The organism is Streptomyces sp. NPDC006435 (assembly GCF_040612315.1).
Lineage (GTDB): Bacteria > Actinomycetota > Actinomycetes > Streptomycetales > Streptomycetaceae > Streptomyces.
Window position 1 is genome coordinate 1 of sequence record NZ_JBEXPY010000037.1, and the last position, 57,671, is coordinate 57,671.

Annotated in this window: 33 protein-coding genes and 8 pseudogenes; 15 read left to right on the forward strand and 26 right to left on the reverse strand. The window is 71.9% G+C overall.

Going from position 1 to position 57,671, the window contains the following annotated elements; genetic code table 11:
• Nucleotides 1–448: pseudogene (locus ABZZ04_RS29350) on the forward strand (DDE-type integrase/transposase/recombinase); the annotation flags it as partial.
• A 127-nt stretch (nt 449–575) separates the two neighbouring features.
• Here ABZZ04_RS29350 and ABZZ04_RS29355 read toward each other — a convergent pair.
• Nucleotides 576–772: pseudogene (locus ABZZ04_RS29355) on the reverse strand (IS701 family transposase); the annotation flags it as partial.
• 1,031 nt (nt 773–1,803) lie between these two features.
• Between ABZZ04_RS29355 and ABZZ04_RS29360 the strand changes: the two are divergent.
• The 4 genes from ABZZ04_RS29360 (at nt 1,804) to ABZZ04_RS29375 (ending at nt 4,974) form a co-directional block, all read left to right on the forward strand.
• Nucleotides 1,804–2,298: a hypothetical protein gene (locus ABZZ04_RS29360; RefSeq protein ID WP_356935245.1), complete on the forward strand. Its 495-nt coding sequence runs from the start codon at nt 1,804–1,806 to the stop codon at nt 2,296–2,298.
• A 39-nt stretch (nt 2,299–2,337) separates the two neighbouring features.
• On the forward strand, nt 2,338–3,099 hold the full coding sequence (locus ABZZ04_RS29365; RefSeq protein ID WP_356935298.1) for a thioredoxin domain-containing protein: 762 nt from the start codon (nt 2,338–2,340) through the stop codon (nt 3,097–3,099).
• Nucleotides 3,096–3,959, forward strand: coding sequence for a cytochrome c biogenesis CcdA family protein (locus ABZZ04_RS29370; protein WP_356935246.1), 864 nt, complete (start codon nt 3,096–3,098; stop codon nt 3,957–3,959). The genes ABZZ04_RS29365 and ABZZ04_RS29370 overlap by 4 nt, the downstream gene beginning before the upstream one ends.
• A gap of 625 nt (nt 3,960–4,584) precedes the next feature.
• Nucleotides 4,585–4,974, forward strand: a complete 390-nt coding sequence (locus ABZZ04_RS29375; protein WP_356935247.1) for a DUF393 domain-containing protein — start codon at nt 4,585–4,587, stop codon at nt 4,972–4,974.
• Between the two features lie 308 nt (nt 4,975–5,282).
• Here ABZZ04_RS29375 and ABZZ04_RS29380 read toward each other — a convergent pair whose 3' ends face one another.
• A complete protein-coding gene (locus tag ABZZ04_RS29380; protein WP_356935248.1) occupies nt 5,283–6,650 on the reverse strand; it encodes an ISL3 family transposase in 1,368 nt (455 codons plus the stop codon).
• A gap of 298 nt (nt 6,651–6,948) precedes the next feature.
• Between ABZZ04_RS29380 and ABZZ04_RS29385 the strand changes: the two genes are divergently transcribed.
• The 3 genes and pseudogenes from ABZZ04_RS29385 to ABZZ04_RS29395 all read left to right on the forward strand — a co-directional run.
• Entirely contained in the window at nt 6,949–8,166 is a 1,218-nt protein-coding gene (locus ABZZ04_RS29385) for a lipase family protein (RefSeq protein WP_356935249.1), read from the forward strand.
• 9 nt (nt 8,167–8,175) lie between these two features.
• A pseudogene (locus ABZZ04_RS29390) lies at nt 8,176–8,367 on the forward strand (transposase family protein); the annotation flags it as partial.
• A 155-nt stretch (nt 8,368–8,522) separates the two neighbouring features.
• Nucleotides 8,523–8,705, forward strand: a pseudogene (locus ABZZ04_RS29395) (IS1380 family transposase); the annotation flags it as partial.
• Nucleotides 8,706–8,964: 259 nt separating this feature from the next.
• Here ABZZ04_RS29395 and ABZZ04_RS29400 read toward each other — a convergent pair.
• The 7 genes from ABZZ04_RS29400 to ABZZ04_RS29430 all read right to left on the reverse strand — a co-directional run bounded on the left by ABZZ04_RS29400 (nt 8,965) and on the right by ABZZ04_RS29430 (nt 17,417).
• Nucleotides 8,965–9,480, reverse strand: a complete 516-nt coding sequence (locus tag ABZZ04_RS29400) for a carbamoyltransferase C-terminal domain-containing protein (RefSeq protein WP_356935299.1) — start codon at nt 9,478–9,480, stop codon at nt 8,965–8,967.
• Complete coding sequence (locus ABZZ04_RS29405) at nt 9,369–10,022, reverse strand: carbamoyltransferase N-terminal domain-containing protein (protein ID WP_356935250.1); 654 nt, start codon at nt 10,020–10,022, stop codon at nt 9,369–9,371. Before ABZZ04_RS29405 ends, ABZZ04_RS29400 begins: the two co-directional genes overlap by 112 nt.
• A 593-nt stretch (nt 10,023–10,615) precedes the next feature.
• Nucleotides 10,616–13,177, reverse strand: a complete 2,562-nt coding sequence (locus ABZZ04_RS29410) for an FtsX-like permease family protein (protein ID WP_356935251.1) — start codon at nt 13,175–13,177, stop codon at nt 10,616–10,618.
• A gap of 87 nt (nt 13,178–13,264) precedes the next feature.
• Entirely contained in the window at nt 13,265–14,071 is an 807-nt protein-coding gene (locus ABZZ04_RS29415; protein ID WP_356935252.1) for an ABC transporter ATP-binding protein, read from the reverse strand.
• 321 nt (nt 14,072–14,392) lie between these two features.
• Entirely contained in the window at nt 14,393–15,067 is a 675-nt protein-coding gene (locus ABZZ04_RS29420) for a response regulator transcription factor (RefSeq protein WP_356935253.1), read from the reverse strand.
• On the reverse strand, nt 15,064–16,767 hold the full coding sequence (locus tag ABZZ04_RS29425; protein WP_356935254.1) for a histidine kinase: 1,704 nt from the start codon (nt 16,765–16,767) through the stop codon (nt 15,064–15,066). Before ABZZ04_RS29425 ends, ABZZ04_RS29420 begins: the two co-directional genes overlap by 4 nt.
• A 146-nt stretch (nt 16,768–16,913) precedes the next feature.
• Nucleotides 16,914–17,417, reverse strand: a complete 504-nt coding sequence (locus ABZZ04_RS29430; RefSeq protein WP_356935302.1) for a hypothetical protein — start codon at nt 17,415–17,417, stop codon at nt 16,914–16,916.
• On the opposite strand from ABZZ04_RS29430, the pseudogene ABZZ04_RS29435 reads away from it, so the two are divergent.
• Nucleotides 17,362–17,493, forward strand: a pseudogene (locus ABZZ04_RS29435) (DNA-binding response regulator); the annotation flags it as partial. The gene ABZZ04_RS29430 and the pseudogene ABZZ04_RS29435 overlap by 56 nt on opposite strands.
• A 106-nt stretch (nt 17,494–17,599) precedes the next feature.
• Here the strand turns inward: ABZZ04_RS29435 and ABZZ04_RS29440 are convergent.
• Nucleotides 17,600–17,908 (reverse strand): hypothetical protein, encoded by a 309-nt coding sequence (locus tag ABZZ04_RS29440; protein WP_356935255.1) that lies wholly within the window; start codon nt 17,906–17,908, stop codon nt 17,600–17,602.
• 732 nt (nt 17,909–18,640) lie between these two features.
• Nucleotides 18,641–20,899 carry an NACHT domain-containing protein gene (locus ABZZ04_RS29445; RefSeq protein WP_356935256.1) on the reverse strand — a complete coding sequence of 753 codons (2,259 nt, stop codon included), beginning with the start codon at nt 20,897–20,899 and terminating at the stop codon, nt 18,641–18,643.
• A 255-nt stretch (nt 20,900–21,154) separates the two neighbouring features.
• Here ABZZ04_RS29445 and ABZZ04_RS29450 point away from each other — a divergent pair, with 255 nt between their 5' ends.
• Complete coding sequence (locus tag ABZZ04_RS29450; RefSeq protein WP_356935257.1) at nt 21,155–21,376, forward strand: hypothetical protein; 222 nt, start codon at nt 21,155–21,157, stop codon at nt 21,374–21,376.
• A gap of 173 nt (nt 21,377–21,549) precedes the next feature.
• Here ABZZ04_RS29450 and ABZZ04_RS29455 read toward each other — a convergent pair whose 3' ends face one another.
• From ABZZ04_RS29455 to ABZZ04_RS29485, 7 genes are all read right to left on the reverse strand, one after another.
• Nucleotides 21,550–22,818: a cytochrome P450 gene (locus ABZZ04_RS29455; RefSeq protein WP_356935258.1), complete on the reverse strand. Its 1,269-nt coding sequence runs from the start codon at nt 22,816–22,818 to the stop codon at nt 21,550–21,552.
• 104 nt (nt 22,819–22,922) lie between these two features.
• Entirely contained in the window at nt 22,923–24,221 is a 1,299-nt protein-coding gene (locus ABZZ04_RS29460; RefSeq protein WP_356935259.1) for an MFS transporter, read from the reverse strand.
• A 1-nt stretch (nt 24,222) separates the two neighbouring features.
• Complete coding sequence (locus ABZZ04_RS29465; RefSeq protein WP_356935260.1) at nt 24,223–34,284, reverse strand: amino acid adenylation domain-containing protein; 10,062 nt, start codon at nt 34,282–34,284, stop codon at nt 24,223–24,225.
• An 18-nt stretch (nt 34,285–34,302) separates the two neighbouring features.
• Nucleotides 34,303–36,138 (reverse strand): acyl-CoA dehydrogenase, encoded by a 1,836-nt coding sequence (locus ABZZ04_RS29470; protein WP_356935261.1) that lies wholly within the window; start codon nt 36,136–36,138, stop codon nt 34,303–34,305.
• A gap of 101 nt (nt 36,139–36,239) precedes the next feature.
• Nucleotides 36,240–37,826, reverse strand: coding sequence for an amino acid adenylation domain-containing protein (locus ABZZ04_RS29475; protein WP_356935262.1), 1,587 nt, complete (start codon nt 37,824–37,826; stop codon nt 36,240–36,242).
• A 40-nt stretch (nt 37,827–37,866) separates the two neighbouring features.
• Complete coding sequence (asnB, locus tag ABZZ04_RS29480) at nt 37,867–39,690, reverse strand: asparagine synthase (glutamine-hydrolyzing) (protein ID WP_356935263.1); 1,824 nt, start codon at nt 39,688–39,690, stop codon at nt 37,867–37,869.
• A gap of 140 nt (nt 39,691–39,830) precedes the next feature.
• The gene (locus tag ABZZ04_RS29485) at nt 39,831–45,938 is read right to left on the reverse strand and encodes an alpha/beta fold hydrolase (protein WP_356935264.1); all 6,108 of its coding nucleotides are present in this window, start codon (nt 45,936–45,938) and stop codon (nt 39,831–39,833) included.
• Between the two features lie 396 nt (nt 45,939–46,334).
• Between ABZZ04_RS29485 and ABZZ04_RS29490 the strand changes: the two genes are divergently transcribed.
• A complete protein-coding gene (locus ABZZ04_RS29490; protein ID WP_356935265.1) occupies nt 46,335–49,211 on the forward strand; it encodes an AAA family ATPase in 2,877 nt (958 codons plus the stop codon).
• A gap of 225 nt (nt 49,212–49,436) precedes the next feature.
• Here ABZZ04_RS29490 and ABZZ04_RS29495 read toward each other — a convergent pair whose 3' ends face one another.
• A complete protein-coding gene (locus ABZZ04_RS29495) occupies nt 49,437–51,449 on the reverse strand; it encodes a S9 family peptidase (RefSeq protein ID WP_356935266.1) in 2,013 nt (670 codons plus the stop codon).
• 328 nt (nt 51,450–51,777) lie between these two features.
• Between ABZZ04_RS29495 and ABZZ04_RS29500 the strand changes: the two are divergent.
• The 3 genes and pseudogenes from ABZZ04_RS29500 to ABZZ04_RS29510 all read left to right on the forward strand — a co-directional run.
• Nucleotides 51,778–51,943: pseudogene (locus ABZZ04_RS29500) on the forward strand (bifunctional 5,10-methylene-tetrahydrofolate dehydrogenase/5,10-methylene-tetrahydrofolate cyclohydrolase); the annotation flags it as partial.
• Between the two features lie 320 nt (nt 51,944–52,263).
• Nucleotides 52,264–52,998 (forward strand): hypothetical protein, encoded by a 735-nt coding sequence (locus ABZZ04_RS29505; RefSeq protein WP_356935267.1) that lies wholly within the window; start codon nt 52,264–52,266, stop codon nt 52,996–52,998.
• Entirely contained in the window at nt 52,988–53,623 is a 636-nt protein-coding gene (locus ABZZ04_RS29510; RefSeq protein WP_356935268.1) for a Fic family protein, read from the forward strand. Before ABZZ04_RS29505 ends, ABZZ04_RS29510 begins: the two co-directional genes overlap by 11 nt.
• Nucleotides 53,624–53,637: 14 nt before the next feature.
• Here the strand turns inward: ABZZ04_RS29510 and ABZZ04_RS29515 are convergent, their stop codons facing one another.
• Nucleotides 53,638–53,889 (reverse strand): hypothetical protein, encoded by a 252-nt coding sequence (locus tag ABZZ04_RS29515; protein ID WP_356935269.1) that lies wholly within the window; start codon nt 53,887–53,889, stop codon nt 53,638–53,640.
• 155 nt (nt 53,890–54,044) lie between these two features.
• On the opposite strand from ABZZ04_RS29515, the gene ABZZ04_RS29520 reads away from it, so the two are divergent.
• The gene (locus ABZZ04_RS29520) at nt 54,045–54,446 is read left to right on the forward strand and encodes a hypothetical protein (RefSeq protein WP_356935270.1); all 402 of its coding nucleotides are present in this window, start codon (nt 54,045–54,047) and stop codon (nt 54,444–54,446) included.
• Between the two features lie 110 nt (nt 54,447–54,556).
• On the opposite strand, the pseudogene ABZZ04_RS29525 reads toward ABZZ04_RS29520, so the two are convergent.
• The 6 genes and pseudogenes from ABZZ04_RS29525 to ABZZ04_RS29550 all read right to left on the reverse strand — a co-directional run.
• Nucleotides 54,557–54,751: pseudogene (locus tag ABZZ04_RS29525) on the reverse strand (IS5/IS1182 family transposase); the annotation flags it as partial.
• A gap of 305 nt (nt 54,752–55,056) precedes the next feature.
• The gene (locus tag ABZZ04_RS29530; RefSeq protein ID WP_356935300.1) at nt 55,057–55,530 is read right to left on the reverse strand and encodes a nuclear transport factor 2 family protein; all 474 of its coding nucleotides are present in this window, start codon (nt 55,528–55,530) and stop codon (nt 55,057–55,059) included.
• Between the two features lie 254 nt (nt 55,531–55,784).
• Nucleotides 55,785–56,285 (reverse strand): annotated as a pseudogene (locus ABZZ04_RS29535) (transposase); the annotation flags it as partial.
• Nucleotides 56,286–56,337: 52 nt separating this feature from the next.
• A complete protein-coding gene (locus ABZZ04_RS29540; RefSeq protein ID WP_356935271.1) occupies nt 56,338–56,724 on the reverse strand; it encodes a YrdB family protein in 387 nt (128 codons plus the stop codon).
• Complete coding sequence (locus tag ABZZ04_RS29545; protein WP_356935272.1) at nt 56,721–56,954, reverse strand: hypothetical protein; 234 nt, start codon at nt 56,952–56,954, stop codon at nt 56,721–56,723. The genes ABZZ04_RS29540 and ABZZ04_RS29545 overlap by 4 nt, the downstream gene beginning before the upstream one ends.
• 3 nt (nt 56,955–56,957) lie before the next feature.
• Complete coding sequence (locus tag ABZZ04_RS29550) at nt 56,958–57,590, reverse strand: TetR/AcrR family transcriptional regulator (RefSeq protein ID WP_356935273.1); 633 nt, start codon at nt 57,588–57,590, stop codon at nt 56,958–56,960.
• Between the last annotated feature and the right edge of the window lie 81 nt (nt 57,591–57,671).

Genomic DNA, 57,671 nt, shown 5'->3' on the forward strand with positions numbered 1-57,671 from the left:
CTGTACTTCCGCTTCCCGCTGTCGTTCCGTGGGGTGGAGGAGCTGATGCTCCAGCGCGATGTGATCGTCCCCCACGAGACGGTCCGCCGCTGGTGCATGAAGTTCGGGCAGGCCCATGCGAACGGACTGCGCAGCCGCCGGCCGTGGCCGGGGGGAATGGCATCCGGACGAGGTGTCCGTGAAGATCAACGGGTAGCGGAAGTACCTGTGGCGGGCCGTCGACGTTGACGGCACCGTGCTCGACACCCTGGTCCGGGGCCGAAGGGGCAAGGCCGCGACCAGGCGCTTCTTCCGCAGCGTCGGCGCAGCCCAGCGGTTCCCGGCCGCGTTCAGCGGTATCTCACCCCACTTCCGGCCCCGCCGACACCTGATGACCGCAACCCACTACCGCATCCGCCTCACCATCCGGAACCAGGCCACCGGCATCACCCTGCCCACCACGGCCTGAGCACAGCACCGGAACCCGGCCCCACCACACCCGGTACACCATCAGACACTCACACACCCAACAACGTGACAACCCCCTGTTGCGGGGTAGGGGCGGTTGCAGGTGGTGCAGGTGCCGGTCCAGCCCTTCAGCAGGTTCTGGAGAACGTCCAGGACCTGGTGGAGGGTCGGGCCGTCGTGTGGACTTTCGGGTCGAGCCACCTGATGGGAGGAATGCCTGGGCGGCGGTGACGAGGGTGGTGTGGTGGTGCCAGCCGCGCCAGGTGCGGTCCTCGAAGTGGTCCAGGCCGAGGCCGTGTCTGAGCTCGCGGTAGTTGTGTTCGATTGCAGGAGTTCCACGAACCGCGAGCGGACATCGAGGAGACAGCGATTCGCCACCCATGCGCATGGGGAGGGCGCTCTTCTTCACGGTGCGGGTTCCTCTTCTGTGCTGTGCCTGGTGAACCGGATGCGGCACCACCGGGGCCAGCGGCAGGCCGATCGGCCCGTGCACGGGGGCCTTCCGGACCGTTTCCTCCCGCCGGTCCGCCGTCGGGCCGGTATCCCGTCCTCGGACGCCGCGCCTCGCTCCCACGTCGAAGTGTCCTCGGTTGAGGAAGAGGCGATTTCACCTCTTCCCGCACTCCCTCCCGTCCGGTCGCCTGTCCCCGCTCTCCTACGAGCCGCTCGGGTGCCCGGGTGCCCGGGTGCCCGGGTGCTCGGGTGCTCGGGTGCTCGGGTGCTCGGGTGCTCGGGTGCTCGGGGCGAGCCTGTCGGGCTGTCCCGACGGGGCCGTCGACGGCGCGTGCGAAACGGGCCCTGGAGGGCGCGGCTCATCGTCGCGGAGGCTCGGGTCCGCCCGGGTGGGAATTCCGCACGGGCTGAGGCGGGTGCCGGATCGTGTGCCCTAGAGTGGCCGTACCACTGAACGGGCGTGGGGGCGATGATGAGGCGGGCGAGCGCATACGGGCCGGTGCACACCGGCTTTCGCGCTGTTCTGTCCCTGCTCGTGGCCGTCGTCGCCCTGCTGTGCGTGTTCGGCCACGTGCAGCGTGACGGTTCGCTCCTCCGGACATCTGCCGCGGAGTTCGCCCACCCCTCCTCCTCTCTCGAAGCGCCGTCCGGAACATCTGCGCCGTGCGGCAAGAAGGCCGTCGCCGATCAGACCCCGCAGCGGGCCGAGAACACTTCGCAGGTATCCGACTGCTCCGGTTGCCCGACGTCCCGGGCCGGAGCGGTGGCGTTCCATGCGCCGTGCCCCGGCACGTACTCGGCGGGCCCCGCCCCGCCGCCTCCCCCATCGCTCCACTCCGTTCTGCGGATTTAGACCGGCCCGTTGGTCGTGTCCCTGAATCCTCCAGAACGGAGTCATCTCACATGTCCTCTTCCCCGCGCTCATGGAGCCGGGCCGGTGCGGCACTGCGTGGTTGGCGGACCCGGCAGTGGACGGTGGCGGGCCTCGGTGCCCTGGCCACCGCGGTCCTGGTCGGCACGCCCACCGACGTGGTGCCCAACCCCCTCTTCGGCCGGTCCGTCCCCGTGCAGTGGTGGAACTACCCCGCCCTCGTCGTCACGGCGGCACTGGCGGGCATCGTCCTGAGCACCTACGTGCGGCAGCCTTCCCCGCCCAAGACGGCACCGGCCCGCGACGGCAGTCGTCTGGGAGCGGCCGGCGGCGTGCTGTCCTTCTTCGCCGTCGGCTGCCCGGTGTGCAACAAGCTCGTTCTCGTGCTTCTCGGCGCCTCCGGCGCCATGAGCTATTGGGCCCCCCTGCAGCCCCTGCTGGCGGTCCTTTCCGTGGGCCTGCTGGCGGAGGCCGCACTGCGCCGCCTGTCCCTCCAGGCCGTGTGCCCGGTCACGGCTTCCGCCTGATCCGCGGCCCGGTTCTGCTCCTTTCCTTCTTCCTCACGTCTGAGGTGCGCCACCCCTTCATCCACCCCTTCTTCCGCCCGCCGTCCCCGCAGGCGGACCGCTGTGACGGCCGCGGCGCTCGTCGCCGCCGCGGCGCTCGCCGGACTCGCCTTCGCGCTGGATGGCTCGGCCCCCGGCGACAAGCCGGAGACCAGGTCCCCAGTCGCCACCGGACCGGCCGACCCGGTACCCGCCGACGAGAGCCTGCTCGCCCTTGCGCGCCGTGCCCCCGGCGACGCCCTGGCCGTCGGACCGGCCGACGCCCCGGTCGTGATGATCGAGTACTCCGACTTCCAATGCCCCTTCTGCGGTCGATTCGCCCGCGAGACCGAACCCGAACTGCTGCGCTCCTACGTGGACAAGGGGGTGCTGCGTATCGAGTGGCGCAACTTCCCCGTCTTCGGCGAGGAGTCCGAGCGGGCCGCGCTGGCCGGATGGGCCGCCGGACGCCAGAAGAAGTTCTGGGAGTTCCACGAGGTCGCCTACAGCAGGCCACGTGAACGCAACAAAGGCGAGTTCTCCGCGGAGAAACTCGTCGCGATGGCTCGGCAGGCAGGCATCCCCGACATCGAGAGGTTCCGGTCGGACATGGCATCCGACGCGGCCCGCGCCGCCGTGCGCAAGGATCAGGAAGAGGGCTACGGCCTCGGTGTGAGCAGCACCCCGGCGTTCCTGATCAACGGAAAGCCGGTCCTCGGGGCCCAGCCCACGGACACGTTCGAGGAAGCCGTCGAAGCGGCGGCCGAGGCGGCGGGACGGTGAGCGAGGTCGGTCTGGCGGTGGCCTTCCTCGGTGGGCTGCTCGCGCTCCTCAGTCCGTGCAGCGCGCTGTTGTTGCCGGCCTTCTTCGCGTACTCCTTCACCAGCCGGACGAGACTGCTGGCCCGTACCGGCCTGTTCTACATCGGTCTGTGCGCGACGCTCGTGCCGCTCGGCGTAGCCGGTTCCTTCGCCAGCCGGCTGTTCTACGGCCATCGGGACACCCTGGTGACGGTCGGCGGGTGGGCCGTCATCGTTCTGGGCGCGGCCCAGATCGCCGGGTTGGGGTTCGGCTCCCGGCGCATGGCGCAGGCGGCCGGTGCACGCCGTTCCGGATCGGCGTTGTCCGTGTTCGTCTTGGGCGCCGTCTACGGCCTGGCCGGCTTCTGCGCGGGGCCGATTCTCGGCGGCATTCTCACCGTGGCGGCAGTGGGTGGTGATCCGGTCCACGGTGGGATGCTGCTCGCCGTGTACGCGCTGGGAATGGCGTTGCCGATGTTCGTTCTGGCCTTGCTGTGGGACCGGTTCGACCTGGGCCGCAAGCGTTGGCTGCGCGGCCGGTCCCTCCGGGTGGGGCGGGTCTCCCTGCACAGCACCTCGGTCATCGGCGGGTTGGTGTTCGTCGCGCTCGGCACGGCCTTCCTGATGTTCGACGGGACGTCCGCACTGCCGTCGGTGATCAGCACCGACACTGAGTTCGCCCTGGAGGAGCGCCTGTCGGCCGTCGGAGCCGCCGTGTCCGACCGGATCGTGCTCCTGTTCCTGGCGGTTCTGGTCGCGCTGGCAGGGCTGCTGGCGCTGTTCCGCCCGACGGGGAAACGGACGGCGCGGTCCTCACCCCGGGAGCCGTCGAAGCACGGGTGACGCGCTCGGTCCCGTGCCAGTCGAACGGAGAGGGCGGAAAACCGGCGCACCGGCCCCGCCTTCTCCTCGACCCGGTTGTTGCGCGGAGTCGTGCCGGGGGCGTTGTCGGGGCGGCGGCCGGGGAGTTTGCGGCCGTTGTGTCCGACCGTGCCGCGGGTGCGGGGCGAGGCATGGGACGGGAAGCATGGGTGGCCGGAGAAGCCGTGCTCTTCTCCCCGGCCCGGCCCTCCCGGCGGCCGTAGCGGCCTCGCTCGGGCGATCACGTCGACGAGCACGAAGGCCGCCACGCCCCGCAGGACGAACGCGAAGATCTGTTGGAGAGTTCGTCCGGTGATCTTCGAGGCGAGTCTCTTGCCGTCCCAGCCGGCGAGGATAGCGAACCTGGTGAAGGGGGCGATCACTTCCTGGCGCAAGTCCCCGCCCGTACGGGTCCACGCGGTCGGTGCGCCCGCCACCGAGGGCACCGGGAGCGAGACCGATGACGGCCCCGGCGACCGGAACGAGGATCGGGGTGGCTCTGCTCACGAGAGACGGTTCTGGCGCAGCTTCCGTGCTCGATGACGCTCTGTGGCCTGTATCCGTCGGTGAAGCGGCCACTCTGCGGTAGGCGCGGCATGATGTGGTCATGCGGAATCGGCCTGTACTCGTTTTTGATGGGGATTGCGGTTTTTGCACTACTTCGGTGAGGTTCGCTGAGCGACGTCTACAGCCTCGTTGCGAGACCATTGCTTGGCAGTTCGCGGACTTGGAAGCTCTTGGTGTCGCCTCAACACGAGCCGAGCATGAAGTTTTGTGGGTGACTCCCAGCGGCGTTGTGTATGGAGGCGCCCAGGCTGTTGCGAAGGTGCTGTTGAGCGCAGGCGGTGGGTGGGCGCTGGCGGGTGCGTTGCTCATGCTGCCTCCCATGCGGTGGGCTGCCCATGGTGTGTACCGACTTGTCGCGAACAATCGTCACCGCATGCCAGGAGGTACCGCGGCATGCGCTCTGCCCAACCGTCGAGCGGCTGGGCTGTAGCCGAACTTCCCGGCACCGTCAGGACGGCAGGACACGTTTGCGGAGCAGGGCGAAACCTGCGCGGCCGAACATCTGGCGCTTGAGCATCTTGATCCGGTCGGCATGGCCTTCGACTGCGCCAGAGCTCCAGGGCAAGGTGAGTCCGGCGATGACGGCGTCGCGATCGCGGTCGATGCCGGCCGCGAGGGTTATGAAGGCTGGGGAGGTCGTCGCTGCGGACGGCGTCGAGCCGTTGCGGGAGACGGTGGCCTTGGCGCTCGGTGAGCATTTCGGCGAAGGACCGGACGTGGCCGGTGAGGGCTTCGAGTTCAGGGCAGTCGGCCAGGACTTCCTTCAGTCGGAAGTGTTCGGTGTCGGTGAGGGTCTCTGGCCGGCTGAGAATCCGCCGGGTGACAGCGCGAGGTGTTGGCGGCTGGGCGGGGTGAAGTGCGCTTCTTCCTGATGTAGGCGCTGACGATGCCGTAGCTGCCGGTGCAGCCGAGCGGGATGATCTCCTCCCACAGCTTCCAGGCGTTCGTGCATCCCTCATCCCAGCGTTTGTCGAGGTAGGGCTTGTACTCGTCAACGGCCGTGGCTCGGTTGAACTGGTACTGGCCGGTGAAGAGGTCTTCCGGTCCGGCGGCGTCAGCCAGGCTCTTGACGGTTCGGTGTGTCATATGGAGCTGACGACCGATGGAACGGCGGCTGTGGCCTGCTTCGAGCATTGCGCGGACGGTGGCGTGTCTGGCCCGGATGCGGTTGGCGGACCGGTCACTCTTCCACGGTGAGGCCGGGGTCTCCCCGGACAGCACAGGCTCGTCCGCCTCCTCCTTCCCGACCGATTCGGGCAGGAGGACGCGCAGACACTGGCGATGGCGGGCGACAGCACGCTCGGCGGCATCACCGAGGTTGTTCCACAGGTGCCACCGGTCAGCGACCTGGATGGCTCGTGGCGCCCCGGCCCTGGCGCCTTCCGCGAAGAACGGCGCACGATCGCGGCAGACGACCTCAATCCCGGGACGGGCGGCGAGCCACCCGGCCACGCTGGACGCCTCCCGGTCGGGCAGCAGGTCCACCGGTCGTCGGGGCTCGGCGTCGACCAACACGGTGCCGTACGCATGGCCCCTGCGGGTGGCGTACTCATCGACGCCGACCACCCGAGGAGACGGGACATCCGGCTCGGGCAGGACCTTGACCAGGCGCAGGACCGTGCTCCGGCTGACGGACACGCCCAGAACCGCGGACAGTCGGGCATCGGCCCGGCCCGCCAGGGCGAGACCTACCGAAGCGAGCGTGGAGCGCAGCCGCTCGGCGCGCCGGCCGTGCTTCCGGGTCAAGCCGGGTATCTGCTCGACGAAGGTCCGCCGCGGACACACCCTGTCCGGACACCGGAAGCGCCGGACGCGCAGGCGGAGTACGACTCTTCGCCCGCCACTCGGGACATCGGCGGGAAACCTCAGGCAGGAGCTGTGAACCCGAGCCGACCAGATGCCGCACTGCGGGCAGGCGGCGCCCCGCGAAGTGCTGTGCGCGTCAACACGGACTATCGCGATATCGACGTCCACTGACAACACCGCGACGTCCGCGACCGGCGGGAACAACAGCTCCTGCAACCGGGGCACGACTTCTCTCACGGGCGAGACTGTCAGCCCCACCGCGACGATCATGATCTGTTTTCGGTCTGTTTCTCGCGCCATCCGGCAGCCGCCAACCGTCGCTCGGAGTCGCCCTTACACGGAAGTTGAGCCAGAACCGCCGTATGGTTCCAGGGAGCCACACGGAGTATCGGCTTGGCGAGATCGCTCACGGGTGGTCGTCGTGAACTGCGTTGGCGAAGCGGGGCGTTGCAGACCTCGGATCGGGCGTCGGGCGAACACCGACCGGGATCGGCCGGGCGATCGACCGGCACCCGCACGCGTCACCACATGTCCTCATTCTCGTTATCCGTCTCGTCCAGTTCATTGATCATCCCGATTCTCCGACCGAGGGGCTTTCATGCAGAGTTGTCATGTTCCGCGCCGTCGGGTGGTGGCAGCGCTCGCCGCCACCTGCGCGGCGTTCACCGTCCCCGTGCCGTCCGGCGAGGCGGCCGCCACGGGGCCGATTCCCGAGGTCCGGCAGGTGCGTCTGCCGGACTCCAACGGTGACGTGATCAGTGCCGAACCGGGGGTCTTCCATCTGGACCCGCTCAAGGCGGTGAAGGTCGACGCGAACGTGCAGCGCATCATGTACCGCACGACCGACCGCACGGGCAGGCCCATCGCGGTCACCGGCACCGTACTGGTCCCGAACAAGGCGCATGCCGCGCCGCGCCCGATCGTCGGCTTCGCCCCGGGCACCCAGGGCCTGGCCGACAAGTGCGCCCCCTCGCGCCAGCTGGCCGAGGGGACGGAGTACGAGGCGCTGCCGCTCAAGGGGCTCCTCGACGAGGGCTACGCCGTGGTGGTGACGGACTACCAGGGCCTCGGCACTCCGGGTGTGCACACCTACATGGACCGTGAGGCGCAGGGCCGGGCCGTCCTGGACTCCGTCCGCGCCGCCCAGCGTCTGGACGCCGCGGGCCTCCCGGCTGCCGGACCGGTCGCGCTCTACGGCTACTCCCAGGGCGGCGGCGCATCCGCGTCGGCTGCCGAACTCGCCCCCGCCTACGCACCCGAGCTGAAGATCCGGGGTGCGGTCGTCGGCGCACCGCCGGCGGACATGAACAAGGTCGCCGAGAGCATGGACGGCTCGCCCTACGGGGCGTTCTTCAACTACGCCCTGTCCGGCCTGTCCGCCTCCTACGACATCGACACCGGCCCTTACCTCAACGCCCACGGCAGGCGCGTGACGGACGACCTGCGCGACAACCTGTGCACGACACAGGCACTGGCCAGGTACCCGTTCCTGAACTCGCGTTTCCTCACCGCCGACGGACGCCCGCTGACCGAACGCCTCAAGCGCGCCCCCTGGGACACGATCGTGGCCGACCAGCAGCTGGGCAGGCGCACACCCGCCGTCCCCGTCCTGCTCTCCCACAGCGCCCTGGACGACGTGGTGCCCCAGCAGGTCGGCAGGACCCTTGCGGCCGACTGGTGCCGCAGGGGTACGACGGTGAAGTTCTCCGGCAACTACGTTCCCGGCCACATCGCCGCGACCGCGGCGACCAGCTCGGAAGGACGGCCCTGGCTCGCGGACCGCTTCGCCGGCCGCAGCGCACCGAGCACCTGCTGAACGCCGCCCCGGCACCGCCTGGTCTTCGCCGACCGGCTGACGGCCACACTGATTCACCTGCGACACGATCTTCCGCGCTCAGTGCTCGGGCCGCTCTTCGGCGTCGACCGTTCCACGATCACTCGCGCGGTCGGCGAAACACGCGCCCTGCCGGCCGAGCGGGGATGTGCGGTCCCCGACCGTCCCGGCCTGCGGCTGCGGCTGCGGCTGCGGCTGCGGCTGCGGCTGCGGACCCTGATCGCCGACCTCGCCTCCGACCACAACACCATCGGCTGACACAAGCCCCGGCTCAGGCACCTCAGCCCTGTCCCAATCACGCACCAGCCCGTGATCACCAACGAATCAGAGGCGTCCGTGCGCCATGACGGAAGCCGCGGGCCGTCCACGATCCCGGGAAGGCTCTCCTGGACATTGCACCGGCGGTCGCGTCGGGCGGGGACCGCACGGTCGATGTCGGCATGCTGCGGGCTGAGCCGGCCCTGTTCGGGCCGGTCGCCTCCGACCCGACGGTCTCCCGCCTCATCGACGCCCTCGCCGCCTCTGGAGGAAGCACTGCCGGCGAGCCGTGCCTCGCAATGCCCCGGCGTGTGTTCCGGAGATGACCGGGATCAACACCCGCCGGCCGGTCAGCCGGGCTCGCGGGCACCTGGCGGCCGAGCACCGGGAGCGGGTCGGCGTCGTCGACCACCGGCGCCTGCCGATGGTGTCCCTGGGCGCGGCGCGCACCAGAATCCGGCGGTGCTGGAGGGCCGGGACGTCTGCCTGTCGTCGGCTGTATCGGTATCAGGTCGAGCGTGCTCAGCAGGGCGGGACCTCGGCCGGGGACGTGCGTGTGCAGAGCTTTCCCTCGGACCAGATGTAGCGGGTGCCGCCCCACTCGGCCGCGGAGGCCACGTCCGGGAAGAATCCCCTGCCGTTGTGGTTGGCGCTGGTGTTGCACAGCACCGGAACTCCGCTGAGTTCCTCGTAGGCGCTGAGGATGCGTGCGGCGGCGGTGTGCTGGGACGGGTCGATGGTCTGCAGCCGTGCGGTGCCGTCCAGGTGGACGACGGCGGGGATGCGGTCGGCCCGGCCGGGCCGCAGGCGGTGCTCGAAGAGCATGTACGGGTCGCGGGTGCCCGGGGTGAAGACCTTCGGCGCGTGCGGGGTGAGGCAGACCGGCGCCACCGGGCGGTATCCGGCCCGGCCCTTGAGACGGTCCTTCATGGCCGGATCGGTGGCCGGGGCCAGGACGCTGCGGTTGCCCAGCGCGCGCGGACCGAGCTCGGCCCGGCCGGACAGTACGACGACCGGTTCCCCTTCGGTGTGCAGCAGCTGCGCCAACTGCCTTTCGTCACAGGGTTTTCCTGCCATCCCTGGGGAATTCCGCCCACTGCGATCCGGGGTCCGCTGTAGACGTCCCACTCCAGTGCCGGGTGACCGCTCACGCGGAACATCTCGCAGGTGGCGGTGCCGATCGCTGCGCCCGAGTCGTTCGGGAACGGCGCGATCCAGATGTCGTCGAACAGGCTGCTGGCCCGCAGCATGCTGTTCCGCTTGATATTGAGTGCGCATCCTCCCCCGATCACCAGGTTGGGCCGCGCGCAGGAGGCAGGGCGGCCCGTACTGGTGGGGCTGAACAGCCCACGCCGCAGCACGGTGGACAGCCGGTGCAGCAGAAGGTCTCCGAGGTACGCCTGGAACGTGGCGATGAGGTCCGCGTCCGACAGCCCGGGAAGCAGTTCGTCGCGGTTGACAGCGATCTTCTTCCCGAAGAGCTCCGCTTTGTCGGGTGACGTGGCCGGGAAGGCGTCGGTGATTCCGTCGAAGATCGGGTGGGCGGACTTCTCGACCCGGCCGAGCGCGGCATAGGCCATCGCCGTGCCTGCGACCGACAGGTTTTGATGCCGCAGATCAACATCGTCCTGTCATGCCTCTCCGCTCGATGCGACGCACATCGCACGCTCCGCACGATGTCGTTCTTCTGTTCAGGTACGGATGCCGAGGACACGGCATCGAGGGCCGGGCGGCGCCGGGGCCGGTCCCGCTCGCTCCGCACGGGCGGTGTCGTCCAGGGCGACGGCCTCGGCCGGTGGGTGAGTGGGTGCGCGGAGGTGCGGGCGGGAGCAGCTGGTGCAGCGGCGGCCGGGGAAATCGATGGAGACCTGCCGAGACGGCGAGGCCGTCCTGCCGGAGACTACTCGGTCGATCAGCCGTTGCCGCCCAGCAACTCTCCGACGTCGAGTCGCAGGGCCTCGTCGAGCCTCTCCCCTGCCGCTCGTCGCGACGGATCGGGCGGCTGGGACGCGGGGCCGCCCGAAAGGGGCCCGTCCGTGATGGACGGGCCCCTTCGCCACGCTGTCTCGCACAGGCGCGGGTGCGGCGATGCCGGCCGCGGCCTCGTCTCCGGTGAGTACCTCCTCTTCACGTACGAAGCGGGCGTCGTGTGGCGCTGTCGAGTGGCTCGGGGTCAGGATTCGGCGACGGCCTCCAAGGGGCTGCGGCCGGCGGCTCGGCGGGCCGGGAGGGCTGCGGCGAGAATGCCGACCGCGAGGGAGAGCGCACCGGTTGCGAGGAGGGTTCCCCAGGGGAGGGTGAACTCGTACTGCTCGATGGAGCCGTTGGCGAGGGAGCCGATGGCCCAGGCCCCGAAGGTTCCGCTCACCACACCGAGGATGGTGCCGAAGGCGGAGACGGTGAGGGCCTCGAGGCGGATCATCGTGCGGATACCGGCGTGGTGCATGCCGATGGCGCGCAGGGTGCCGATCTCGCGGGTGCGGTCGGTGATGGACATGGCGAGGGTGTTGGCGATGCCGAGGGCGGAGATGGCGCCGCCGAGGAAGAGCAGGCCGTACATCAGGTTGATGACGATGCTCATGACACCGGACGCCTCGGCGACGAACTCGTCGCGGCTCTGGACAGTGAGAAGGGGGTTCTTGCCGGTGGCGTCGAGGAGCTTGGCCTCGGAGACGCCGTTCTTGTCGGTGGCGACGAGGACCCGGGTGAAGTACTGGCTGTTCTCGTCCAGGTGCTGGATTTCCGCGCGGTCGCCGATGGCCGGGCCGGCGGCGGGGTTGTCGCGGTAGACGCCGATGACGGTATAGGTCCGGATGCCGTCGCGGCCGAAGCCGGGGGTGGTATCGGCCTGGGAGCCGGCCTTGAGGTGGTGTTCGCGGGCGGTGGTCTCGGAGACGGCGACGGCACCGGCTTTGAGGCCCTTGAGGGAGCCGGAGACGAAGTCGAGCTTCATCACGTTGTCGAGACCGGCGGGATCGACACCGGTGACGCTCAGATTGTCGCCGCCGAGGAGGATCTGCCCATCGGCGATGGCGCTCGCGGTGCGCACGCCCGGGGTGTCGGCGATCCTACGGGCGGTGGCCCGGTCGATGCCGGTCATCTGGTCGGCGGTGATCAGGTGGTCGGCGGTGAGGCCGGCGGCGGCCTGGCGGTCGAGGGCCCGGGCGCTGGAGTGGGCGATGATGGCGAGGCCGGCGACGAGGGCGGTGCTGACGACGACGGCGGAGGCGGTGGCAGCGGTGCGGCGCGGGTCGCGCAGGGCGTTCTCGCGGGAGAGCCGGCCGACGACGCCGAAGCGAGTGGTGAGCTTGCCACCGGCCCGGATCATGGGGACCGCCAGGATCGGGGCCAGCATCAACAGGCCGACGATCAGGCCGAACGCGCCGAACACGGCGTTCTGGAGGTTCTCGTCGGAGGCGTCCTCGGCTCCCGAGAGGGAGATCAGCAGGGCGACGCCACCGAAGGCGAGGAGTCCGCCCGCGACTGCCCGGTAGCGGGAGGCGGTGGCGGACGGTGGCCGGTGGACGGCCCGCAGCGCCTCGACCGGAGCGATCCTGGACGCCTTGCGGGAGGGCAGCCAGGCGGAGAGCACGGTGAGGCCGACGCCGACGAGGAGCGCGGCGGCGATGGGCGTGGCCCCGATCACGAGGGGCCCGGTGGGAGCGGCGTTCCCGTCGATGGTCATCAAGTGGGGCATCGCGACGGCGAGACCGAGGCCGAGGACGAAGCCGAGGGCTGAGGAGAACAGGCCGACCAGACCGGCCTCGATCAGCAGGGAGCGGATCACCTGGCGGCGGGAGGCGCCGACGGCACGCAGCAGGGCGATCTCCCGGCTGCGGCGGGCCACCAGCATGGTGAAGGTGTTGACGATCAGGAACGAGCCGATGAAGAGGGCGACGAGGGCGTAGATCAGGGCGACCTTCTCGTTGCCGCGGACCAGGACGCTGACGTAGCGGTCCTGTTGGGCGACGAGGTCGCTCGCGGTGGCGATCTCGGCCCGGTCGGCGCCGAGCGTGTCGGTGACGCGCTCGGCCAGGTCGAAGTCACCGGTGCCGGGCTTGGCCGTCAGGTCGATGGACGAGTAGGCGCCGGACTGCCCGAACATGTCGCGGGCGGTGGCCCTGTCGAAGAGAACGAGGGTGCCGGAGCCGGAGCTGACACGGGTGTCCTCGGTGGTGACGATGCCGACCAGCCGCTTGTGCATGACGGGGCCGTTGGTGGCGAGGGTGATCCTGTCACCGATCTTGTGCTTGCCGCGGGCGGCGGTACCGGTGTCCAGGGCGATCTCGTCGCCGGTGCGCGGTGCGTGGCCCTGGGCGATCGGGAAGCGGGGGTCCTTGTCGCCGGGGCCGGGGATCCAGGCGTCGGCCCGGTTGCCGCCGCGCTTCGCGCTGCGCATCGGGTTGCCGTCGGCCGTGTTCAGTACGGCGGAGCCGGAGATCGAGGGCCGGACGCTGTCGACGCCGCTGATACCGGCGAGCTCGGCGACGGTCGCGTCGTCGAGCACCGGGGGTCGGCCCCCGGGCGCGGGCTCCCCGGGCTCGAGGGGCTTGGGGCTGACGCGGACGGAGAGGTCGGCGAGGTTCTCGGAGGCGGCGGCACGACTGGCAGCGGTGGAGGTCTCGCCGAAGACCAGGGTGCCGCTGACGAAGGCGACGCCGAGGCAGACCGCAAGCACGGTCATGACCAAGTGGGCTTTGTGCGCGAGGACATTGCGCAGGGCTGTTTTCAGCATGAGTGTGTGTCCGGGGCGTGAGAGGGCGGAAGGAGAGTGCGGCGCGAGCGGAATCAGGGGGGTGGGAGCACCTGTGGGGCGGCCCGGTCAGCTGGTACGGCCCCGGGCGTCAAATTCCTTCATGCGGTCCAGGACCCGGTCCGGGCTGGGCTGCCGCATCTCGTCCACGAGTCGGCCGTCGGCGAGGAAGACGACCCGGTCCGCGTAGCCGGCGGCCACCGGGTCGTGCGTCACCATCACCACCGTCTGTCCGAGTTGCCGCACCGATTCCCGCAGGAAGCCCAGGACCTCGGCACCGGCCCGGGAGTCGAGGTTTCCGGTGGGCTCGTCGCCGAAGACGATCGCGGGCCGGGCGGCCAGGGCCCGGGCCACGGCCACGCGTTGCTGCTGGCCGCCGGAGAGCCGGCCGGGGCGGTGATCGAGGCGATCGGACAGGCCCACCATGTTCACGACCGTCTCCAGCCACTGCCGATCGACCTTGCGGCCGGCGATGTCCGCGGGGAGGGTGATGTTCTCCACCGCCGTCAGGGTGGGCAACAGGTTGAACGCCTGGAAGATGAACCCGATCCGGTCCCGGCGCAGTTCGGTGAGCTGCCGGTCGTTCAGGCGGCTCAGCTCGGTGCTGCCTATCCGCACCGAACCCGAGGACGCCGGGTCCAGGCCGGCGACGCAGTGCATCAGGGTCGACTTGCCCGAGCCCGAGGGGCCCATGATCGCGGTGAACCCGCCCTCTTCGAAGGAGATACTCACCCGGTCCAGGGCGACGACTTGTGTGTCCCCGCTGCCGTACACCTTCGACAGGTCGGATGTGCTCGCGGCGAAAGGGGCCGCCGGCCGGCGCGGGGCGGAGGAGCCCGCGTACGGGGCGTGGTGGGGGAAGGACCTCGGCGACATGGGCACACTCCGGCACAGGGGTGAGAAGAAGGCGGCCGGGTGGGCCCGAGGCCTCCCCTGTCGGGGGAGATCGCTTGGCATTCGGGGCACCGGCCGGGGACGCTTACCATCGTCACCCTGCCTGACCTGCGAAAACATCGTCCTCAGGCGGTGGCTTTCCCTCTGTCGCCGGACAGAGGCGATCAAGAGGGGTGGCGGTCCGTTTCCTCCTCCAGGACGACTCGCGTCTCTGTCGAAGGATGGAGTCCCTCCCGGCGCGCCGGAACGTCCGGGAAGGGACGGATGACTCGGGGAGCGCCCGAGGGCAGTGTGAAAGCCTGATCAGTGGACGAGACCGGTGCGGTGAGCGAGAACTGCCGCCTGGACGCGGCTGCCGGTGTCGGTCTTGGCGAAGATGGCGACCACATGGGTTTTGACGGTGCCGATGGTGATGTGGAGCCGGCCGGCGATCTCCTGGTTCGACAAGCCCTCACCGATGAGTTTCAGGACTTCGCGTTCCCGGCCGGTCAGGCGAGCAATGCGTTCGTCGGTGGGGCCGGGAGCCGCCGCCTGGTGCACACCGCTCAGCATACGGGCGACGACGGTGCCGGTGACCTGCGGGGACAGTACGGAGTCCCCGGCCGCCGCCGCACGGACCGCTCGGATCAGCTCCTCGGGCCCCTCGTCCTTGAGGAGGAATCCGGCCGCGCCGTCGCGCAACGCGGTCAGCACGTTGTCGTCGGTGCCGAAGGTGGTCAGCATCAGCACCCGTGGTGCCGGATCCAGGGCCAGCAATGGGGCGACGGCGGCGAGCCCGCCGTGAACGGGCATGTAGATGTCGAGGAGGACGACATCGGGGCGGTGGGAGGCCGCCTCCGTCACGGCCTGGCGGCCGTCGGCGGCTTCTCCCACGACCTCGATGCCGTCGGCGTGGGAGAGGATCATCCGCACGGCGGCCCGGATCATCGTCTCGTCGTCGGCGAGCAGGACACGGATCGGGGCGGTCGGGGTGGTCATGGGCTCTCCCAGAGGACGGGCTCGCGCACCGTGGGAACGGTGAAGGGGTCGATGGCGATCAACCGCTGATGGGTGTCGAAGCAGTAGCGGACCAGCGGGAGGGTGTCGGTCGGCCGGTCGTCGGGGCGTGGGCCGAAGGCGTAGAGGCAGCCGGCCGCTGCGGCGGGCCGGGCGGGCTCCCGGCCCGCCGCGGCGGCACGCGCACCCTGGGAGTCTCCGGGCCCCGTGGCGTGGAACCTCTCCAGCGTCATGCCGATCCCGGGCTGCTCCGGAGGGGCCTGTGGGCCTTTCGGGGAGTAGGAGAACCCGATCCCCGCAAGGATCAGCGCCGTCACCGCGGCAAGTCCCCCGCCGAGCACGAGGGCGTGGACCGCCCGAGTGCGGCGGGGCTCGGCTGGTTCCGGGACCGGGCCGCACGAGGAGCACGCCGGATGGGCCCCGGCGCACGGAGAGGCACCGGATCGGGTCATGGCCGGTGAGGGGACGGGTCGCAGCGGAAGGTCCGCGGCGAGGCGGAATCCGCCGTCGGCCGACGGCCCGGCGGTGAAGGAGCCGTTCAGCAGCCCGACACGTTCGCGCAGTGCGGGCAGGCCCCGTCCGGTGCCCACTCCCTCGGTGAGCGCCCCCGGCGACAACGCGGTGTTGTGGACGGCGACCCTCACGGTGTCCTCGTCACGGCAGACCTCGACGGTGACCCCGGCGCCGGCCGCGTAGCGGTGCACGTTGGTCAGGGACTCGCGCACCACACGGTGCACCGCCCGCCGAACCGGCACCGGCACGTCCGTCAGGTCCGGCCCCGTCCACTCCAGGGCGATGTCGACCCCACCCGCGTGGGACTGGGCGACCAGTTCCCCGATGTCGGCCCGGGTGCCGATCTCCTCGGTCAACGCGGCCCCGGTCTGCGTGTTCACTCCCAGCGGGTCGAGGACGCCCAGTGCCTGCCGAAGCTCGCGCAGCGCGTCCTTGATGGTGCTCCGCACAACGGTGGCGTCCGGTCGCAGGGCGGGCGCGTCCTTGGACAGCGCGAGTTCCAGGCCGCCCACGTGCAGGGAGGCCAGGCTGAGCCGGTGGCCGACCAGATCGTGCATCTCGGCGGCGATCCGGGAACGCTCCTGGGTCCGGGCCTCGCTGTCGGCCGCGGCCCGGGCTCGTTCGGCGGCATCCGCGCGGGCCCGCAGGGCCTCCAGCAGCCGGTCCGCCTGGCCGAAGACCGTGCCCACCAGGCCCGGCACCACCACCGCGGCCACCGACAGGAGCAGGCCCAGGGCGACCGCGTAGGTCGCACGGGCCGGGCCCGTCCACGAGGCGATCGAGGACACCGTCGCCGTCACGACCGGCGCCACCGTGGCCAGGGCCCACAACCAGGCGCGGCGCCTGCCGGGGGGCAGCAGCCGGGAAACGGTGTAGAGGGCTGCGGCGGTGACCGGTCCCAGGAACGGCAGCAGGCCCACCGACGCGGTCAACGCCACGAGGACGACCACAGGGTGGCGGCGGCGCAGCGGATAGAGCACGGCGGCGACGGGAACTGCCACCGCCTGGACACCCGGGTGCGGAAGCTGCCACTGGACTCCGGCGACAAGGCAGAGCAGACCGGTCGCGGCCGCGGCGGCGATCCCCTCCGATCCCGCACCGGCCCATCTGGGCAGACGGGCTGAGACGCCGCGTGGAACGACGTGCAGGACGCGGCTGAGCAGGGACATGACCCCAGTATCGGCACACCCCGGGGCATGGGCGTGAACCTGCGGAATGATTCCCTCTCCACCGAAAGACAGACCCCACCGGCCCGCGGCCCCTCCGACGGGCGACCCGCCGGGTCCAGAGGCCGGGCTGAATCCTCTTGACGGACTCACCGCCCGTGCAACGGCGGAGCACGGTGTGCAGCATGCCGTCGTGATGGCCAAGGGCCAGTGCCCGTACCGGCCCTCGCCGTCCGGCACCACGGCAGCCGCAGCTCCTTGCAGGCGCACGCGGGCAGCACGAGGGACTGTCGTGCACCAGTTCGTCCTTCAAGGAGAGCACCACCCGGGTGAGACTCTGCGGGAGGGTCGGTCCGCGCCAGGACATCCTTCACGTCGTCGGCCGTCGCGAGCAGCAGGGCCGTTCGCTTCAGGTCGTCGGTCACCGCCCACACCACCCACCCGGCGTAGAAGCTCAGTACGGGCGCCACCTTCTGGCCGCCGAGCTCGAATCCGTGGACGATGTCGACGTTGTTGAAGAGGGCGGGCTTGGCGTCCTCGGTCGGGGCTGCGGGGGCCGCAATGTGCTGCAGGCGGCGGCCGTCGAGTCCCTGGACGTCGAGGCCGGCCGAGATCCTGCGCGCCGTCCGCCTGGTGGCCGAGGGCTCGGCCATGCTCCATCCGGCCGCCGCACGACGCCTCATCGACCGCCACCACTCCACCGCCCGCCCCGGTGCAGGCACCGCCGCCAGCCGCGCGGTCTGCCGGGCGAACGCAGTCCAGCATGGTGGCGGGCAGAGCAAGCCGAGCAGCGGCGGGAACAGCAGCGCTGCAGACACCTCGCGTTGCTGTGCCGTCAAGTCCGGGGGACGAGTCCTCCGTTCACGGCGCGGAGGAAGAGCCGCTGGTACCACTGGTTGGCGTCCGGTCCGGGGTCGGTGGCCAGGACGGGGCTGGGGCCGGTCTCGATGAGGTGCAGGAGCGTCCGGGCGACGCCGCAGCAGTCGTCGAGGCCGAAGCAGGCGACGAGCGCACGGGTTTCCTCTCCCGTGACCGGCTTCGGAATCGCTTCGATCTGCTCGACGCGCCTGTCGATCTCTTCTTCGCTCGCGTCCCGGTCAAGGAGCGGGCCGTCGGCGACGAATGCCTGGACTTGAGGTCTCACGTGCGAACAGTCGGTGACCGTCGCCCTCCCCGGCAAGTCACGGGTGCGTCCGGCGCCGGCAGCCGTCGGCCATCGCGCAGCGGGCACCGGGGCGGGGCGGCGGCAGGCGGTCGACCGCCCCGCCCCGGCGCCCCGGCCCGACACCGGCACGGGGCCGCGGCGAGAACCAACCACACACCCGGACACGGGCGTTACGACCCGGCACAGGCAGGTCGGCCAGAACAGCCAGGCACAGCAGCGGGCACGGCAGGGCGGCGGGGCCCGGCGGCACGACGTGGGGCGGACATCAGCGGACAAGCCGAGCGGCGACACAGGGCGGCGTGGGTGGTCGACGGGCGGCGGCACAGCAACGGGCCGGGCCGGGCCGCGGGGGCGGTGAGACCGGAAGGACGATCGACAGCCCTGGCCCCGGCGTTCTCGGGCGGGCAGACGTTGCAAACCAGACCGACGAGGCGGGCCGCCCCCGGGACGGGACCGGCAGCCTGCGCTGCGGACCGCACGCACGCCACGGCCACCTCTGCCGGCCGTACAAGCCCTGCACCAACCAGCCCAACGCCCGCACCCCCGGCTCGCCCTGGGCCGCCAACGCGCCGGCAAGGCCGTCATCGGCCATTGGCAGCTCCGCCTCGGGCCGTACGTCTGCGCTGGCCGGCAGCAGCTCCCGCCGCACGGCGGGGCACGCCTGCTCCCCACTCCCGTCCTTCCTCGAGGACGTCTCGGGGCGTGGTCGGTTCAGGGACGAGGTGGAGGGGACGGCCGGGCGGCAAGGTGGTCCTGGAGTTCGCGGTGGCGGAACTGCCAGGCGGTACCTGCCACACGCAAAATTCCTGCCTGATAACAGCTGTCGAGGAAATGCCCCAACCGCCAGGGCAGGGACCGCCTGGTGTTCAGAAGGAGCGCAAGGTACCGCAATGCCGCAGAGCCGCCTCTGATCGGTACAACGAAAGCGATGAGACTGAGAAGAATCCCGAAAGATAGTTGAGCCAGAACAGAATGAACGAGGCCAAGACCATACGACATTTCCACCGGCCCGAAAATTTCCGCCACGGGATCGAATGCGAACCCTGCATAAAGCGCCGATGCGACCAGGATCACGAACGCGGGCGCGGCTCCCGCAGCGAAGTCTTTGCGGACCAGGCTGAGCGGACCAGAGGAAGTCGCCTGTTCCTTGCCCACAAGTCCAAGCATGAAGCCCGAAGCGGCTCCGAACAGGAGCGCACAGAAGCCGCCAAGAAATAGATCGTAGGGATGAAAAACCGTTTCGACCGACTCGGCATGGATGGTTTCGGTGCGCGACAGCACAGTCCCGCCCCAAATCACAAAACCGAATACGATGCCAAGCACGGAGCCTAATACAGCACCCCACCACCCGTCCCAGGTACGCAGACGGCGGAAGTCGACCCGTTCCGGATGCGGCCATGCCTGGCGACAGATCAGCAGAAAGATCAGAAAGAGAAGCGAGTAAGGTCGGCTATTGCGGCCGAACCCTGGATTTCCCATCCAGTAGAGGGGGACTGCGACGGAGATGGCCACCAGTATTTGTTCGGTCCAGCGCACTCGGTAGGGGCCCGCGAGAGGCCAGAGGTCGTGGAGGATGAGGTCGGTGCTGCTCAGGGTGCGGCCCGCCACCGAGCGCGGGGCTTCGCCGCCGGCTCCAGCGTTGCTGTTGAGATAGCGGGCGAGAACCGCCAGGTGGTGCCAGGTGGTATCGGGGAGGAACTGCTTGCGTCTGTTGCGGGGGGTGGATTCAGAAATGTCGTCGTCGGCCTCATGACGGGATGCGGCTACCGCAGATCCGACATAGCGGTCGAGGAGATATTCGTAGAGGCGTCCGTGGACTGCCAGGGTGAGCAGACCGGCCGGGTTCCGCCGGTATTGGCCGGTGGGGCCGCGTTCTTCGAAGACGGTGGCGGCCAGGGTCAGGCGCCAGGGTGTGTCCAACGTCCTGGCAAGCAGAACATCGGCGGGCTGCGCGGGGTTGGTGGAGCCGGCCGTGGCCACCGCGGTGAGGGCGCTGAGTACGGGCTGCCAGCGGGCCCGTCCCTGTTCGGTGGAACCGACGCGCCGGCGAAGGTACTGGCAGGCACGGGCCGCATCCACCCGGGCAAGGGCCACCTGGGCGACGACTCCGGGTTCGACTCCCGCGCCCACCAGCGCCTGGTAGGCGGCATGGCGGCAGGTCAGAATGACGGGGCAGTGGGTGTCGCCGTGCCCGAAGCGCTCGATGGCGCGCAGGAGCTCGGAAGCCCGTGAGTTGTAGCCGGGAGCCGGATCGGAGGCCATCTCGTCCAGGCCGTCGATAACAGGAAGGACGAGGTTGGCGGCAACGATGGAAGAGGCCTCACGGGCGGAGATTCGGTAGGTGTCGGTGAGGTGGGTACGGAGCCAGGCCCGGATGCCGCTCCCCGGCCAGGAGGCAGCGCTGAGGCGGACCGGCACGGGGTCCTGCGCGGTGCGGTCTTTGGCCAGACCCAAAAGCAGGGCCAGGGCAAGAACGGTTTTACCCGTACCCGCGTCACCACCGACCTGCCCATCCGGCCGGAACTCGGGTGTGCCGGTGATAACCATCCGTCCCGGCCGCAGAGCCTTGTAGTAGGTGGTGATCTCTTCCAGAGTTCCCTGAGGCCGGGCGCCGTTCACATTGCTGACGGTCGCGGTGAACGTGAGATCGATCCGGCTGTCCGGAACGGCAGCTCCACTCCCCAGTAGCTGCCGGTACTGCACGCCCTCGGCCTGCACCACATCCCGCGCGAGCTCTCCAGCGATCACCGAGGGGGTCCGCTGGCCGCGCAGAGCATCCGCGGCCAGCCACAAGGCCCACCCACCCACCACGGCGCTGACCAGACCAGCCAGGAAGGACAGCAGTCCCGCAATGTCGGGGGCGCTCTTCGCCCGGCCCACTTCGTGCACAGACCACCACAGTCCGGACGAACACAAGGTCACACTGAGCACCACCGCCAGGATCTTCCCAGCACGTCCCCTGATTCGCATGTGCCAATACTGCCCCATCGGCCGGCCAACGCACCGACCAGGAAGGGAGGTTGACGCTCCTTGCCGCAACAGAAGAACAGCGGCCTGCGAGCGTGACCGGCTCCTGCGGGGCAACGGCCCCGCTGCCGGCAGAGCGGTGCATCGCTGGAATCGTTCCGGCTGGGCCAGGAACACGACGGCCTCCAGGGGGAAGCACAGAGGCCGAGTGCAGAGCTCCACGGCCTGAACCTTTCGGTCCCGCTCCGTGCCACGGGGATGCCACCGAGCCACCTCGGCGCCCGGCTCGCGGCCACCCCGAGCCACCTGCGCCGCGAGCACGATGTGGCCGACGCGTCCGTCCGGCCCGTACAGGCCGGCCTCTGTGATCAGCAGCGCCCCACCAGCCTGCTCGTCCTCGGTCTCGACCGGTCGCGGTGCGCGATCGACTCGGTGAACACACGGGTGATGAAGGGGAGCTGGCGGGTCCGGATCCTGTAGGCCGGGGCAGGAAAGGCTCGAAGGTCCATTTGCAGACGCCCCCGTGCCCCACGCGGCGGTGGATCCGGTTCGTTCCGGATGGGCCGGAGAAGTCCGGACGGCCGGAGTGCGGAACCCGGACGGCGCGGCGCGCCGTCCGGGTGGCTCTTCGCCGTTCGTGCCGTGGGGTGCCGTCAGTCCGTACGCAGGGGCAGTTCGACGAGACCGCGCACCGAGCCGGCGCGGCGGCGCAGTTGCTCGGCGGGGACGGCGAGGCGCAGTCGTGGGAAGCGGCGCAGGGCGGTGGCGAGGACGATTTCGACCTCCAGCGCGGCCAGTCGCGCCCCGACGCAGTAGTGCAGGCCGTGGCCGAAGCCGAGCTGGCGTGTGGTGTCCGGACGGGTGAGGTCGAAGCGGTCGGGGTCGGCCCAGTGGTCGGGGTCCCGGTTGGCGGCCGCGACGCCGACGATCACGTAGGAGCCCTTGGGGACGGTCGTGCCGCCGATCTCGATGTCGTCCAGGGCGTAGCGGCTCAGTCCGGGGGTGACCGGGCCGTCGTACCGGATGGCTTCCTCGACGGCTCGTGGCAGCAGTGAGGGGTCGGCGCGGAGCGCGTCGAGCTGGTCCGGGTGCTGGAGCAGGGCGAGCAGTGTGTTGCCGATCAGCTGGGCCGACGGTTCGTAGCCTCCGAAGAGCAGCAGCCCGACCATGCTGACGAGTTCGTCGTCGGTGAGCGGGCTGCCGTCGGCGGGCGTGGTGATCAGTTCGCTGAGCAGGTCCGGTCCCGGCGTCGCGCGGCGTTCGGCGACGAGTGCGCGGACGTAGGCGTCGAAGGCGTCCAGGGCGGCGACCGTGCGGAGGGCTGCCTCGTCGTCGCTCTGGAAGCCGCCGAGGACGCTCGCAGCGGTGCGGAAGAGGTCGGCGTCGGAGTCCGGTACGCCCAGCAACTCGCAGATCACGGTGACGGGCAGCCGGTTGGCGACCGCTTCGACGAGGTCGAAGCGGGGGAGGCCCTCGACCGCGTCGAAGAGTTCGTCCGCGCCGCGCTCGATGCGCGGGCGCAGGCCGTCGACGCGTCTGGCGCCGAAGGCGCGCACGACGAGTTTGCGCAGCCGGTCGTGGTCCGGTGGGTCGAGGTTGGCCATGGCACGCCCCAGGAGACGGCTGGTGCGCAGGGTGACCTGCCAGCGGGGCGGCAGGGGCTCGGGCGGCAGGGACTGCTGGAGGCCGCGGGCGAGTTCGTTGCTGAGCCGGGGGTCGGCGAGCGCCGCGACCACGTCGTCGTAGCGGGTGACGAGCCAGCGTTCGGCGCCGCTGGGCATGCGGACGAGGTGTACGGGTCCTTCGGCGCGGAGTTTGTCCAGGACGGGGAAGGGGTTCTGGGCGAAGTCGGCGTCGAGTGCGTGGACGGGGTCGGCCGTTCCCGCGAGGTGCGGGCAGCCGTGCTGTTCCGGTGGTGTCATGGGGTTCCTCGATGTGTGCGGGGCGGGCGGCGGAGCCGGGCGTGAGGGCCGGGGCGGGGTTCGGTGGCCGTGGGAGGACGGGGAGGGGTGGTGGGGGGCGTCGGTCAGGGGCCGGGCACGGGTCCGTCGGAATGTGCCGGGCCGGTGGCGGTGGCGGGGTCGCCCGCGGCGGCCGGTGCGGGCGGGCGGCGGCCCCGTACGGCCCCCCGTACGAAGAAGGCGCCCGCGAGGACCTGGAGGACCGCGAGGACCGTGAAGACCGTGCTCGCGGAGAGTGATTCCGCGGCTGTTCCCGCGCCGACGAGCCCCAGTGTGCCTCCGGTGAGGCCGGCGGCGGCGATCACCGTGAGGGTGGCCGAGCGCAGGGGCGCCGGGATGCGAGTGGTGCGGACTGCGATCATCGGGGCGTTGGACAGACCGTTGAGGAGGCCGGCGACCGCGAGGACGGCTGTCAGTCCGGCGGGCCCCAGCGGCAGCGGCAGCACGGCGAAGGCCGCGGTCTGGCCGAGCCGGCCGCAGACCGCCAGCCGGGTGGCCGAGACCCGTTTCAGTGCCCGGCCGACGAGCAGGGTCCCGAGCAGTGCGCCCCCACCGAACGCGCCGAGCAGCACCCCGGCGAGTGCGGAGGACCCGCCGTAGTGGAGCAGGGCGAGGACGGGCAGCATCGCGAACAGGGCCTGCCACGTCGTCTCGCCGAGGATCTGTGCGATCGTCCAGTCGCCGAGCAGCTTGTCCTTCCACAGGATGCGCAGGGCGTCGTGCAGTCGGTGCCGGGCCCGGCCGACCGACAGGACGGTGCCCCGCGGCAGGCCGTGCCGGAGCAGGAGGGCCGATGCCATGTAGCTTGCCGCGTCCAGGCACAGCACTGTCGACGCTCCGAGCCAGGCGATGAGCAGCCCGGCGACGGGGGGTCCGAGAAGGACGGTGAAGCGGGTGGCGCCCTGGAGTGTCGCGTTGGCCCGGCTGAGCCGGGTCTCGTCGTCGCCGACGAGGCTCGGGAGCAGGGTCTGCTGGCTCGCGGTGTAGGGGGCGTAGAAGGCCCCGATCGCGAACAGCAGCAGCATGAACAAGGGCAGCGGCAGCAGGTCCATGTGGTGCAGGAGTGGTACGAGGGCGACCAGGGGGCCGCGGGTGAAGTCGGCGACGAGCATCACCCTGCGGGGCCCCAGGCGACCGGCCAGGGAGGCTCCCATGACGCCGAAGACGGCGACGGCGATCATCTGGGCCGCCATCACGATGCCCATGGCCCTGGACGAGTTCGTGGTCTCCAGGACGAACCAGGGCATCGCGATGGCGCTGAACTGGGAGCCCGTCATGGACAGGACCTCGGCGGCCAGCACCGTGCGCAGCACGCGACGGGGCGCCGGCCGGGGCGTTCCGGTGTTCGCCGGGGGTGGCACCATGTCAGGTCCTCGTGTCGGGTGCGCCGGTGGGCGCCGTCGTGGTTCCGGGGACTTCGGCGTCGGTCTTCCCGCGGGATTCGTCCGCGGGGCGGACGGGTGGCGGATCACCGGGCAGCGGTTGTCCGGTTGCCCGTGCGCGACCGGCACGTGCCGCCGCCCCGCGGGATGCCGCCTGCCTGGCTCGCGCCGCACGTGCGTGGAACGCGTCGGTGCGGGTGGCGGCCGGCGGGGCGGCGCGTGCGGTGAGCGAGCGTGCCAGCGCCGCGACGGTGGGGTGTTCGAAGAGGGCCACCAGGGACAGTGGTGTGCCGAGCCGCTCGACGAGCAGGGCGTGCAGTGTGGCGAGGGTGAGGGAGTTGCCGCCCAGGTCGAAGAAGTTGTCGTGTGCGCCGATCTCCGCGAGGCCCAGTACTTCGCCCCATGCGGCGGCGATCAGTGTTTCGGTGTCGCCGGACGGGGCGACGCGGACGGCGGCCACCGGAAGGTCGGCCCGCCCCGGCCGGGGAAGCCGCGTCGGATCGACCTTGCCGCTGCTGGTCAGCGGGAGTCCGGCGAGCCAGACGACCGCCTCGGGCACCAGGTGGGACGGCAGCCGGGAGCGCAGCCCTTCCAGCAGTTCGACGGGGGTCGGGCGTGGTCCGTCCGCGGGCACCAGGTAGGCGACGAGGCTCGGTGAGGCCTGCGGGTCCCCGTGGACCACGGCCGCCGCGACGGCGGGGTGCCGCAACAGCGCCGTCTCGATCTCGCTCGGCTCGATCCGGTGTCCGCGGATCTTCAACTGGCGGTCGAGGCGGCCCAGGTACTCGATGGTGCCGTCCGGGAGGCGGCGGCCCCGGTCGCCGGTGCGGTACTCCGTCGGCGCCCCGTCGTCGGGGCCGGTGGCCGCGAAGCGCGCGCGGGTGAGTCCGGGGCGGCGCCAGTAGCCCGCCGCCGTGCCGGAGCCGCTCAGTACGATCTCGCCCGTGACGCCGACCGGGCAGCGCCCGCCGTACGGGTCGAGTACCCGGGCCCGGGTGCCGGTCACGGGCCGGCCCAGGATGTTGAGCGGTCCCTCGGCCTCGGCGTCCAGGTCGTGGGTGAGCGCGATGACGGTGGACTCCGTGGGGCCGTAGGCGTTGCGAACCCGGTACCCGGTGCCGGACGGCGGTCGGCGGGTGAGCGCCGCCGCGCCGACGATCATCCACCGCAGGTGCGGCAGCGGCGGGTCGGCCGCCCAGACCGACTCGGCGAGCGGCGTGGCGAGCAGCACCACCGACACCCGCCGGTCGTCGAGCCATCCGGGGAGCGTCCCGACGGCGAGCGGCCCTTCGTACGGCACGACACAGGCACCGTTGGCCAGGGCGGACCAGACGTCCCACTGGGTGGCGTCGAAGGAGACGCCGAGCAGTTGGCCGACCCGGTCCCCGGGGCCGAGGGCGAACGACTCCCGTCCCCACAGGGCGAGTTGGGCAAGGCCGCTGTGACGGACGACCACTCCCTTCGGCTCACCGGTGGTCCCGGAGGTGTGGACGACGTAGGCCGTTGTCCGGGGGTCCGTGGACGGAGCCTCCGGAGCGCCCGGCCGGGGAGAGTCCGAACAAGCTCCGTGCTCCGCTGTCGCGGGTCCGGCGCCGGGCGCCCCGGAAGCGGACGTTCCTTCGCGCGCCGGCGCCGCGGATCGGGGTCCGGGGGCCTGCGTCGCCGCCACGGTGAGGACGGTGGCTCCGGTCGTGCCGTGGCCGGCCGCCGTCCGCCGGTCGGCGGTCAGGACCGCGCAGGCGTCCAGGTCCGTCAGTATCGCGTCGACCCGGGCGGGCGGGGTCGCGGGATCGACGGGGCAGAAGGCCGCTCCCGCGTACCAGGCGGCCAGCATGGCGACGATCAGGTCCGCTCCCCGGTCGAGCAGCAGCGCGACCACCGGGTCCTCGGGCCGCAGGTGCGGACGGATCCGGGCGGCCAGTTCCTCGGCCCGGGTGTGCAGGGCCCGGTAGCTCAGCACACCGTCCGTCGTCTCCACCGCCGGTGCGTCCGGCGTGTGCCGGATCCAGTGGGCCACGAGCGCGGGAACGCTGGTGGCGGGCGCGGGTTCGCCGCCGTTCTCCCAGTCGGCCAGGCGTTCCGCTTCCCCGCGCCCGACGCCTTCTTCCCCGTGCCCCGCGCCGGTCTGCCCGCCGAGGAGGTCGAGCGCGTCGACACGTGTGTCCAGGGTCGTGGGCAGTGCGGTGAGCAGGCGGCCGAAGAGGACGGCCAGTTGCTCGACGTCGGCACGGCGGTAGCGGTCGCCGCGGTAGGCGATGCCGGCGCCCAGTGTGCCGCCGTGCAGCGAGAGGACCACGGTCAGCCCGAGCTTGCCGAGGTAGCCCGCTCCCTCTCCGGCCAGGGGCAGCCGGATCAGCGGACTGCCCGCGAGCCGGGCCGGGCGGCCGGGCTCGGTCTCCAGGCTCAGCGTCACATCGGCGTACGGGGTACGGCCGGGCCTGCGGGCGGGGTTCAGTCGCTCCACGACCTCCTCGAAGGGCGCTCCGCCGTGCTCGTACGCGTCCAGCGCCTCCGTTCGTACCGCACGCAGCAGGTCGAGCAGGGTCGCGTCGTCCGCCGGACGCGACCTCAGCAGCACCGTGTTCAGGCACGGGCCCAGCAGACCGGTGAACTCGGGGCGGTCGCGGTGGGTCAGCGGCGTGGCGATGACCACGTCGTCCCGGCCGGTCCACCGGTGCAGCAGGGCGGCCAGGGCGCCCGCCGCGAGCTGGTACGGCGTGAAGTCGTACTGCCGCTGCACCGGGCGCATCCGCTCCAGCAGGTCCGCGGGCAGCGGCACCGCGACCGAGGCGTTGGGTCCCGGTGCGGCGGGGGCGGGGAAGTCCAGGTACTGCGGTGCCCCGGCGAGGTGTTCCTCCCAGTACGCCAGGTCCTCGGCGCGCCGTTCGCCGCCCCGCTCGGCCTCCTGGGCCACGACGAAGTCCCGGTACTGGGTCCGCCGTGCGGTGTCGTCCGGCCGGGCGGCCGGTGCGGTGGCCGACGGGTCCCGGTCGAGAGCGAGCCGGTCGAGCGGGAGGTCCAGGACCGAGGGCAGTGCGGTGAGCAGGGCGGCGAGCCGGTGTGCGAGGCGTGCGGCCTCTGCCGGGGCGACCCGGTCGCCCCGGTGCGACAGCACTCCGCTGAGGCGGCCGTCCTGTTCGATCAGGGTGACGGTGATCCCGAACTTCGTCTCCCGGCGGCCCGGCTCCATCAGGAGGGGGGTCAGCGTGCCGCGGCCGAGGGCGGCGGTGCGGCCCGTGAGCAGGTTCATGTTGAGCGTGATGTCGATGTAGGGGGCGCAGCCGGGCTCGCGCTCCGGGTTCAGCCGTTCCAGGACGTCCTCGAACGGGGCGCCGCGGTGCTCGTGCGCGTCCAGCACCTCGGTCCGCATCGTACGGAGCAGGTCGAGCAGGGTAGCGCCGTGTGCCGGACGCGAGCGCAGGACCACCGTGTTCAGGCAGGGCCCCAGCAGGCCGGCGAACTCCGCGCGGTCGCGGAGCGAGGCGGGTACGCCGAAGGTGAGGTCGGGACGGCCGGTGGTCCGGTGCAGCACCGCCGCGAGGGCGCCCGCGACGACCATGAACCACGACAGGCCGTGTTCCTGCTGCACCGGGTGGAGACGGGCCGCCAGGTCGTCGGGCAGCACCAGTGGGATCGCGCCGTGCGGTTCCGTGTGTTCGGGGGCGGGGAACACGGCACCGGCGGGTGCTCCGGCGAGGTGTTCCGTCCAGTACGCCAGGTCGGCGACGCGTCGCGCGTCGCCGCGCTCGGCCTCCTGCGCGGCGGTGAAGTCGCGGTACTGGAGTGCCGGTTCGGGAAGCCGGACGCCTTCCTCGACGGCCCGGTAGCACTGCCCGAGTTCGGTGAGCAGGGCGGGAACGGACTCACCGTCGATGACGAGGTGGTGCAGGCACAGCAGCAGTGCGTGGCCACGGGTTCCCAGGTCGGCGAGTGCCGGGCGCAGCAGCCGTCCCGACGCCGGGTCGAAGGGCAGGGCCGCCTGCGTCCGCGTCCAGGCGTGGAGGTCCTGCTCCGGATCGGCGGCACCGCGCAGGTCGATGTGGTCCAGCGGCGGCGCCCACGGCTCGGTCACGTACTGGCGCAGGCGTCCGCCGTCCTCGGTGAAGGCGGTGCGCAGGATCTCGTGGCGGTCGACGAGCAGGCCCAGTGCCCGCCGCAGCACGGCGTGGTCGAGGCCCTCCGGTGCGCGCCAGGCGAGCACGATGTTGTGTGCGGTGTCCTGTGCGTGGCGTTCGGCGAGCCACAGGCGCTCCTGGAACCCGGAGGCCGGCGGTGCGGGCTCCGCCGCGACCGCCCGCCGGGCGCTGTCACCGGACGGCAGGGGCCGCGGTGGCCGGGGGGTGCCCGTCTCGTCGACGAGGTCGGCGAAGTCCTGCAGCCGGGGCCGCTCGAAGAGTGACCGCAGCGGCACGGTGACACCGAACTGTGCGCGGACCTCGCCGAGCATGCGGACCCCGAGCATCGAGTGCCCGCCGAGGGCGAAGAAGGAGTCGTCGGCCCCGACCTGCTCCAGGTCCAGCAGGCGGGCCCACAGCCCGGCCAGTTCCGTGGCGGTGGACGTGGCCGGGGCCCGTCCGCCGGACGTCTCCAGCGCGACGGCGGAAGCGCGCAGGGCGTGTGTGTCGAGCTTGCCGTTGGCGGTCAGCGGCAGGGCGTCGACGGTGCGCAGGACGGCGGGGAGCATGTACTCGGGGAGCGTCGCGCACAGGTGGGTGCGCAGTTCGGCCGCGGAGGGCGCCTCGTCGGGTGCCAGCAGATAGCCGACGAGTCGGTCGTCCTCCATGAGTACCGCCGCGTCGGCCACGGCCGGGTGCTCGCGCAGCCGCGCCTCGATCTCGCCGGGCTCGATGCGGAAGCCGCGCAGTTGGACCTGGGAGTCGGCACGGCCGAGGAACTCCAGTACTCCGTCCGGGCGGTAGCGGGCGAGGTCGCCGGTGCGGAAGAGCCGTCCGGGGCCGAAGGGGTTCGGCACGAAGCGTTCGGCGTCCAGTTCGGGCCGGTGGTGGTAGCCGTCCGCGACCCCGGCACCGCCGACGTACATCTCACCGACCGCGCCCACGGGCAGCAGCCGGCGCCCGCTCCGGCGGTCCAGGAGGTGCACGGTGGTGGTGGGGAGCGGGGTACCGATGACGCTGTTGCCCCGCTCGGCGTCCGCAGGGGTCACGGTGTGCGCGGTGACGTGCACGGTCGTCTCGGTGATGCCGTACATGTTCACCGGACGCACCCGCGGATGGCTGTCCAGCCACGGTGCGAGCAGGGCGGGTGCCAGCTGCTCCCCGCCGAGTACGAGATAGCGCAGGTGGTCGAGCGGGTCGGGCTCCTCCCGTTCGGCGCTCAGCAGCTGGCGGAACGCGCTGGGCGTCTGGTTGAGCACGGTGACCCGTTCGCGGCGCAGCAGCTGCCAGAAACGGCGGGGGTCGCGGGAGTCGTCCTCGGGGACGAGGACCACCCGGCCGCCGTGCGCGAGGCCGCAGAACAGTTCCCAGACGGAGAAGTCGAAGGCGTACGAGTGGAACATCGTCCACACGTCCGCCGGGCCGAGGGCGAGCGGAAGGCGGTCGTTGTCGATCAGTCGGACCGCGTTGCGGTGGCTGATGACGACGCCCTTGGGGCGGCCGGTGGTACCGGAGGTGTAGATGCAGTACGCGGGTGCGTCGGGGCCGACCCCGGGCAGCGGGTCGGCGGGGGCCGGCGAACGGCGGGCCGCTGTTTCGAGCACGCCTGCGGCCAGGATCTCCCCGGTGTACGCATCCGGGACCGTCGCCGCGGCGGCCTTCCCGTCGGGTGTGTCCGGCACGACCACCCGGCGGGCGCCGGAGTCGGCGAGGATGAACTCCTTGCGCCCGTCCGGCAGGGCGGGGTCCAGCGGCAGGTAGGCGCCGCCCGCCATCAGCACGGCGAGCATCGCCTCGATCTGCGCCGCGCCGCGGGGCAGCAGCAGCGCCACCAGTTCGCCGGGCAGGACGCCGTGCGCGACGAGCCCGGCCGCCAGCAGTTCGGCCCGCCCCAGCAGTTCGCCGTAGGTGTGGTGCCGTGCGGGTTCGTCGGTCGCGTCGGTGAGTGCGACGGCCTCGGGGTGGTTCACGGCCCTGTCGCGCAGCAGGCCGTGAAGGGTGGTTTCCGGGTAGGCGGCGTCGGTGGCGTTCCAGACCGCCAGCTGGGTGCGCCGCTCGTGGGCGGTCAGTGGTTCCGCCGCGCCGACCGGCCGGTGCGGCTCGGCGAGCAGGATGCGCAGGAGTCGGACGTAGTGCTCGGCCATCAGACGCATCTGCGCCTCGTCGAAGTAGAGCGCGTTGAACACCAGTCGTCCCGCGCAGCCCTGTCCGTCGGGGCCGCCCTGTCCGTCGGGGCCGCTCCGTCCGTCGGGCCTCAGGAACAGGTGCAGGTCGTACTTGCCGTGGCCGCCGCCCGGTTCGACCGCCTCAACGGCGGCACCGTCCGGAGAAGTGAGGGAGGCGGGACCGTCGGCCCAGGTGAACAGGACGTCGAACAGGGCGGTTCGGCTCATGTCCTTGGCCGGGTCGAGCCGCCGGACCAGTTCGTCGAACCAGGCGAGTTCGTGCTTCCGCGCTCCCGCGAGCTCCGCTCCGACGTGCATCGCCAACTCGTCGAACGTGGCGTCGGCGCGGGGCCGCAACCGCAGGGGCAGCAGGTTGGCGAGCGGGCCCACCACCCGGCGGTCCCGGACGCCGCGGCCGTGGTGCGCGACGCCGACGACCATCTCCTCCTGGCCCGAGTACCAGCCCAGCAGGGCGGCGAAGACGGCGAGGTGGACGTCCTGGCGGGCCAGGCCGTGGCGCTCGGCGAAGGCGGTGACCGGCAGGTCGTCGGGGAGCAGCAGGGGGACGGACTGCTCCCGGTAGACGTGGACCGCGGCGCGGGGGCGTCGTTCGGGCAGCCGCAGCGGGTCCGTGTCGCCGCGCAGGTCCTCGGCGCGGGTGTCCAGGTCGGTCCGCCGGTCCTGCTCCGGGCGGGCGGCGAGCCACTCGTGATAGCTGCTGCCGGTGACGGGCGCGCCGTTCAGCGCGGCCAGCAGGTCCTCCGCCACGACCAGCAGCGACGTACGGTCGACCACCGCCTGGTGGCCGAGGAGGGCCAGCCACGTCGCGCCCCCGGGCGACGGCCGGACAACGGCCACGCGCAGCAGCGGCCCCCGGTCGAGGTCGAAGGGTTCCGAGGCCCACCTCCGCAGCGTCCCGGGCACCTCGGCCTCGGGGTCGGGGTCGGGGGCGGGGTCGAACCAGTGCGCCACCACCCGGGCGTGGCGGTGAACACGCTGCACGGTCCGGTCGTCGGTCGTGGTGAGGTCGGTGCGCAGGGCCTCGTGCGCGGCGACTACCTGGTCGACGGCCTCCTGGAGGCGCTCGGTCGTGGGCTCCCGGTCCAGACGCAGGAACAGGGGCAGGTTGTGGTAGACGGGCGAGGCCGGGTAGAGACTGCCCTTCTCGAACCGGTCGATGAACGCGATGCGTTCCTGGTGGGCCGAGGCGGGGTGCAGCGTGTGGTCGGCAGGTGCGCTCCCGGACGCCGCCGCGTCGTGGGAGGGGCGCGGTGGGTCTGCCGGGTCCGCCGTCTCCGGGTCCGCCGTCTCCGGGTCCGCCGCGGCTTCGTCGTAGCAGGCGGAGAGCTCGCCCAGGAACACCCCTGCGGACTCCCCGTCCCACACCAGGTGGTGCAGGCAGACGAAGAGCGTCTGTTCTCCCTCGTCCGTCTCCAGCAGCGCGGCCGTCAGCAGCCGGCCGTCGGCGGGGTCGAAACGGTGGCCGGCGGCCCGGTCCAGCCAGTCCCGCAGTGCGCTGCCGCGGTCCTCGTGGCCGCGCAGGTCGACGTGATCGAGCCGGGGCTGCCACTCCTCCCCGACCTGCTGCCGCAACCGTCCGCCGTGCTCGACGAAACGGGTGCGCAGAATCTCGTGCCGCGCCACCAGCAGTTCCAGGGCGCGGGCCAGGGTCTCCGGTCGCAGCGGGGCACCGGGGACGCGCCAGGCCAGCGGCACGTTGTAGGTCCCGGTACCGGGGTCGACCCGCTCGGCGAGCCAGATGCGCTGTTGGAAGGCGGCAGCGGGGAAGAAGGCGTCCTCCTCACGTTCCCCGGACCCCATCGGTTCCCCGGAACCCTCCCGTTCCCCGTGCCCCGGCGCTTCCTCCGGTGCGGGATCCGGTACGGCCGGGTCCCGGTCTCCCGCGGGAGCCGCGGAGGCGGCCCCCTCATCGAGGTGGGCGACGAAGTCCCGTAGCCGCGGGTACTCGAAGAGGGCTCGCAGCGGCACGTCCCGGCCCAGACCGTCGCCGACCGCGATCACCAGTGATTCGGCGAGCAGCGAGTGCCCGCCGAGTTCGAAGAACGAGTCGTCGGGCGCGATCCCGTCGACCCGGAGGACCTCCTCCCACAGTCGCACCATGTCCGCGACCTCCGGCGTGACCGCGCCGGCGGGTACGGGCTCCGGCACGGCAGCGGGCCGGCGGACCGTCTCCACCCGGATCACGGGCGCCCGTTCGCCGAACTCGGCGCGTACCGGTGCGAGGGCCTCGTCGGCGCTCACGGACGCGTCGACGGTGAGCCGGGCGTGGAGCTCGGCTCCCCCGCCGGTGGGTGTCACCACGGCGCTCCGCACGGCCGGATGGCCGCCGATCAGCTCGGCGATGCCGGATGCGCGCACGGGTCCGTGTGCCGTCGTGACGGGGTCGGTGAAGTCGTCGACGGCGGCGTCCGGGTCGTCGGCGACGGCCTCCAGCACCCGGGTGTAGTCGTCGGCCATCATCCGCAGCAGGGTCGCGCCGACCGCGCCGCCCGGGTCCTTCCACAGCACGTGCGTACCGCCGCTGTCCTCACGGACCATGACCGCGAGGGTGTAGTCGGCGCTGCTCTCCATGGCGAGCAGGGTCAGCGCGCACTCGCCGCCGTCCGTGCGCAGCTTCAGGTCCCGCACGTCCACGTCCGCCCGCAGGCCCGCGTTCCAGTACTGGAAGACCGTTCCGTGGGTGCGGGCGCGGGATTCCCAGCCGGTGAGCCCGGCTTCGCGCAGGATCGCCGGGAGCGGGAGTTCGCCGTGGGTCATCGCGGCGCGCAGCGTGCTGCGCAGGGACGCGAACACCGTGGCGTACGAGTCCCCGCCCCGTACCCGCTGCCGGACGGGCAGGGCGTTGACGAAGTAGCCGACGGTCTCGCGCGTGGCGGGGTCGACGCGTCCGTGGAAGGGGACGGACGCCAGCAGGTCCTCCTGACCGCAGTACCGGCGCAGCAGGGCGAAGTAGGCGCCGAAGAGCACGGTCACGTAGGAGATGCCGAGTTCCTGGGCCCGGGTGCGCAGCCGCGCGACGAGTCCGGGGTCGAGCGCGGTGTCCAGGACGGCGTGGCCCGGCCCGTCGACGGAACCGGGCAGGGCGAGGGCGGGCAGTTCGCCGCCCAGCACCTCGCGCCAGTGGGCTCGGTGGGTGTCGCCGGCGGGTGTGCGGGTCAGTTCGCGGGAACGGGCCGCGAACGCGGTGAGGACGGCGGCGGGATCGGCTGCGTCCAGTGGCTCGCCGGCGTAGGCGCTGCGCAGCCGGTCGAGCAGGAGGAGGATCGAGGCTCCGTCGAAGACCAGGTGGTGGACGGAGGGGAGCAGCACGGTCCAGCCCGGACCGTGCAGCACGTCGACCCGGGCCAGCGGCCCGCGGCGCAGGTCGAAGGGGCGCCGCCAGATACGGCGTGTCTCCTCGTCGATCCCACCGTTCACGGTGTGTTCGACGACGGGGATCGGCTGGGCGTCCGCCCAGTCGACGGCCGGGCCGTCGGGCGTCTCGACCACCCGGGCGCAGAGTTGGGGGTGGGCCACGCCGAGCGTGTCGACGGCCGACCGGAGCCGGTTCACGTCGAGCGTGCCGCGCACCCGGAACGGGGTCGGAATGATGTGGGTCCACTGGCCGGGGTCGAGTTTCCAGGAGACCCACATGGCCTCCTGCCCGACGGAGAGCGGAACCCGTGAGGCGTTCGGGGTGCCCGGGGCCCGGGAGTCCGCCGGGGGCAGGGCAGAGGTGTCGTCCGGACGGGGTGTCGTGGTCATCTGCTGTCGCTCCTCGCGTCAGTGCCGGATCGGGGCAACGGTGTCGGTCGCGGGGGCGAGGCCCTCGGCCGGCCGGTGGGGCCCGTCGGCGGCGAGCCAGGCGGTGCTCAGTCCGGTGAAGTCCGCGCCGCTCCCGCCGTCGTTGTCGAACCGCCCGGCTTCCTCGGACGCGGCGTGGTCGAGCCGGTGCCAGAGGTCGGCCAGCCGGAGCCGGGCCGCGGTGCAGTACAGGTCGGCGAGGCGTTGCGGCTCGCAGTGGTCCGTGACCGCGGTCGCGGCGGACGTGCGGGAGGCACGGGCCAGGGAGGCCGACATGGTGAGCAGTTCGCCGCTGATGCCGGAGAGGAGGATGAGCAGCCGCTGCCGGGCGACCAGGTCGGCCTGGTCGGGGTGGCGGCGGGCCAGTTCGAGACAGGTGCGGCCGAACCGGTGCACCGCCTCGGCGACCGCGGCCAGGTGGGTGTGGTTGCGGTCGGTCAGGATCGCGTCCCCGGGGTCCACGGCGGGGGCGGGAGCCGTCGCCGGTTCGTCCGCGTGGTCGGGTTCCGGGTAGTAGTAGGACAGGATTCCGCGGCCCGCGATCCAGTTGTCGATCTGGAAGTCGACGCCCCCGGAGATCCGCATGTTGCGGACGTCGCGAACGGCTTGTTCGAGCGGGATGGCGGGTGCTCCGCGCAGGGCCTTGCTGCGTGCGGTCTCGTACCCCTCCGCTGCCAGCAGGGACATCGTCCGGTCGGCGATCCGTCCGGCGGTGACCGATCCGATGTTCTTCGCCGCGTTCTGTTCGAAGGCCAGGTTCCTGGTCAGCCCCAGGTCCTCGGAGATCAGGGCGGCGCGTGCGACGCTCTCGACGGCGTACGTCTCGGAGAGGGACTCGGCGAGCAGGCGCCGGATCTCCTCGTACTCCCCGAGGGGGCGGCCGTCGACGGCGCGGCGGTTGACGAACTCCCGTGACCAGCGCAGGCAGAGCTTGGCCACCGCGAGCGAGGGCGAGACGATCATGTGGAGCCGGCCGCGCATGACGAGCCGGGAGACGGCCGGGGTGAGCCGTGACCGGTGTTCCGTGCCCGCCTCGACGAGTTGGTGGTCGGCGGGCACCCGGACGTCGTCGAGGACGATCCAGCCGTTGGGGAACCCCCTGATGCCGGAGAACTCCTGGTGCTCGCCGTTGTGGAAGCCCGGGGTGTCCGCCTCGACGAAGAACACCCGGTTGCGTTCCACACCGTCTTCGAGGACGGACGCGGTCACGCTGAACAGGGTGCCGACGGGGGCGTGTCCGACGAAGACCTTGTGTCCGTTCAGGACATAGGCGGTTCCTCCGTCGACCGGTTCGGCGGAGGTGAAGCGCCGTTGGTTCGCCGCCCCCTCGGGCTCGGTGTCGGCCGTCCCCGACAGCCCGCCGCCCACGACGTGCTTGTGCAGCAGTTCCTTGAGCGGGCCGTCGGGCACCACGGGCAGGAAGGCCGGGGCGCCGACGGAGTTCTCGATCCCCATGACCAGGGACACGGGGAAGCACCGGCTCGCGGCCGCCTCGATCATGCGGAAGGTGTTGAAGTGGGAGAGTCCCAGGCCGCCGAGCTCCTCGCCGAGCTGAAGGCCCAGGTACCCGCGGGAGCGCAGCTCGGCGAAGAGACCGTCGGGCAGCCGTCCTTCGGCCTCCACGGCGACCGGGTCGACGTGGTCGCGCAGGAACGCGTCGAGCGCGGCCACCGCCTCGTCCCCGCGTGCCCGGTCGGCGGGGTCCTGCTCGGGGAAGGGGTGGATGAGGTCCCACCGGAAGCGGCCCTGGTACAGCTCCTCCAGGAAGCTCGGCCGGTCGGGGTCGCTGACGAGGTTGCGGGTGCGCTGGGCCACGGGGCTCCTTTGCTGCGGTGCGGGATCGACTTCGCTGCGGTGCGGGGTCGGCTTCGCTGCGGTACGGGGTCGTGTCGACGGTCGGTCGGGGGCGCCGGACGTCAGCCGACGGTCTCCGGGGCGGCGGTGAACTCCTGGGCCAGCGCCCGCCGGTCGGTCTTGCCCGTCGGGCCGAGGGGAAGTTCCGGCAGCGCCACGAAGCGGCCGGGCACCAGATGCCGTGGCAGCCGGGCTCGGGCGACCGCGAGCAGGCGGGTGGCGACCTCGCCCGGGTCGGCGTGGTCGGCGACCGTCCAGCAGGCCGTCATCATGGGCTCGCCCACTTGGCCGACGGTCTTGACCACCACGAGGTCGCGCACCCCCGGCAGTCCGCGCAGTACCGCCTCCACCTCGCCCGGCTCGATCCGGAAGCCGTTGATCTTGACCTGGCTGTCGGCCCGGCCCGCGTAGCACAGCACTCCCCCGGGCAGCACCCTGGCCAGGTCCCCGCTGCGGTAGTGGCGGCGCGGTGGGCCGTCCGCGGCCGGGAGCTCCGCGAAGCGCTCGGCGGTCAGGTCCGGGCGGCCGAGGTAGCCGAGCGCGACTCCGCTGCCCGCCACGTGGATCTCGCCGGTCCCGCCGGGCGGCACGGGCGCACCGTTCTCGTCGAGCACCCGCAGCTCCCATCCGTCGAGCGGTTCGCCCAGATCGAGTGCGAAGCCGGACTCCGCGTCCTGGGACGGGTCCCCGTCCAGCTCGGCGTCGGTCAGTGGCCGGGAGGTCACGAACACCGTCGTCTCGGTGATGCCGTAGGTGTTGACGAAGCGGGTGTCCGGGCCGAACGCCCGCCGCCAGGCGCGTATGTCGGCCACGTCCACGCACTCGCCGCCGAAGATCACGTAACGCAGGCCGGGGGCGGGTGTGATGCCGGGGCGCACGGCGCGCACCAGGTGGCGGAAGACCGACGGCACGACGTTGAGGACCGTGACGCGTTCGCGCACGAGCAGGTCGAGCATGGAGCGGGGCGAACGGGCCGTCTCCTCCGGCACCACGACGAGCGTGGCGCCGTGCGCGAGCGCTCCCCACACCTCCCAGACGGAGAAGTCGAAGGAGGCCGAGTGGAACATCGTCCAGACGTCGTCGCCGTTCAGCGCGTAGCGGTCGTCGCAGGCCCGGACGAGCGCGCGCACGTTGCGGTGCGGGACCAGCACGCCCTTGGGCCGTCCGGTGGATCCCGAGGTGTAGATGACGTAGGCGGGATCGGCGGGATCGGTCGCGGCGGCCGGCGCCGCGTCCGGCGGGCTCTCCGGTTCCGGCAGGTCCAGGCGTACGACGGGCAGCCCGGCCAGTCCCGCGGGCAGTTCCCGGTCGGACACGACGAGCGAGAGCGCGGCGTCCTCGGCGATGAACTCCAGCCGTTCCGCCGGGTAGGCGGGGTCGAGCGGGACGTAGGTGTGGCCGCTCTTGAGCACCGCGAGCATGGCGACGACGATGTCGGTGCCGCGTCGCAGGTGCAGGCCGATGCGGTCGCCGCCCCCGGGGAGCGACGCGTGCAGCCGGGCGGCCAGTCGGTCGGCGCGGTGTGCGGACTCGGCGTAGGTGAGCGAGCCGCGGTCGTCGCGCAGGGCCGTCCGGTCCGGTACGCGTGCGGCCTGTGCGTCGAAGAGGTGGTGGAGGAGGCGGGGGGATTCGGTCGGGGCGTGTGTCATGGCGGGGAAGGGCCTTCGCTGGTCGGTGCGGCGGACGGGGTCAGAGCGCGAGGCGGACCGACAGGCGGCGCAGCCAGGCGTCGAGGTGGAGCACCATTTCGACGTCCGCGCGGCCGAGCCAGCCGCCCCGGTCCAGCAGGCGCGGGTCCTCGGACACCCGGCGGGCGGCGGGCAGGTCCAGCAGCGGCCGGACCGGGGCGGCGGTGTCCGCCAGCAGATCGCGCAGCCGCACCGTCAGCCGCTGCTTGTAGGCGGGGTGATAGGTGATCGGGAAGGGGACCTTCTGCCGGGTGAGGACGGATTCCGGCAGCAGGTCGCGGACGACGGCCCGCAGCAGGTCCTTCTCCCGGCCGTCGAAGGACTTCAACTGCCAGGGGACGTTGTAGAGGTAGTTCATCAGGCGGTGGTCGATGAAGGGGAACCGCACCTGGAGCCCCACTGCGGCGGCCAGGCGCTCGGAGTGCGGCACCGCCTGCTCGTAGAGCCGGGTCATGTGGAGGTAGTCGATCTCGCGCGCCCTGCGGTCGGCCGCGCTCGCCCCGTCCAGATGGGGGACCTCGTCGCAGGCCTCCTGGTAGCGGGCGGCGCAGTGCCCGCCCAGGTCCACCGTGCGCAGCAGCCCGGGGTCGATGAGCCCGTTGCCGATGCCGTGGGGCATGCCGAGGCGGTGCGCCCGCTCGATCCAGGGGAAGGTGCGTTCGCGTTCGGTCACCGGCTCCCCCGCGGCGAACAGGCCGCCGAAGACCGCGTCGGCGCCCTCGCCACTGAGCACCGTCTTCTCGCTGCGGGCGATCCGGCGGTAGAAGAGGTAGGGGGTGAGGTTCTTGTCCCCGAACGGGTTGGGCGCGTCCTTGGCCGCGACCACTGCGGCCTCGGTGACCGGATCGGTGAGTTCGTCCGGGACTATCCGCACGTACTGGTGGTCGGAGCCCAGCCGTCGCACGACGTCCGCGGCGAAGGGCCGGTCGGGTACCGCAACGGCCCGTTCGCCGTCGAAGTCCACGGTGAAGGTGCGCGGCGGGGTTCCCCGCAGGGCGCCGGCGCATCCCGCGAGGGCGCTGGAGTCCAGCCCGCCGGAGAGGAGCACGGCCGGTGCGGCCCCCGCGCAGTCGCGCTCGATCGCGTCCTCCAGGAGCCCCCTGGCGGTCTTCACCGTCAGGTCGAGGTCGTGCCTGTGCGGCCGTGCCTCGTAGGTCCAGTAGCGCCGTTCGGTGATGCCGTCCGCCCGTACCCGCACCACGTGGGCGGCCTTGACCTCGTGCACGTCCCGCAGGACGGACCGGCCCGCCTCCCGTACCTGGGAGAGCGCGGCGCACAGCCCGCGCGCGTCCAGTTCGGCGGGGACGAGGGGGTGTTCCAGGAGTGCGGCGACCTCGGAGGCGAAGACCAGCCCGCCGCCGGGCGGCCGGACGTAGCTGAGCGGTTTGACGCCCACGCGGTCGCGGCACAGCAGCAGTTCGCGGCTGCGCGCGTCCCAGACCGCGAAGGCGAACAGCCCTTCCAGCCGCGCCGCCGCACCGGGTCCCCACGCCAGCACGGCGTGCAGGACCGTGGCGGCGTCGCCGCGTGCGTGGACGGTGTGTCCGCCCGCGGCCAGGGCCGTGCGCAGTTCGGCGGCGTTGGTGAGGGCGCCGTCGAAGGTGATGGCGCCGAGGGTCCGGCCGTCCTCCACGACTCGTTCGGGACCGGTGGCGGTGTGCGGTTCGGCCCCGTCCGACCGGTGGCCGAGGGACACGTGGCGGTCGGACCACAGTCCCTCGCCGTGCCGACCGCGTGCCGCCAGCCGCGCGGTCATGGCGGCGACGGCGAATCCCTCGTGGGTCAGATCGCGCTGGTGGTCCACCCAGCCGGCGAGCCCGGACATGGCGTTCTCCTCTGTCGGTCTGCTCGTGGAACGGCGTGCGGCCGGCGACGCGCGGCCGCCGCCTGCCCGGCCGTGTCGACGGGACGGCCCGCCCGTGACGGTGCGTCACCGGGCCGCGGTCGGCCGCCCGGTGACCGCGGTCAGGTCCGCGCTGCCGCCAGCGCGCGGCGTATTTCGGCGGCCAGCGCCGGGGCGTGCCGCCGCCCCAGTACGGTCCAGTGGTCGCCCGGGACGGGACGGACGACCGCCCCCGCCCCGTACAGCGCGGCGAGTCGCCTGGTCAGCCGGTCCCGCCCGGCCGTGTCGGTGCCCGCCTTGAGCAGGAGCAGCCCGCCGTCCACCGGCCGGGGGCGGTGTCGCAGCATCGCGGTGATGCTCGCGTTGTGCACCCGTACGTAGTCGGTGCCCTCTCCCGTGGCCAGTCCGGCGACCACGCCGATGCGGGCCACCTCGCCGAATCGCCCGACCCGGTCGGTGCGGGCGGCCGGGGGCCGCCGGTTCCCGGCGAGCAGCCGCGAGCGGCCCTGCTGGAACACCGCCCCCAGCTGGAGGCCGATGCTCGGCAGCAGCCAGGACGGCAGGGCCCCGACCGGCAGGCCGCCGGTCGGCGGCAGGAAGCCGTCGATGCCGAGCAGCAGTTCCACCCGCTCCCCGGCCGCCTCCAGCAGCCGGGTCATCTCGTGGGCGACCATCGCCCCGTACGACCAGCCGCCCAGCAGGTACGGGCCCCGGGGCTGGATCCGGCGGATGACGGCGATGTGGTGCGCGGCGAGGGCGCTGAGCCGGGTCGGTGGTTTACTGCCGTCGTGGAGGCCCGGCGACTCGATGCCGTACACCGGCCGGGTGTCGTCGAGGTGGTCGGCGAGTTGCTGGTAGCACAGGCTGCTCCCCGAGGCGGGCGGGACGAGGAACAGCGGGGTGCCCGGACCGCCCTCTCTGAGGAGGGAGAGGTGGTCGGGGAGCGCGGCCCGGGTGGTCGTCCGCGGTGTCCGTCCGGCGTCGGGGCCGGGGGCTGCCTGCCGTACCGCGGCGACCAGGGCGGCGAAGGTGAGTTCCCTCGGCAGGGAGGCGGCGGGGACCCGGTGCCCGGTCCTGCTCCGTACGAGTCCGGTGAGTTGGACGAGCATCAGGGAGTCCCCGCCGAGCAGGTGGAAGTCGTCCCGGTCGGCTGCCGCCGGGACACCCAGTACTTCGCACCACAGGTCCGCGAGCACCGCGGCGAGGGCGTCCCGCGACGGCGCCGGTGACGGGCCGTCGGCCGGTGCGTCCGGGCCCGGACCGGCTGCCGCGCCGGTCCCTGCCGCACCGCTCGGGTCGGGTTGCCGGTCGTGCGGTCCGGGGAGCCCGGCCGCGCCGCGCTCCGGAGCGCGGGGGGTACTCGGCGGCGGGGCGGTGAGCCGGTGGGTGCCCGGGGTCGGCCGGTCCGCGAGCAGCGCCACCAGGGCGGCCGGGTCGGCCGCGCCGGCGGAGGGAACTTCCAGGTGTCCCCACTCGGGGGCCTGCGGGTCCGGGTCGAGCAGGCGGCGGGCGTGCTGGGTCCGCCAGTCGTCGGGGTCGTCGGTGACGACCCAGGCGGGGCCCGCCGCGGGGAGTGCGGCACGCAGTTCCCGCCAGCGCTCGACGGCCTGCGGGGTGTGCGCGAGGGCGGGCAGGTACAGCAGCCCGTCCGGGGCGTCGGTCCCCGGGGTGTCGTCCCACGCGCTTCGCAGCCGCCGCACCGGTGCGGTGCCGTCGTCCGCGGCACGTGCGGCGAGGACGACGAGGTGGTCGCTGTCCAGGCTCGCGGGCACCGGCCGCACGTCGGTGTATCCGGCCCCGTCGAGGGCGCGCAGCCAGGCCTTGGCGTCGAGATGGATGGAGTCGGTCCGCAACTCGTCGTCGAAGTCCCACCAGCCCGGGGCCAGTCCCCACAGCACGTGGGACCAGCGGGGGATCTCGGTGACCTCCACCAGACCGAGCCGGCCACCCGGCCGCAGCAGTCCCGCCAGGTGGCGGAGGGCGAGCGGCACGGAGGGGGTGGCGTGCACGACGTTGTAGCCGAGGACCAGGTCGTAGCTGCCGGGCACCAGTCCCTGGGGGGCGGGGTCCTGGCCGATGTCGTAGGTGGAGAACCGCATGTCGGGCAGGCCGAGTTCGGTGGCGCGGGCCTGTGCGCGGCGCACGATCAGCGGGCTGATGTCGGTGAAGTGGTATTCGACCCCGTCGCGGCCGGGCCAGTCGGTGAGCAGCGGCCAGGTCAGCCGTCCGGAGCCCGCTCCGATCTCCAGGACGCGCAGGGGCCGGGTGTCGTCCCGGTCCCGCCGGGCGGTGGCGTCGCGCACGACGGTGCGCAGGGCGTCGAGGGCGGCGGCGTTGTCGTCGAGGGGAACCGCGTTGTCCTTGAGACAGGTGTGGAGGAACGTGTCGTCCGCGTCCGGGTAGAGGACCGAGACGGGGGTGCGTCCGCCGGTGAGGACGGCGGGGTAGGCGTCGGTGACGTGGTCCAGCATGCGCTTCAGGCCGGGGAGTCGGGCGAGTGCGTCGCCTTCGCGCAGCGCGTCCGCGATGCCTTCGGCCATGCCGTCCTCGGCGTACCAGTCCGCTCCTTCGCGGCGCAGCCACCCTTCCTCCACGAGCATGCGCAGGCAGAAGCCGACGAGTTCCGGGAGCCGGTCATGGGGGTCGAGGCGGCGGCGCAGTTCCGCGTCGCCCGTCCGCTGCCCGGCGCCGAGGTCGCAGAGCGAGAGGATCCGGCGGCCCACGAGCCCGGCGCAGTAGGAGTCCAGGGCACGGCTGAGCCGGGGCTGCCGGGTCAGGGGCGGTTCGGCGGTGTTCCAGGGAGCGGCGGCCACCGCATCGGCGACGGGGCCGGAGCGGTCGGGGGCCGGGGTGAGGTCGGCGTAGCCGCGCAGCGGCAGCCCGTGGCCGGCCAGGTCGGCGGCGAGCCGGGCGCCGTCGGGCCTGCCGTCGGAGATCAACGTCCAGTGGACGGGCGGGTGCGCGCGGGGGGTCCGGGGAAGGGCCGCGTCGGGCGCCGTCGGGGGACGTTCGGCGCGTGCCCACCAGCTCCGGCCCCGCCAGGCGTATCCGGTGGCCCGGCCGTCCGGGGCCGGAAGGCGGGCGGGGCCGGGAGCGTCGTCCCGGGCGGGGTCGGGGCCGAGGTCGAGCAGCGCCACGGGTATCCCCGATCGGCTCCGGTGCTCGGTCCAGGCGAGGAGTGCGGTGGCGTGTGCGGCGGTCCGCGGCGACGGCTCGTGGTCGGCGGGCATCCCGCCCAGGGCGTGCCCGGCCAGCAGGAGCGGGGCGCCGAGCCGCCGGGAGGCGGCGGCCAGCGCGTCCAGTACGGCGGCGGTGTCCGGGTCCGCGGGGTCGGCGTCGACGGGCAGCGCGGCGAGGAGGAGCGGGGCCCGGGTCCCCTGCGGTGCGGGGTCCGTCGTCGCCGGGTCGAGTGCGTCGGCCCGCCACGGGAGGCGCAGGACCTCGGCCGGGGCGTCGCCGGGGACGCCGTTCAGGGCCTTCTCGGCGAGGGCCGTCAGGCCGGGCGGGGCGTCGCCGACCAGCAGTACCCGGTCGTGCGCGCCGGGACGGGCCGCGGGTGTCTGGGTCCATGCGGCGGTGGTCAGCGGTGCTCCCCCGGTCGGCGGCATCGGCGCGGGCGTCGCGGCGGGGCGGGGGGCTCGGACCGGGTCGGCGACGGGGGTGGGTGCGAAGGGGTGGGGTGGCAACGAGCAGCGTGCGGCGGGCTCGGCGTCCCGCAGCGTCGGCCAGGGCACGTCCACGCCCTCTTCCCACAGCCGGGCCACGCCGCCGAGCAGGGCGGTGGCCTCCCGGTCGGGGTGCCGGCCGAGCAGCGGGACGGCGACGGCGTCCACCGCCTGGCGTACGGCCTCGCGGGTGAGGGAGTCGCCCGGTCCCAGCTCGATCAGCAGCCGGGCCCCGGCTCCGGCCAGGGTCCGCATGCCGTCTTCCAGCCTGACGGTTCCCAGGAGTTGTTCCGCCCAGTACTCGGGGTCGGCGGCCCGGTCCGTCTCGGCCCATGTCCCGGTCGGATTCGCTATCCAGGGCACCCGTGGCGCCCGGGCGGGCACGGTGGCCAGCGCACGGCGCAGGGCGTCGGCCGCGTCGGCCATCAGTGGGGAGTGGAAGGCGTGCTCGGTGTCCAGGAGGCGGGCAGCGGTGCCGCGTCGGCCCTGTTCCAGGGCGATTTCCTCGATGCGGGCGGCGGGTCCGGACAGGACGACATGGCCGGTTCCCGCGACGGCGAGTGCGACGCCGTCGCCCAGCAGGGGGGCGGCTTCGGCGGGAGCCACGCGCAGGGCGAGCATGCGGCCGGGACCGGCCTCGTGCATCGCGGTGCCGCGCGCCCACACCAGTTCCAGGGCGTCCTCCGGGCTCCAGACGCCGGCGACGGTGGCGGCCACGTACTCGCCGATGCTGTGGCCGAGCATCGCGGACGGGGTGACGCCCCAGGACTCCAGTTGCCCCGCCAGCGCGTGGCCGTGGGCGAACAGGGCGAGCTGCTGGTGGCGGGTGTCGGAGAACCAGGAGGGGTCGGTGGCGGGGTCGAGGGCCCGTGCCAGGTCGATGCCGAAGCGCGTCCGGCAGTGGGCGCGGCATTCCTCGAAGATCTCCCGGAAGACCGGCAGCAGGGCGTGGGCGGCCCTGCCCTGCCCCGCGCGCAGCGTGCCCTGCCCGGGGAAGAGGAAGGCGACCTCGGGAGGCGACCCGGCCCGGGTGGTCCGGTCGGTGGCGCGCAGTTGGTCCGCCGCCCGCGGGCCGCTGTCGGCGACCACGGTGAGGCGGTGCGCGAACTGCCGGCGCTCCGTCAGGGTGTGTGCCACGTCGCGGAGTCGGGGCGGGTCGTCGTCGGTCAGCCGGTCGGCGAGGCGCTCGCGCAGGATGTGCAGGGCCTCGGGGGTCGCCGCCGACAGGCACAGGGCGTGGGGGGTCGCGGTGGTCTCGTGCCCGGTGGGCGGGAGCGGTGGGGCCTGTTCCAGGACCAGGTGGGCGTTGGTGCCGCCGATCCCGAAGGAGCTGACTCCGGCCAGTCGGGGGCCCTCGGATTCCCATGCCCGGTGTTCGGTACTGATGCGGAAGGGCGAACTCTCCAGCTCCAGGGCCGGGTTGGCCCGGTTGAAGTGCGGGGTGGGGACGAAGGCGCGGTGCTGGAGCATCAGCGCCGCCTTGATCAGTCCGGCGATGCCGGCGACTGCGCCGGTGTGACCGATGTTGGCCTTGACCGTGCCGACGAGGCAGGGACCGGAGCGGGTGCCGGGTCCGGCGCCCTCGCGGAACGCGGCGGTGAGTGCGGCGAGTTCGACGGGGTCGCCGACCGGGGTTCCGGTGCCGTGCGCCTCGACGTATCCGATCTCCTCGGCCCCGACGCCGGCCTGGGCGAGCGCCATCAGGATGACGTCGCGCTGTCCGGTCACCGACGGTGCGGTGTAACCGATCTTGTCCCCGCCGTCGTTGTTGACGGCCGATCCCCGGATGACGGCGATGATCCGGTCGCCTTCGTCGAGCGCGTCGGTGAGCCGTTTGAGTACGACCGCGGCGACACCCGCGCTGCTGACCGTGCCGGCCGCCGCCTCGTCGAACGCGCGGCACAGCCCGTCCGGGGACAGGATGCCGCCTTCCGTGTGGAGGTATCCGCCCGCCTCCGGCAGTCGAAGCGACGCGCCGCCCGAGAGGGCCACGTCGCACTCGTGGCCGAGCAGCGCCCGACATGCCTGGTGCACGGCGACGAGTCCGGTGGAGCAGGCGGTCTGCACGGTGACGGCAGGTCCGCGCAGACCGAGTTTGTAGGCGACCCGGGTGGCCAGGAAGTCCTTCTCCCGGCCGATGATCCGCTGGGTGGCGAGGGCGGGGTCGGCGGCGTCGGCGACCGGCGGCAACGTGGTTTCGCATCCGGCGTAGACACCGGCCCATCCGCCGACGCGCCCCGGGTCGATTCCCGCGTCGTCGAACGCCTGCGCCGCGCACTCCAGGAAGACCCGGTGCTGGGGGTCGATGCCGGCGGCCTCGGCGGCGCTGTATCCGAAGAAGGCCCGGTCGAACCGGTCGCCCCCGTCGATCACCCCGCGGGCGGGAACGAAGTCGGGGTGCGCGGCGGTTCGGGGGTCCACCCCCGCTTCCCGTAACTCGTCCGGGCCGAACCGGCTGATGTTGTCGGCTCCGGTACGGAGGTTGCGCCAGAACTCCGCGACATCGCGGGCGCCGGGCAGGCGGCAGCTCATACCCACCAGGGCAATGGCGTTCTCGTGGTGCATCAGCTGTGCATCTCCCAGTGCGGATCGGTGAGCGGGACGACGGCACGGGCCCGGCCCGCCCGACCGTGCGGGCGCCGGGCCGGCCGGCACGGACAAACAGGTGACGCGGGAAGCGGCGGAGCGGCCGGGGACGGCCTTTGAGCGGTTCCGATTTCTACGTTGCGCCACCCGTCGGCCGCCGGGCCATCGTGGTCGACCACGAGATCGGGAGCGGATTCGGGGGTTACCCGGTGTGTAGTGAGGCAGGTCACAGACCTGCCGGGGCGGGTGGCGTTTCCTCTTGATCTTCCTTGCGCAGGACATCGAATGATCCTCATCGCGTCGGGCCTCGCACCACGACCGGGGGATCGGACAGCGGTCCGGCAACGTCGCCTTGAGCGCTCAGGGAGGATCAGGATGATCTCTATCGCACCGCCCGTCGGTACCGGTGGGCACGTGCCGGGACTGTTGGACCGTGACGGATCCCTGTCCCGGACGACGGGACTGCTGGACCGTGACGGGTCCCTGTCCCGGATGACGGTCCTGGCGGACCGGGCGCGAGCGGGCGCGGGAGGAGTGCTGGTGATCCGTGGCGGCGCCGGCACCGGCCGCACGGCACTGGCCGGGGCGTTCGCCCACCACGAGACGCTGCGCGGGACCACCGTCCTCGGCGCGCGGTGTTCCGCCGAGGAGGCCGACGCCTCCTTCGGGGGCGTTCTCCAGCTGTTCGAGGGCGATCTCCTCGGGCTGCGGGACGCACCGTCGACGGCCGGGGGCGAACGCTGGGGCGGTTCCCTGCACGGCGACGACCTGCCGTCCCTGCTGTGGAGGCTGCTCCGGGCCAAGGCGTCCGCGGGGCCGGTGCTGCTCGTCGTGGACGACGTCCATCTGGCCGACGCGCACTCGCTGCGCTGGCTCGCCCAGGTCGCACGGCGTCTGGACCGGCTTCCCGTGCTGCTCGCGGTGACGGAACGAAGCGGTTACGACCTCGTCCGGCCGGCCCCCGGCTTCGCGCAGGTCGTCGGAGAGCCGCGGGCCCATCGGTGCACCCTCGAACCGCTCGGCCGGGCGGCCGTTCTGTCCCTGGTGCGCACTGCTCTGGGAGAGGGGGCGCCGCTCCCGCTGGCGGCGGACTGCCACCGCGCCAGCGGCGGCAACCCGATGCTGCTGCACGCGCTCCTCTGCGACCTGCGCGCCCTTTCCTCCGACGGCGCGGACACGTCCCGGCTGCCGGAGCGCTGCGCGGAACTCCACCCGGGCATGTTCGCCGACGCGGTGGCCCGGTGGCTGCGCGGTTGCGGTCCGCAGGCCGCCTCGGCGATCCGTGCCTTCGCCGAGATCCAGGACGAGGACGACGCCCTCGCGCTCCTGCCGCAGGTGACCGGCTGCGACCCGGCACGGGTCACCGGGTGGGCCGCCGGCCTCGTACGCCAGGGACTGTTCCACGACGGCCCCGTTGCCGGCCGGCCGGTCTTCGCCCACCCCCTGCTGCGTCAGGCGGTGGTGGATTCCTCGCATGCGCACCAGCGTGCCGAAGTGCACCGGCGCACCGCCGAGTTGCTCCACCACCGCGGTGATCCGGAGGCGGCCGTGGCACGCCGTCTGCTGCTGGTGCCCGCCGTCGGGGCCCCTTGGGCCGCCGAGGCGCTGACCGGCGCGGCGGCCGAGGCGGTCCGCGACGACCGAACCGACGACGCCGTGGCCGCCCTGCGGCGGGCTCTGCTGGAACCCCTGTCCACCTGGCGCCGGGGCCAAGTCCTCACCGAACTCGGCTGTCTGGAGTTCCGCACCGAGCGGGCTTCCGGAACACGGCACCTCGCCGAAGCCCTGCGGCTCCAGCAGAACGACGGCGCGAAGCTGCGGGCCGCCACCATCCTCGGCATGGCCCTGGTCGCCGGTGGCGCCGTGCACACCGCGCTCGAAGTACTGGGCGAACTCTCCGAGGCGCTCACATATTCGACGGACCTCTCACACGCCGTACAGGCGGCGACCGCCATGATCTCCTCCCACGACGGGGCGAGCTGGCTCCAGGTCGTGGCCCGGCTCAAGCACCTCGCGGAGCACACGCCCGGCGAGCTGGCCCCGACCGCGGCGGCGCTGCTCACCGAGTACGAGGCGACCGCGGGGCAGTTGTCGGCGCGCGACGTCATGGGGCGCGTCCGGGCGTTGACCGCCACACCCACCGATCCGCACCTCGAACCGTACCTCCTGGCGTCCGCCGCCACGTTGGCCCAGTGGGCGGACCAACTGGACGAGGCCGACCGGCTGGTGGCCCGCGGGCTCGCCATTCACCGGTCGCCGCTGCTGCACCCCGGCCACCAGAGCCTGCTGAGCGTACGGGCGGAGAGCAGGGTGATGCGCGGCCAGTACGATGCCCTGCTCGGGGACGATTCGTTGTACCGGGCCCCCACGGAGGCGCGGGCGGACCTCGGACCGGGCAACGTCCACCTGCGGGCCCAGGCCGTGATCGCGCTGACCGAGACCGGACGGCTGGCCGAGGCCGAACGGCTCTGTGCCGCGGTCGCCTCCGGCGGGGAGCACGACTGCTGGGAGTGGAGCGAGTTCCTGTACGCGCGGGGGCTGCTCCGCCTGGCGGCCCGGAACCCCGGCGACGCCCTGGCGGATCTTCTGGAGTGCGGCCGGCGGCAGTCCGCCCGGGATTCGGAGAGCCCCGTCGTGACGCCCTGGCGGTCCGCCGCCGCCGACTGCCACGTGGCCCTGGGATCGGCCGAGCACGCGGTACCGCTCGCCGAACAGGAATTACGCCTGGCCGAGGTCTGGGGCACCCCGCGCACCAGGGGCCGGGCCCTGCGGGCCCTCGCCGCTTCCGTCGGCGGCAGACGCGGCCTGGAACTGGCCGGGCAGGCGGTCGACATCTTGCGGGACGCGCCGGAACCGATGCCCGAACTCATCACGGCGCTCGTCTCGTTCGGCCTGGCGCTCCACGACTCCGGCCAGTACCGGCAAGCACGCGAGACCCTGCGCGAGGCGGCACAACAGGCCGAGCGACTGGGCGCCGCACGGGCCCAGCTGACGGTGGCACGGGCCCTGCGCCGGTGCGGTGCCCGGGCACCGCGGGCGCCGCACACGGGAGCGAGCGCGCTCACCTCCTGCGAGAGGCGCATCGCGCAGCTGGCCGCCGCGGGCTACAGCAACAAGGAGGCCGCGAAGCTGCTGCACCTGGCCGTGCGGACGGTGGAGACCCACCTCACGCACTGCTACCGCAAGCTCGGCATCCGCCGCCGCGGCGATCTGGCCGCCGCCCTGGGAACCGCACCCCAATTCGGCGCCTGACCACGGCCGGGGTTCCCGGACGGAGCGACGGGGCGGGCGACCGGCACCGCCCCGTCGCGGGACGCCCGCCGGTCCGATGCGCCCCGCGCCACGAGGGACACGGGCGACGCGGACGGGGAAGGGCGTCACCACGGCCCGTCGGCACGGCCCGCCCGCGTCGGCGACGGCCGCCGCGCCGCGCCTGACCGCCAAGACCTGAACCGAACTGATTCCGGGAGGGAGCAGTCAGAGCATCGCGGGCCGTTGCCACTCCTGTCCGAGAACGTGGTGATCGAGGAAGTTCAGCACTGTCTCGTACATGATCCGGATGTGGTTCGGCACTGCGATGGTGTGGCCCTCCGTCGGGAAGTGCAGGAATCCGACCGGCACGCCGAGCCGCTGCAGATCGCTGTGCAGGCTCAGCGCCTGGCCCATCGGCACGTGGTAGTCCTTGCCGCCGTGCACGATCAGCATCGGCGTCTTCATCCTCGCCGCGTCGAAGTGCGGCGAGTTGGTTTCGTACCGCTCCGGCTGTGTCCGCAGGTCGCCGAAGATCTTGTGGATGTAGGCGCGCATGTTCGTGTCGGTCTGAAACGCCTCCAGGTTCCACATTCCGGCGACCGAGACGGCCGCCTTGAAGCGGTCGGTGAGGGTGACGGCCCGGTTGGCGAGGTAGCCGCCGTAGGACCAGCCCGCGATGGCCGTCCGGGCGGCGTCGAGGTCGTCACGCAGCAGTGCGGCATCCGTCAGCGCGATGACGTCATGGTAGGGCCGACCACCGTACTGGCCCCGGCCGCGTTCCTGCATCCGCTGCCCATAACCGGTGGACAGGGCCGGGTCCGGCAGCAGCACCGCGTAGCCACGGGCAGCGAACGGCCAGGGGTTCCACGACCACGTCCAGGCGCTCCAGGATGCCTGTGGCCCACCGTGCGGAACGACGAGCAGGGGTGCTGGACGCTCGGCCGAGGCGCCTTCGGGCAGGACGAGCCAGCCGCGCAGGGAAAAGCCGTCATCCGCCGGGGTGCTCACCTCGGTCAAGGCACCGGGAAGCCACTGGAGGTCACCGGGGGCGCTGAGGAGGACCGGTCGCTGATCGGGCGTGACGGCATCCAGGCGGACCACCCGGGGCGGGCTGTCGATCGCGCTGCGCAGTGCGTAAAGGGCGGTCCCGTCGGGTGTCACGCAGAGCGAGGTGTGGGCGCCGGAGGCGGTCAGGCGTGTGATCGTGCCGTTCGCGTCGCGGCGGAAGACCGGGCAGTGCCCCCGCTCGTCTCCGGTGAACCACATCGTCGAGTCCCCGGGGACCGGTGAGAGGACTGCCCGTCCCGGCCACGGCCAGTTGTCGAACTCCGGTAACAGATCCGTCTCTTCGCCGGAGTCCAGGTCGAACCCGACGAGTGTGACGCGCCATTCGGTGTCGTAGGTCTCCTCGCGCTGGCGCTGGCAGACCAGTGTCGAGCTGTCGGCCGTGAACGCAAGGCGGTAGTACTGATGGCCGGGGCGGGAGAAGGTGTGACGATGCGTACCGGTCGTCGTGTCGGCGACGACCACGGTATTGGTGTCCGGGGCACGACCGGTCCCGGCTCGTGTGTAGGCCACCAGGGACCCGTCCGGGGAGAGCGCGGCATCGGCGGTACCCTCCAGGCCCTGGCTCCCGGCGATCACCGCGTGCCCGTCGGAGCGCAGGACGAACGTGTGCGGTTCGTCAGGTCCAAGAGCCGCACTCCAGACAGATGCCGCGGTCTCCTCGTACAAGGCTGCGGTGACCATGGCACGCTCACGTTCACGGCGAGCCGCGGTGTACGTCTCGATGTCCGCGGCGTCGGGCAGCAGATCAGCGGTGTAAGCGACCGTATCGGCATTCGCTGCGGAGACGAAGGCATGTATTCCGCCCGGATGACGGGCAATCTGCCTGGCCTCACCGCACTCGGGCAGCGCCCACAACGACACACCCCGGCTGTCGGACTCTTCGCCGGCGGGGTCTGTGTTCTCACGACCGGAGAGGAACAGCAGTGTCCCGTCGGCTGCGAACGCGGGAGCGAAGTCGCCCTCCGCGGAGCCGGCCACGAGGCGGTGCTCCCTCCTGCCGGAGGGATCGATCTCCCAGAGCCTCGTAACGTGCTCGGTTCCCTCCTCGTTGCTCGAGTACACCAACGCGATCAAGCGTGTTCCATCGGGCGCCAGAGCCAAGGTGGTCAGGCGCGACTGTGTCGCCAACAGGTCATGGAGCGCAAGAGCGCCATCCGGTTCATAGAGCATGGCGGTCATCCTGCCCGACGCACTCGATCCACGGCAGCGACTGCTGACGAGCCGGGGGAATACCTCCTGGCAGAAGCAGCCGTCCCGGACCGCCCGGCCAGGCAGTACGTGCCTCATTCCAGACAGGCCCGTTCTCGGACACACGCCCTGGCGGGCCTCACCGGGAACCACGATCGTTCTCACCGCTGGTCGCTGTACCGATGCCCCAACCGCCGGTTCGTGCACTGCGGGGGTGGAAGACCATGCGGCCACCAGGGTCCATGCACCTCCGGCGCCCGCCTTGCGGCGGTACGTCGGCTCGTATGTCGGTTTCGATCTTCGTGGGTTCCCGGCGGGGATGCTCCTTCTCGCGAAGGATGCAACGGTGACGTACTGCCACTCGCGCACAGCGGACCTGCCGGCGATCGTCCGGGAAGCGGACGTCGTGGTGGCGGCCGTGGGACGGCCCCCGGCTGATCCGGGGCGGGGACATCAAGCCCGGTGCAGTGGTGATCGCCGCCCGCAGGGGCGGTGGGCCGCCACGGAGACGGGTCCGCAGATCTGTCATCCGGCCGCGGCAGGTTCTCTGTCCTCCGGCATCGGAGTCGGACCGTTTGCCATCGGAGTCGGACCGGTCAGGCGGTAGTGTGCCGCGACGCGTTGGGCGTCACCTGGTGTCGGCATACTCCTCGAAGTGCTCAGCCGCGTACAGATGAACGTACCCGGCCGAGTGCCGCATCGCACGAAGCAAACGGCTCGGCAGCGTCGCACTGTATGCCCTGGCAGTAGATCCGCAGCGCCAGAAACTCGCGTGACGAAGCCACGAGCCTTTGGCATGATCGCTCAGTCGTCCTGCCCTGCCCGGTTCTGGAGGAACACCACGGCCATCAACTACGAACTCGCTCCGGCCCGGCTGCCGTGGTCTGCCGTCGATCCCGACCTCATCGCCTTCGCCTGGAACGAAGCGGAGGCATCTGAGATCACCACGGTGATCGCCTCGATGGTGCCCCCTGACGGTGCCGGGTGGGAAGAGAAGCATCGCTTCACCACCGAGGTCACAGTGCTCCTGGCAGCCCGGTACGGCCGGTGGGCCTGCGGATGGCACTGGGCGGTCGGTGAGGGCGGTGGTGGTGGCGTCGTCACCAGCTGGTGCTGCGCCTCCCATTCCGTGGGCGGGCCCGCAGCAACGGCCGCCAACGTGGTCGCATCGCTGCTGGAGTGGCGCGACTGGCTGGAGGAGTTGGCGGAACGGTTTGAGCAGTTGGCTCCGCCCATTGGCGCGGATGCCGAGGATCGCAGCTGGCACCTGGAACGGGCGGCTACCCGGCTCGTGACTGTGGTCGTGGACCGCACGGGTGCCGAGTGCGGCTGGTACGGGCTCTGCCACACAGTGCTGACATGGTTCCTTTCTTCCACCGACATGGGACCGGAAGACGCGAAGGACGCGGTCGACACCGCGATCGGTGGACGGTTCAAGAGCTGGACCACGCCTTCGCACACCCTGATCGACGCCGTGGGAGAGAAGATCGCTGTGGATCTGACCGGAGTGCGGCCCTACCGTGACCGCTGACGCCTTGGCTGCATGGGTCCAGGTCAGAAACCAGATCGACTGGACTTCCGCGGCCGGCCAGATGCCGGACCCGGTCGAGCCCATCGTGGACGGCCTGACCACCTGGTGCGCCGAGGGGCGCCGCTCCTCGGATCTTGCACGAGGACATCGATTGCTCGCGGCGCTGGCTCAGTCGCGCGCAGACGCTTCCTGTAGGCGCCCCCTCACCTGCGCGCTTCTGGCCGAATGGCAGCAGTTGGTCCTTGGAATGCCTGAGGTTCAGTTCCGACAAGGCGACGCCTTCGCCAAGGACGGCCGGGAACGCTACGCACTGACGCCACACACTCAGCGCGACTTCGAACACTGTCTGCGCGAAAGTGCCGACCCGCAAGTCCCCCTGGCCTCCCGCGCGGCCAGGGTCTATCTGGACGTGGCCTTCTTTCATCCCTTCCCGGATGGCAACGCCCGCCTCGCCATGCTCACCCTCGCCTACGTCCTGGAGCTGGAGGGAATCCGGCTGGACCAGGTCGGCCCCCTGCAGACCACGCGCTATGCGGACGACGCCGCCGGTGCGGCAGACCTGGCTGCCCTGGTCTTCGTCCTCATCCGCTCGACTCATCAACGGGCCACCAATTTCCGTCACTGAGGGAACGCCTTCCTTCAGGTTCGGTGGATCAGTCCGATCGAGAGGTGAGCACGCACACCCGTACTCGGCTGAGTACGTTCATACGGGTACGCCGACACCACCATCCTGAACTGCTCGATCCCCTCGCCGATGGTCCCCAGGCGATGAAAGGTCTCCAGCACGGTCTGACGGGCGCCTGACTCGATGCCCGGCTGCGCGATGCGCTCGACGAGTCCGCGCTCGCGCAGCCGGGCCGGGCGTTCGGCGGAGAAGTACGTCTTGTCCACTCGGAGTTTGACGGGGCGGCACCGCCGCGGTTCCCGACCGGCTTTGTATCCGAGAGGGCGGTTCGAGAGCGTTCGGCAGCGGCTGTTGTGAAGGGTGCACTTCAGTCGTCACTCATACGGTGCCGTCCGGTGGACCAGCACTCCATAATCGCCCCATGAACTGGTTCGAACAGGCCCTGGCGGCGGAACGGGGACAGGACTGGGACGTGGCGATCACGCTGGTGAGCGCCCGCGCCGAGTGCCATTCCGACGATCCCGACATGCACGACAACCATCTGTGGCACATGGATCTGCTTGCCCGAGCGGACCGGATTCCGGAACTCACGGAACGCGCTCTCGCGGATATCCACGCGCGTCGGAGACTCAACAGGTTGCTCGGCGAGCGGGGTATGGAGGCGGCACTGCGTATGCGCGCCGAAGACGGTGATCGTGGCGCCCTGTACGTCCTTGTCCGGCTGTTGTGCAAGACGAGCCGGGTGCAGGAGGCCCAGCAAGCACTTCAAGACATTGGCCCGGAGGACCAGTACGCACGCCAGATCGTGGCCGGGTATCTCTGATCGCAGGTTTCCGGTCACGGCTTCCCGGTGAGGTTGCCGGTGTCGGCCTCGGCGAGGAGACCGAGTTCGACCAGGCGTTTCGGTTTGGCGCGGGTACCTTCGATGTGGGCACGGGAGGCGGGGGAAGCCGGGCGGTGCTCGTAGTCGCGGACCAGGCGCCGGTGCAGTACCAGGATCCCGTAGGTCTGCTCGGCCCTCCACCGCTTCGGCTGCGGCACGAACCTCTTGTGTTGCGGGTTGCGTCGGACGATCTCCACGTCGATGCCGAGGCCGGCTCCATGTGTGACGACCTGGGCCCTGATGCCCACCAGGCCGACGAAGGGCGCCGACTGCGGGACCGGACCCCACACGGGAGGGGCCGCCCGACAACTGCCGGGACTCAGAGCCGACATGGCCGGTCGAGGGTGGCCGGAGGTCATCGCCGCAGGCGGCGCCGAAGGCGCCCTTGATGGGACAGGCCGGTTCTCATCATGACCAGGCGGGCGGCCCCGCAGAACGCACACGCCCGCGTCGCTCCCTGTGTTGCGGCAGCCCTGACGGCTGCCGCAACACAACTCCTTTCCGAGTCCCCGGCCATGGCGCTCCCCCGGTGCCTCATGCCAGAGCGGGTTCAGTCCTCGGCTTCCGCTTCAAGCCGCTCGGTCGGTCCGGCAAAGGCCAGATACAAGGACCGGGAACCGAGGAGCCAACGGCCTTCGACCTTGAGGAACGTGTCCTCGTAGTGGCCGACCTGCGTCGGGGCACGCGGGGGCACGAAACCGCTGGCGTATCCGTCGACACGGTACGTCGTGAAGTACGTGGTCGCGGTGGCCGTCGACTCCGATGTGACGGTGACCAGGATGTTCGTGCATATCCTGCGCGAGAGCCGGTCCGCGGGCCGACCGGCGAAGTACGACCGAAGTGCATCACGGCCCTCAATCCGGCGGTCGCCTTCCGTCCACTCCCAAAACCCGGTGTCCGTGAAGAGATCGGCCACGTCGCCCGGGTCACCGAGGTCGAGCTTGTGGACAAACTCGACGATGAGGCGTTCGCACGCTCGCTCGGCAAGCAGACGGTCCATGGGATTCAGCGCTTCAGCAACCATCCCCATGTCGTATCAGGATGCCCAAGGGCACCGCGACAGCTTTCTTTTCGCCGTACAAATCCGCGAGCTCCTTCGTCCTGTCCCGTGGCTACGATCAACTACTGATCCGCGCCGGCCAGTGGCATCGACCCTCATCGAGATCGATCATGAAGAACAGCGGGAGCGACTCCCGGACTCGCCTCGAAACGACATCCCCGGAGAATGACACAGCCGTTTGACGGCCACCGGGACACCGGTAGTTCGCTGACACCCACTCACATTTGGACCGTTTCCCATGTGGTGCGGCGGGCGAGTCGTCTGTAGCAGCAGAAGGCTGCGGCGAGCCCGAGGAAGGCCGGGCAGTTGTGGGAGTGGCGTTCGTAGCGGTGGTCGAGTCTGCAATGGCCGGCGAGCCGGGACATGGTGCGTTCAATGACCCATCTGCGCCGCCCAGTCGTTCGCCGGACTCAATGCCTTGCGGGCGATGCGGACGCCAATGTGTTTGCCCATAGCCATTTCCGCAGGTGAGGGACGCCGTAAGCTTTGTCCGCATGCAGGCGTCGGAGCTTGAAGCAGCGCCTGCGGTGAGGGTCGTGTCCCGTTTGACGGCCCTCGATCATGGGTTTCAGCACGAGGCTGTCGTGGGTGTCCGCCGCGGAGAGGCCCACGAGGAGGGGCGGTCCGTTCGCATCCGACAGGACGCGCATCCCGGAACCCGGCCTGCCTCTGTCCACGGGGCTCGGACCTGCGAGTTCGCCCCTCCTTGGTTGGTTGTGCGGGTGTTGGTGCGTTTTGAGTGGGTCCCATGGCGGCTGCTCGGGCGGTGTTTCAGTGGCTGAGCAACCAGCCGATCCGGTCGTAGGCCAGGATCTGGTAGGCGACCATGATCACCAGGAGCCGGCGGGCGGCGCGACGCAGGCCGGCGAAGTGCAGTGCGGCCACCGCACCGAAGAAAACGGCGAGTTCGAGCAGCAGGCGCAGCGGCCCCGGGGTGTCGACGGAGCCGGGATCGCCCCGGGACGGGTCGTCGGGCACGGTGAAGGTGCCCCAGGCCCAGCCCACGGCGACCGGCAGCGCAATGGCGAGGAGCCAGCGCCAGGGTGCCGGAGTCCGGCGCCAGGCCCAGATGCCGAAGCAGGCCAGGGAGGCCAGTTCGAGGAGGAAGCGGACGGCGAGCACGGCGTTGTTGTTGGCGAGGGCCAGCGTGATGGTCATCGGACGGCCCCTGTGCGGGCCGTCCCGGCTATGGAGGGATTCCGCCGGGGGTGGGCGTCGGAGTCGGTCCGCGTGGCCCGGACCTGCCGGGGCGCGGTCTCGATCGCTGCGGATGCGGTCAACCGGACCGGGTGGGTGCGGGTGGCGTCGGGCATCGTGCAGGCGCCGAGCCCGGTCGGCGCCGACAGGATGCGGCTGGGGCGGGCGGAGGCGGAGGAGGTGGCAGACATGGTTCAGGTCCTCTCTGAACGAGGGGTGGTGCCGGTCCGTGCCAGTGCCTGGTCGACGAGTTCCTCGACGTAGTCGGCCCCGATCGGTGCCCCGGTGATCAGCAGTCGGTAGTAGAGCGCTCCGGCCAGTTGATCGAAGAGGACTTCGGACGAGGTGTCGTCGGGCAGCGCGCCGCGTTCGCGGGCGCGGTCGAGCAGGGCGAGCGGCAGGGCGTTGCGCCGGGCGAACATGCCGCGTACGGCGTCGCCCACGTCCGGGTGCCGGGCGGCGGCCGCCACCAGTTCGGCGACGACCCCGGCCGATCGGTCCGTCCGTCCCGTGTCCCGGCCGGGGTGGCGCATGCGGTCGAGGCCGGTTGCGACGGCGGTGAGGTAGACGCTGAGGTCGTGCCGGATGTCGCCGGTGTCGGGGACACTCACTTCGTCCTGGATCTTGGCAACGAGCGCGACGAGCAGGTGGTCCTTGGTGGGCCATCTGCGGTAGAGCGTGGTCTTGGCCACGGCGGCGCGGGTGGCCACTTCGTCGATGGCGAACTTGTCGTATCCCCGCTCGACCAGTAGTTCGTGGGCGGCCCGCAGGATCCGTTCGTCGGCTTCCTCGCTACGGGGGCGGCCTCTGCGTGCGGGGGGTGTCACGGGGTTGCTCCCTCTCGTCGGAGGCGTGGACCGGCGTTCCGCTCGTTTCGCTACGGCTGTTTCGTAATTGAGAATAGAGAG

Bases quoted from the DNA above. Each gene is read 5' to 3' on its own strand.
- ABZZ04_RS29360 (WP_356935245.1), top strand. From the start codon at position 1,804: ATGTCCTCTTCCCCGCGCTCATGGAGCCGGGCCGGTGCGGCACTGCGT.
- ABZZ04_RS29375 (WP_356935247.1), top strand. From the start codon at position 4,585: ATGCGGAATCGGCCTGTACTCGTTTTTGATGGGGATTGCGGTTTTTGC.
- ABZZ04_RS29380 (WP_356935248.1), bottom strand. From the start codon at position 6,650: ATGGCGCGAGAAACAGACCGAAAACAGATCATGATCGTCGCGGTGGGG.
- ABZZ04_RS29385 (WP_356935249.1), top strand. From the start codon at position 6,949: ATGCAGAGTTGTCATGTTCCGCGCCGTCGGGTGGTGGCAGCGCTCGCC.
- ABZZ04_RS29405 (WP_356935250.1), bottom strand. From the start codon at position 10,022: ATGGCCTATGCCGCGCTCGGCCGGGTCGAGAAGTCCGCCCACCCGATC.
- ABZZ04_RS29410 (WP_356935251.1), bottom strand. From the start codon at position 13,177: ATGCTGAAAACAGCCCTGCGCAATGTCCTCGCGCACAAAGCCCACTTG.
- ABZZ04_RS29415 (WP_356935252.1), bottom strand. From the start codon at position 14,071: ATGTCGCCGAGGTCCTTCCCCCACCACGCCCCGTACGCGGGCTCCTCC.
- ABZZ04_RS29420 (WP_356935253.1), bottom strand. From the start codon at position 15,067: ATGACCACCCCGACCGCCCCGATCCGTGTCCTGCTCGCCGACGACGAG.
- ABZZ04_RS29425 (WP_356935254.1), bottom strand. From the start codon at position 16,767: ATGTCCCTGCTCAGCCGCGTCCTGCACGTCGTTCCACGCGGCGTCTCA.
- ABZZ04_RS29430 (WP_356935302.1), bottom strand. From the start codon at position 17,417: ATGGCCGAGCCCTCGGCCACCAGGCGGACGGCGCGCAGGATCTCGGCC.
- ABZZ04_RS29445 (WP_356935256.1), bottom strand. From the start codon at position 20,899: ATGCGAATCAGGGGACGTGCTGGGAAGATCCTGGCGGTGGTGCTCAGT.
- ABZZ04_RS29450 (WP_356935257.1), top strand. From the start codon at position 21,155: ATGCCACCGAGCCACCTCGGCGCCCGGCTCGCGGCCACCCCGAGCCAC.
- ABZZ04_RS29455 (WP_356935258.1), bottom strand. From the start codon at position 22,818: ATGACACCACCGGAACAGCACGGCTGCCCGCACCTCGCGGGAACGGCC.
- ABZZ04_RS29460 (WP_356935259.1), bottom strand. From the start codon at position 24,221: ATGGTGCCACCCCCGGCGAACACCGGAACGCCCCGGCCGGCGCCCCGT.
- ABZZ04_RS29465 (WP_356935260.1), bottom strand. From the start codon at position 34,284: ATGACCACGACACCCCGTCCGGACGACACCTCTGCCCTGCCCCCGGCG.
- ABZZ04_RS29475 (WP_356935262.1), bottom strand. From the start codon at position 37,826: ATGACACACGCCCCGACCGAATCCCCCCGCCTCCTCCACCACCTCTTC.
- asnB (WP_356935263.1), bottom strand. From the start codon at position 39,690: ATGTCCGGGCTCGCCGGCTGGGTGGACCACCAGCGCGATCTGACCCAC.
- ABZZ04_RS29485 (WP_356935264.1), bottom strand. From the start codon at position 45,938: ATGCACCACGAGAACGCCATTGCCCTGGTGGGTATGAGCTGCCGCCTG.
- ABZZ04_RS29490 (WP_356935265.1), top strand. From the start codon at position 46,335: ATGATCTCTATCGCACCGCCCGTCGGTACCGGTGGGCACGTGCCGGGA.
- ABZZ04_RS29495 (WP_356935266.1), bottom strand. From the start codon at position 51,449: ATGCTCTATGAACCGGATGGCGCTCTTGCGCTCCATGACCTGTTGGCG.
- ABZZ04_RS29505 (WP_356935267.1), top strand. From the start codon at position 52,264: ATGATCGCTCAGTCGTCCTGCCCTGCCCGGTTCTGGAGGAACACCACG.
- ABZZ04_RS29520 (WP_356935270.1), top strand. From the start codon at position 54,045: ATGAACTGGTTCGAACAGGCCCTGGCGGCGGAACGGGGACAGGACTGG.
- ABZZ04_RS29530 (WP_356935300.1), bottom strand. From the start codon at position 55,530: ATGGTTGCTGAAGCGCTGAATCCCATGGACCGTCTGCTTGCCGAGCGA.
- ABZZ04_RS29540 (WP_356935271.1), bottom strand. From the start codon at position 56,724: ATGACCATCACGCTGGCCCTCGCCAACAACAACGCCGTGCTCGCCGTC.
- ABZZ04_RS29545 (WP_356935272.1), bottom strand. From the start codon at position 56,954: ATGTCTGCCACCTCCTCCGCCTCCGCCCGCCCCAGCCGCATCCTGTCG.